Here is a 56,401-nt window from a genome sequence, read left to right on the forward strand (position 1 = left end):
CGAAGTGCGCGTGCCCGACATCGGCGACTTCAAGGACGTGGCTGTGATCGAGCTGCTGGTCAAGCCCGGCGACACGGTCAAGGTGGAGCAGTCCCTCTTTACCGTGGAGTCCGACAAGGCTTCCATGGAGATCCCGTCGCCCGCGGCCGGTGTGCTCAAGGAGCTGAAGGTCAAGCTGGGGGACACCGTCAACATCGGTGATTTGGTCGCCGTGCTGGAAGGCGCGGTGCCTGCCGCGCCCGCGGCGGCAGCACCGGCGCCCGTGGCAGCCGCTGCCACCGCTCCGGTGGCTGCGCCTGCAGCGCCAGCCGTGGCGGCCGCTGCACCGGCCGCAGTGGCCGTGGCCGCAGCGCCTGCCCACACCCCGGGCGGTGCCCCGGTGGGTCTGCCGCACGCCAGCCCCTCGGTGCGCAAGTTCGCCCGCGAGCTGGGCGTGCCGCTGGAAGAAGTCAAGGGCTCGGGCCCCAAGGGCCGCATCACGGCGGAAGACGTGCAGGCCTTCACCCAGCAGGTGATGAGCGGAGCCACGCAGACCAAGGCCCAGGCGGCCAAGGCCCCTGCGGCGGCCGCCGGAGGCTCCGGCGCGGGCCTGGACCTGCTGCCCTGGCCCAAGGTGGACTTTGCAAAGTTCGGCCCCGTCGAGCGCAAGGATCTCTCGCGCATCAAGAAGATCAGCGGCGCCAACCTGCACCGCAACTGGGTCGTCATCCCGCACGTCACCAACCACGACGACGCGGACATCACCGACCTGGAAGCCTTCCGCGTGCAGTTCAACAAGGAGAACGAGAAGAGCGGCGTCAAGGTCACCATGCTGGCCTTCATGATCAAGGCCGCCGTGGCCGCGCTCAAGAAGTTCCCCGAGTTCAACAGCTCGCTGGACGGCGACCAGTTGGTGCTGAAGAACTATTTCCACATCGGCTTTGCGGCTGACACCCCCAACGGGCTGGTGGTGCCGGTCATCAAGGATGCCGACCAGAAGGGCATCGTGCAGATCAGCAAGGAGATGGGCGAACTCGCGGCCAAGGCCCGCGAGGGCAAGCTGGCCCCGGCCGACATGCAGGGCGGCTGCTTCTCCATCAGCTCGCTGGGCGGCATTGGCGGGCGTTATTTCACGCCCATCATCAACGCGCCGGAAGTCGCCATCATGGGTGTGTGCAAGAGCAGCCTGGAGCCCAAGTGGGACGGCAAGCAGTTCGCACCGCGCCTGATGCTGCCCCTGAGCCTGAGCTGGGACCACCGCGTGATCGACGGCGCTGCCGCCGCACGCTTCAACGTGTACTTTGCCTCGCTGCTGGCGGACTTCCGCCGCATCGTGATGTAACGCGGGGGCACAACACATGGCAATCATCGACATCAAGGTGCCCGACATTGGCGACTTCGCCGAAGTGGGTGTGATCGAAGTGCTGGTCAAGCCCGGCGACGCCATCAAGGCCGAGCAGAGCCTGATCACCGTGGAGTCCGACAAGGCCTCCATGGAGATCCCGTCCAGCCACGCGGGCGTGGTCAAAGAGCTGAAAGTGAAGCTGGGCGACAAGGTCGCTGAAGGCTCCGTCGTGCTCACGCTGGACGTGGAGGGTGCAGCTGCGCCGGCTCCGGCGGCAGCCCCAGCCCCGGCGGAATCAGCACCAAAAGCGGCTCCAGCGCCCGCACCGCAAGCGCAAGCAGCTATCAATCCAGTAGCATCCAATTTCGGCGGCTCTGCTGATCTGGACTGCGACGTGCTCGTGCTGGGCGGAGGCCCTGGCGGCTATTCGGCCGCCTTCCGTGCAGCCGACCTGGGCCTGAAGGTGGTGCTGGTCGAGCGCTATGCCACCCTGGGCGGCGTGTGCCTGAACGTGGGCTGCATCCCCTCCAAGGCGCTGCTGCACGTTGCGGCCGTGATGGACGAGGTCTCGCACCTGTCCGCCGCAGGCATCGACTTTGGCGCGCCCCAGGTCAATGTGGACACGCTGCGCGGCCACAAGGAAAAGGTCATCGGCAAGTTGACCGGCGGCCTGGCCGCCATGGCCAAGATGCGCAAGGTGACGGTGGTGCGGGGCTACGGCCACTTCGTGGGCGCCAACCACGTTGAAGTGGAAGAGACCACCGGCACGGGCCAGGACAAGACCGGCACCACGAAGGTGGTGGCGTTCAAGAAAGCCATCATCGCCGCTGGCAGCCAGGCCGTGCGCCTGCCGTTCATGCCCGACGATCCCCGCGTGGTCGATTCCACGGGCGCGCTGGCGCTGCAGCAGGGTGTTCCGAAGCGCATGCTCATCCTGGGCGGCGGCATCATCGGCCTGGAAATGGGCACGGTGTACAGCACGCTAGGTGCGCGCCTCGATGTGGTCGAGATGATGGACGGCCTGATGCAGGGCGCCGATCGCGACCTGGTGAAGGTGTGGCAGAAGATGAATGCCAAGCGCTTCGACAACATCATGCTGAACACCAAGACGGTGGCGGCCGAGGCCACCCCCGAAGGCATCAAGGTGAGCTTTGCGCCCGCCAAGGACGGCGTGACGGTGCCCGAGCCACAGGTGTACGACCTGGTGCTGCAGGCCGTGGGCCGCACCCCCAACGGCAAGAAGATCGCCGCCGAAAAGGCCGGCGTGGCCGTGACGGACCGGGGCTTCATCAACGTCGACATCCAGATGCGTACCAACGTGCCGCACATCTTCGCCATCGGCGACATCGTGGGCCAGCCCATGCTGGCGCACAAGGCCGTGCATGAAGCGCACGTGGCAGCCGAAGTCATCGCCGGTGAACTGCAGGGCAACAAGGAGCTGGCATCCGCCGCCTTCAACGCCCGCGTGATCCCGAGCGTGGCCTACACCGACCCCGAGGTCGCCTGGGTGGGCCTGACCGAAGACCAGGCCAAGGCCCAGGGCATCAAGGTGAAGAAGGGCCTGTTCCCCTGGACGGCCTCTGGCCGCGCCATCGCCAACGGCCGCGACGAGGGCTACACCAAGCTGCTGTTCGACGACTCGCCCGAGGCCCATGGCCACGGCAAGATCCTGGGCGGCGGCATCGTGGGCACGCATGCCGGCGACATGATCGGCGAGATCGCCCTGGCCATCGAGATGGGCGCCGACGCCGTGGACATCGGCAAGACCATCCACCCGCACCCCACGCTGGGCGAAAGCATCGGCATGGCGGCGGAGATTGCCCACGGCAGCTGCACAGACGTGCCGCCGCAGAAGAAGTAGTGACGTAGTCGTCTTTTTGTCGTCACCACCCGCCTGAGATCGCTGCCATGGCCGCCATCAAGAGGTTCCCCAAAGCCCCCGCGCACCCCGAGCGGGTGTGCTGGGGCTGCGACCTCTACTGCCCGGCCAAGTCCATGCGGTGCGGCAACGGATCGGACCGCACCCAGCATCCGGCCGAGCTGTTTGGCGACGACTGGGACCAGTGGGGACTGGAGGCCGAAGAGGCTGCGCCACCCCCACCGGCAGCGGACGCAAACACGTTCTAACAGGCTTGCACCGTACTGCTTGCACGAAAGCCCGGAGGCGGTTCGGTCTCCGGGCTTTTTTGTCTTCACCACGCTTCTACGTAGCAGGGCTGTCCACAGGGCTTCATTCCCCGGGTCGATTGCCAAGACGCCATCAACCCCTCAGCGCCTGTTGACGATCTTTTGATGGTGCTCAAAGGGCGCTATGGAAGATCGTCAACGGCTCTTAAGGTTGCCGCCATAGACTGGTCGCCTTCCTGGTTCGCGACCCTTGCCGCCCGTGCCCTTCTTCCGTCCGAAACTCCTGGTGATTGCCGGTTTGGCATGGGCCGCGGTCGCTACCATCGTACAGGCCGCCGACCGGTGCACGGACGGCCGCCGCCAGTCGCCCATCGCCATCGAGCACACCACCCCGCGGGCCTTGCCCGCCTTGGAATTTGACTACCATCCTGCGCGGCCCGTGCTGGCCCACGACGGCCACACCCTGCGCGTGCGGGTGGCCAGGGGCAGTGCGCTGGTGGTGGGGGGCGAGCGGTATGCCTTGCAGCAGGTGCATTTCCACACCCCGGGAGGGGACCGGGTGGGCGGCGAAACCTTCCCCCTGTCGGCCCACCTGCTGCACAGGGGGCCCAAAGGCCAGCTGCTGGCGGTGGCGCTGATGTTCCGGCTGGGGCAGCCTCATCCGCTGCTGGAGCGCTTGTTCAGCCACATTCCCGCCTCCGGTGCCTCGGTGGCGGGAGAGGGCGTGCCCCCGGTCAACCCTGCCGACCTGCTGCCCGCGCAGCGGGGCTACTACCGCTACGTGGGCTCAGAAACCGCGCCCCCCTGCACGGAGGGGGTGGACTGGATCATCCTGCGCCAGCCCGTGGAGGTGTCGGCTGCGCAACTGGCCCTGTGGAAAAGCCGGTTTGCCGACAACATGCGCGCCGCCCAACCCCAGAACGGCCGCCCCGTGCTGGAAAGCCTGCCTTGAACCGTTTTCTTTTCTTGTTTTGTTGGTGATTCCCATGTCCATTCAACCTTCCATGAGAACCTCTTTGGCGACAGCGCTTACCCTGGCCTTGTCGCTGGGCTCCGTCGCCTTGGCCCAGACCAAACCCAACCGCTATACCACCACGGGCATTGAGGTGCCGGTCACGCCCGAAATGACCGGGGCCGGCGCTGTCTCCAGCGGCGTGACGCTGCCCAAGCCCCCGCCCGTCACCGGCAGCCGGGCCAAACCCGTGGCGCACTGGGGCAAGCCGCTGCCGTACCCCATCGTCATTGCCGACCGCCGCAACAACCGTTTGATCGAGGTCACGCCCGACAAGCGCATCGTGTGGGAGTTTGCATCGCCCAACCTCAAGGTCTACCGCGGCAACGAGGACGTGAACTTCTCCGCCGACGGCCTGCAACTGGCGGTGAGCGAGGAAGACAACTTCGACATCCACCTGGTGGACTACGAAAACAAGGCCATCACCTGGACCTACGGCATCCCCGACCACCGTGGCAGCGGCCCCAACCTGCTGAACTACCCGGACGACGCCCACCTGCTGGCCGATGGCAAGGTCATCACCGCCGACATCCGCAACTGCCGCATCCTGGTCATCGACCCCAAGACCCAGGAGATTGCCACCCAGTTCGGCACCACCGGCAAGTGCGAGCACAAGCCGCCGCAGCTGCTGGCCCACCCCAACGGAGCCACGCCCATGGAGAACGGCGACCTGCTGTTCACCGAAATATCGGGCTCATGGATCTCGCGGGTCACCCGCGAGGGCGTGGTGAAGTGGTCGGTGCGAGCGCCCAACGTGCGTTATCCGTCCGACGCTTTCCCCACCGTGGACGGCAAGCAGATCATCGTGGCCGACTTTTCCAAGCCCGGGCGCGTGGTGATCTTCGATCCCGCCACCGGCAAGGCCACCTGGGAGTATTTTGTGAAGGAAGGCGAGGGCATGCTGGACCACAGCTCCATCGCCCGCGAACTGCCGCACACCGGCGACATCCTGGTGGTGGATGACCTGAACGACCGCGTCATCGTCATCGACCGGCAGACCCGCCAGATCATCTGGCAGTACGGCGAAAAGAACAAAAAGGGCCACACCCCCGGCCTGCTGAACTACCCCGACGGCGTGGACCTGGACGTGTTCCGCGACTGGAAGGCGGCGGCCAAATAATGCTGCGCCCCTTACTGCCCGGCCAAGGACCCGCGCTGCGGCAACGGATCAGACCGCACCAAGCATCCGGCGGAGCTGTCTGGCGACGACTGGGTCCGGTGGGGGCTGGAGGCTGAGACAACGGTAGCGCTGCCGTTGCCAGTGAGCAACGACGACGCCACACCAAGGCGCTGAGTAAGCGCAAGCCGCTTGTCGTCGATGCACGAGCCTCCTATTTTGGCAAACTGAAAGCCGTGCGGCCTTGTGAGGCTGTCACGGTTTTTCAATTTTTGGGGTAGGCACTGACGCCCTTGGTAGCCTCGCTGGAGCGGTGACAATCGATGCTCAGTTTCTTTGACCGATAACGTTAGTCACCATGTCGTCATCCACGCACGCCTACGACCCACTACCTTCATCGGCAGCCCTTGCCGTCAAAGAGAACGAGATCGAATACGACTTCATCGGCAAGCTCCAGGGCCTCAAGTACGAATACCGCCCTGACATCCGCGATCGCGCCGCGCTGGAGCGTAACTTCCGCGAGAAGTTCGAGGCCCTGAACCGTGTGCACCTCACCGATGGCGAATTTGCCCGCCTGCTGGACGACATCGTCACCCCCGACGTTTTCACCGCCGCCAAAACCCTGCGCAGCATCAACGCCTTCACCCGCGAAGACGGCACGCCGCTGAACTACACCCTGGTCAACCTCAAAGACTGGTGCAAGAACACCTTCGAGGTGGTCAACCAGCTGCGCATCAACACCGACAACAGCCACCACCGGTATGACGTGCTCATCCTCATCAACGGCGTGCCGTGCGTGCAGGTGGAGCTAAAAACGCTCACCATCAACCCCCGCCGGGCCATGGAGCAGATCGTTGACTACAAAAACGACCCCGGCAACGGCTACACCAAAACGCTGCTGAGCTTTGTGCAGCTCTTCATCGTCAGCAACCGCACCAACACCTACTACTTCGCCAACAACAACGCCCGGCACTTTGCGTTCAATGCGGACGAGCGGTTTTTGCCCATCTACCAGTTTGCGGACGAGGCCAACAAGAAGATCACCCACCTCGATGCGTTTGCCGACAGGTTCCTGGGCAAATGCACTCTGGGCCAAACCATCAGCCGCTACATGGTGCTGGTGGCCAGTGAACAAAAGCTGCTGATGATGCGGCCCTACCAGGTCTATGCCGTCAAGCACATCGTCGAGTGCATTCACCAAAACAACGGCAACGGCTACATCTGGCACACCACGGGCAGCGGCAAAACGCTCACGTCCTTCAAGGCGTCCACCCTGCTCAAAGACAACCCCGATGTGGAGAAATGCCTCTTTGTGGTGGACCGCAAAGACCTGGACCGCCAGACCCGCGAGGAATTCAACCGCTTCCAGGAAGGCTGCGTTGAAGAAAACACCAACACCGCCACGCTGGTGCGCCGCCTGCTGTCGGACGACTATGCCGACAAGGTCATCGTCACCACCATCCAGAAGCTGGGCCTGGCGCTGGACGAGAACAGCAAGCGCAACAAGCAGCAAAAGAAAGACGGCAAGGCCACCTACAAAGAGCAACTGATCCCGCTGGCCAACAAGCGCGTCGTCTTCATCTTTGACGAATGCCACCGCTCGCAGTTTGGTGCCAACCACGACGCCATCAAAGAGTTCTTCCCCAAGGCGCAACTCTTCGGCTTTACGGGCACGCCCATCTTTGAAGCCAACGCCACTGCCAAACAGTACGAGGGCGACGCGGGCCAGTACCGCACCACCGAAGACCTGTTCCAAAAACAACTGCACGCCTACACCATCACCCACGCCATTGAAGACGCCAACGTGTTGCGTTTTCATGTGGACTACTACAAGCCCGAGGGTAAAAACCCACCCAAGCCCGGCGAGGCCTTGGCCAAAAAGGCCGTGATCGAAGCCATTCTGGCCAAGCACGACACCGCCACCGCTCACCGCCGCTTCAACGCCGTGCTGGCCACCGCCAGCATCAACGACGCCATTGAATACCACCGCCTGCTTGAAGAGATTCAGCAAGCCAAGCAGGCCGCAGACCCCGCCTTTGTGCCGCTCAACATCGCCTGCGTGTTCTCACCCCCGGCCGAGGGCGATGCCGATGTGCGGCAAATCCAGGAAGACCTGCCGCAGGAAAAAGAAGACAACCAGGTGGACCCCGAGGGCAAAAAAGCCGCCCTCAAAGCCATCCTGGCGCGCTACAACGAGCGCTACGGAACCAACCATTCCATCGGCGAGTTCGACCTGTATTACCAGGACGTACAAAAGCGCATCAAAGACCACCAATGGCCCGACGCGGACCTGCGCAAGGCCTTTCCTGCTGCCCCGCACCACAAAATCGACATCACCATCGTGGTGGACATGCTGCTCACCGGGTTTGACAGCAAATACCTCAACACCTTGTATGTGGACAAAAACCTCAAGCACCACGGCTTGATCCAGGCGTTCTCACGCACCAACCGCGTGCTCAACGGCACCAAGCCCTACGGCAACATCCTCGACTTTCGGCAACAGCAAGCCAATGTCGATGCCGCCATTGCCCTGTTCTCGGGCGAGAAGTCGGACGAAGAGGCCCGCAAGATCTGGCTGGTAGACAAAGCCCCGGTCGTCATTCAAAAGCTGGACGCCGCCGTGCAAAAACTGGCCGACTTCATGCAAAGCCAGGGCCTGGCCTGCACCCCCGAGGCCGTGCACAGCCTGAAGGGCGACGACGCCCGCGCCGCCTTTATCCGGAACTTCAAAGAAGTGCAGCGCCTGAAAACTCAGTTAGACCAATACACCGACCTGACGGACGACAACGCCACCGCCATCGACCACATCCTGCCCGCGGAGCAATTGCAAGCCTTTCGCGGTGCCTACCTGGAGACCGCCCAGCGCCTCAAAGCGCAACAAGCCCAGCATGACAAAGGCAACGAAGGGCAGGGCGGCGCAGCAACCGATGCGGTGGACCAGCTCGACTTTGAATTTGTGCTGTTTGCCAGCAGCGTGATCGACTACGACTACATCATGGGCCTCATGTCCCGCTATTCACAGCAGGGGCTGCAAGGCGGCGGCAAGCTGAAGATGACGAAAGACGAGCTGCTGGGCTTGATCTTGTCCGACGCCAAATTCATGAACGAGCGCGAAGACATCGCCGCCTACATCCACACCCTGAAGGCCGGCGAGGGCCTGAGCGAGGCCGCTATCCGCGAGGGCTACACAAAATTCAAGAAGGAAAAAGACAGCGCTGAGCTGGCCGACATTGCCACCCGCCACCAACTGCCCCCCGCTGCGCTGCAAGCCTTTGTGGAAGGCATCTTGCAGCGCATGATTTTTGATGGCGATGCGCTGAGCGATTTGATGGCGCCGCTGGACTTGGGCTGGAAGGCACGGGCGCAGGCAGAAACGGCGTTGATGAAAGAGTTGGTGCCGTTGCTGCAAAAGCGGGTGCAGGGGCGTGAGATTTCGGGGTTGAGTGCGTATGAGCAATAAGGGTAAGAAACCGTTGATACCTAAGTTGAGGTTTCCAGGATTCCAGGGCGAGTGGGATTCGAAATATTTGCGCGAATACCTGAGTGAAAGCCGTGTCTCCGGCAGCAAAGGTGATTTGGCTAAGAAAATCACTGTGAAGCTTTGGGGCGGTGGAGTTCTTGCAAAAGATGAAACTATTCAAGGCAGCGTAAACACACAATACTTTCGCCGCTCTGCGGGCCAATTCATCTATAGCAAGTTGGATTTTTTGAATCAGGCCTTCGGCTTGATTCCAAATCACTTAGATGGATATGAGTCAACAGTTGACCTGCCTTGTTTTGACTTCTCTGATGGACTGAATCCGGTATTTTTGCTGGAGTACGTAAAAAGAAAAGAGTTTTACGAAAAAGTTGGCGAAGTGGCTGATGGAAGTCGGATTGCAAAGCGCATACATGCGGAGACCTTTCTTGATTTCCCAGTTCTCATCCCTCGGCCCGCCGAACAAAAAAAAATCGCCGACTGCCTGAGTTCCTTGGACGAACTGATCGCCGCACAAGCCCGCAAAGTGGATGCGCTCAAGACCCATAAAAAAGGGCTGATGCAGCAGCTTTTCCCCCGCGAAGGAGAAACCCAACCGCGTCTGCGGTTTCCTGAGTTTCAAGGTGCAACAGGCTGGGCCGTGGAGAAACTTGAATACTTGGCAAAGCGTGGGTCTGGTCACACTCCAAGCAAGAGCGTGCCGGAGTACTACGGCGGGGGCGTTAAATGGGTTTCTCTGGCTGACTCCAAGCGACTCGATGCAGGTTTTATTTCAGAAACTGAAACCAATATTTCTGAACTGGGTATAAAAAATTCCTCAGCCGTTTTGCACCCTGCAGGCACTGTATTAATTAGTCGTGACGCTGGTGTTGGCAAGAGTGCCGTAATGGCCGTGCCCATGGCAGTTAGTCAGCACTTCATTGTTTGGAACTGCGATAACCAAAAACTGTGCAATTGGTTCTTGTATTACCTGCTTCAGTTGATGAAGCCCGTTTTTGAACGGATAGCCACCGGGAGCACGATCAAAACCATTGGCCTTCCATTTTTTAAAGAGTTGAGCATTGCCGTGCCTTCAGTGTCTGAGCAAAAGTGCATTGCCGACTGCCTCACCTCCCTCGACGCCCTCATCACCGCCGCCACCCAAGAACTCGAAACTTTCAAGACCCACAAAAAAGGGCTGATGCAGCAGCTTTTCCCTTCGGCGGAAGCGGTAGCGGCATGAGCAGCCTGATTCTCTACACCACCGAAGACGGCAAGAGCCTGATTCAACTGCGCGCCAAAGACCAAACCGTCTGGCTGTCTCAGCGGGAAATGGCAGAGCTGTTCGCTGTCAGCACGGACAACGTCGGGCTGCACCTCAAGAACATTTACGAGGATGGCGAACTGAGCCGGGAGGCAACTGCCGAGGAATCCTCGGTAGTTCAAACCGAGGGCACGCGCCAGGTGCAGCGGCCTGTCACGCTCTATAGCCTCGACGCCATCCTGGCCGTGGGCTACCGCGTGCGCTCGCCGCGTGGCGTGCAGTTCCGCCGCTGGGCGTCCACGGTGCTCAAGGAATATCTGGTCAAGGGCTTTGTGCTGGATGACGAGCGGTTGAAGAACCCGGATGGCCGCCCCGACTACTTTGACGAGATGCTGGCGCGCATCCGGGACATACGGGCCTCGGAAAAGCGCTTTTACCAAAAGGTGCGCGACCTGTTTGCGCTGGCGGCGGACTACGACAAGACGGATGAGGCCACGCAGACCTTTTTTGCCACGGTGCAAAACCTGCTGCTGTATGCGGTGACGCAGAAGACGGCGGCAGAACTCATCGTGAGCCGCGCCAACCCTGCCGACCCGCATTTCGGCCTGCTGACCTGGAAGGGTGCCCAGGTGCGTAAGCAGGACATTGTGGTGGCCAAAAACTACCTGACCGAAGACGAGGTGGACACCCTGAACCGGCTGGTGGTGATCTTTCTGGAAACGGCAGAACTGCGCGCCAAGCGGCAAACCATCACCAGCATGGGCTTTTGGCGGGAGAACGTGGGGCAGATCATTGTTTCCAACGGGTTCCCGCTGCTCAGTGGGGCAGGCACCGTGAGCCACGCCCGCATGGAGCAAAAGCTGGAGCCGCTGTATCTGGACTTTGATCAGCGCCGCAAAGCCGAAGAAGCGCGTGCCGCCGACGCGCAGGATGAAGCCGAACTCAAGGCGCTGGAAAGCAGCATCAAAAATCGCCCTAAAAAATGACCGAACAAAACCAAACCAAGCTGGGCAAAACGCTGTGGGCGATTGCCGACCAACTGCGCGGGGCCATGGACGCGGACGATTTCCGCGACTACATGCTGTCGTTTCTGTTTCTGCGCTATCTGTCAGACAACTACGAGACCGCCGCCAAGAAGGAACTGGGCAGCGATTACCCCAAGCTGCCGCTGGCGGGCGATGACAAACGTGTGCCTTTGGCCGTTTGGTACGCCGACAATGCCGCCGATGTGCCCGCATTTGAAAAGCAGATGCGCCGCAAGGTGCACTATGTGATTAAGCCGGAGTTTCTATGGAGCAGCATCGCGCAGATGGCACGCACGCAGCACGCGGGCCTGCTCAACACTCTGCAAGAGGGCTTCAAACACATCGAAACCGAGTCGTTCCAGAGCACGTTTGGCGGGCTGTTTTCTGAAGTTGATCTGGCATCCCCAAAGCTTGGCAAGACGTACACCGAGAGCAATGCCAAGCTGTGCGCGGTGATTCAGAAAATTGCCGAGGGGCTGGCCGACTTTTCTACCAGCGTGGACGCGCTGGGCGATGCGTATGAGTACTTGATTGGCCAGTTTGCGGCGGGCTCGGGCAAGAAAGCGGGCGAGTTTTATACGCCGCAGCAAATCTCGGACATCCTCTCGACTATCGTCACGCTGGACAGCCAGGAGCCCAAGACGGGCGTAAAGCAACGGCTGGAAAGCGTGATGGACTTTGCCTGTGGCTCGGGCTCGCTGCTTTTGAACGTGCGCAAGCGCATGGGGCCGCATGGCATTGGCAAGATTTACGGCCAAGAGAAGAACATCACCACCTACAACCTGGCGCGCATGAACATGCTGCTGCACGGGGTGAAGGACACGGAGTTTGAAATCTTCCACGGCGACACGCTGGCCAACGACTGGGACATGCTGCGCGAGCCGAACCCGGCCAAGAAACCCGCGTTTGATGCGATTGTGGCGAACCCGCCCTTCAGCTACCGCTGGGAGCCGGGCGAGGCGATGGCGGACGATGTGCGTTTTAAAAGCCACGGCCTGGCACCCAAGTCCGCCGCCGACTTTGCTTTTTTGCTGCACGGCTTTCACTTCCTGAAGGACGAGGGCGTGATGGCCATCATCCTGCCGCACGGAGTGCTGTTCCGGGGCGGGGCAGAGGAGCGCATTCGCAAGAAGCTACTGCTGGATGGCCACATCGACACGGTGATTGGGCTGCCGTCCAACTTGTTCTATTCCACTGGAATCCCGGTGTGCATCTTGGTGCTGAAGAAATGCAAAAAGCCGGACGATGTGCTGTTCATCAACGCCGCCGAGCACTTTGCCAAGGGCAAGCGCCAGAACCAGCTCACCGATGAGCACATCGCCAAGATCATCCACACCTACCAGTACCGCGAGGAAGAGGCCCGCTATGCACGCCGGGTGGAGATGGCGGAGATCGAGAAGAACGACTTCAACCTGAACATCTCGCGCTACATCAGCACGGCGGTGGGGGAGGCCGAAATTGACCTGGAGGCCACCCACGGCGAGTTGGTGGAGATTGAGAAAGCGATTGCGGCGGCGAAGGCCAAACACAACGCTTTCTTGAAAGAGCTGGGCTTGAAGCTGCTGCCGTAGGTGGCGCTTGGGTCTTTCAAACGTTGTACTTGTCGGCGCTTCGGTATGACTGCCGGCAGATAGATGCAGATGCGGCGGGCTGTGGGCGATAACTTGCGCCAAGAGGGGTCGCGTAGGCATCCCGGCGGCTGTGACTTTCTGTTACCGCGGGCATCAAGTTTGCTTAGGGTCCATTACGAATCACTCCTTTGGTGAGACCCCGCATGAAACCCAAAGCCTCCTTAGGTTCACATTTCTTCGTCTGGGGCCTTGTCTGCGCGGCCAGCTTCGTGGTGCTGGCTGCCAGCGCCTGGAGCTTGCACAGTGATCTGCAAGCGGCGCCCAGCGCCTCCGACGCAGCCTGGCAGCGCTTGATGTGGCTTGTGCTGGTGGCGGCGGTACTGGTCGGTGTTGCGCTGATGCGTCTGCACCGTTCTGTAGCCCGGCAGTTGGGGGCCAGCCCCAACGCGTTGAGCGAACACATCGCCCATCTGAGCGCTGGCATGTTGGCGCCCTCCACTTGGACGCCCACAAGCGATTCAAACAGTGCGTTGGCGGCGATCCACGGCCTGCGTGACTCGCTCGCCGAGAAGATCGGGCTGGTCCGGCAAGAGGCCGAAACTGTGGCCCATGAATCGGTCACTTTCTCGTCCAACAACCTGAATCTGGCCTCCAACATGTCGCAGCAGACCGAGTTGCTGCAACAAAGTCGGTCGCACATCGGCAGCCTGCTCGATACCGTCCAGCAGGCGGGCAGCAAGACGGCGGATTCTCAAAAGTCGGTGCGCTTTGCATCCGACATTGCGACCCAGGGCAATGTGGTGGTCAGCAAGATGACCCACACCATGGATGCCCTGAGCGAATCCTCGGGGAAGATCGAGGAGATCATTGGCGTCATTGATGGCATTGCATTCCAGACGAACATCCTGGCGCTCAATGCGGCTGTGGAAGCGGCGCGTGCGGGCGAGCAGGGCAAGGGCTTTGCGGTGGTGGCATCAGAGGTGCGCACGCTGGCCCAGCGCTCGGCCAGCGCGGCCAAAGAGATCAAGACGCTGATCGCGGGCTCCGTCGAAAAGATTGCGCAGTCGGCCAAGCTGGCCGATCAGGTGGCCAACTCCATGGACGAGATCAACGCCAGCTCGCAGCAAGTTACCCACATGATGGAAGAGATCGCTGCCGTCACCCAGCAGCAGGAGCACGACATTTCCCAGCTGAGCAGCTCGCTGGACCACCTGGATGCCGTGACCGGGCGCTACGCCGAGCTTCTGCACGACGCCAGCGTTCATGCAGAGACATTGCAAACCCGCGCCGACCGGCTGCGCTACGCGGCGGCCGCGTTCCACGTGCCCGGTCTTCCCGCCGCCGATGCGCTGCCGGAACTGCCCATGGCGCGCGCCAGCGAGAAGCAGGTGGCGCGCCCCGCCGCGTCCCTGCGCGTTCGGCAAGGGCCCGGCGCATCGGCCGCGCAGCTGGCGCACAGCGTGCAGCTCATCGTCGGTACGGCGCACGAACCCCCGCTGAACTACACCGATGCGGCCAACAAGCACGATGCGGGCGGTGCGGATGTCAAAGGCTTCTCCCCCGATGTGGTGCGTGAGATTCTGGCCCGCACGGGCCACCAGGCAGAGGTCCGCATCACCTCCTGGGAGCGCAGCTATGCCGCGCTGCAGACCGAGCCCAATGCCGTGCTGTTCACCATGGCACGCACGCCCAGCCGAGAAAACCAGTTCCACTGGGTCGGCCCGCTGGTCCACAGCAATGCCGTGCTGTATGTGAAAAGAGGCAGCGGCATCAGCGTCAAGAGCCTGTATGAGGCGCGCAAGCTGCCCAGCATCGCGGTGATCAAGGGGGACTCCAAAGAGGAGTTCCTCAAAGGCAAGGATTTCCACAACCTGGATTACTCGCCCGACTGGGCGACCGCCTTCCGCAAGCTGCTCGAAGGCAAGGTCACCGCGTTGGTCATGACCGACATGGACCTGCCCACCACCGCCAGCGATGCGGGCCTGAACCCCGCAGACTTCGAGCCGGTCTATGAGCTTTTCGTCAACCGCCTCTACATCGGCATGTCCAAGCGCACCGATCAGGCGGTGGTTCGCAGCTGGCAGGAGGCGCTGGACGCCATGAAGCGCGACGGCAGCTTTAACCGCTTGGCACAACAGTGGTCACAGCATTGGGGCGCCCAATGGGTGGTGCGCGACGGGGCCGTGCAAGCGCAGTGAGGGTCCCCAGGGTCTGCGAGGCGCTTTCCCTCCATCGGACGCGCTGCGGCGGCAGCTGTGACCCCAGGGGCGTGCGGCTGTGCGGTTGGGCGAGGGCTGGCAGCGGTGGCGTGAACCGTCTCCAGACGGCCGGTGACCAGGCGCACTTCCAAGATGGGCGAAAATAGCGGGCTTCCCTCCCCAGCCCCGCCGGTCGTAGGCTCGGCCCGGCCTGCTTTTTCTTTTGCTCCTTTTTGCTTGTCCATGCAAGACGTAACTTCCTCCAAGATCTCTGTCGAGAAGATCGGCGGCACTTCCATGACCGCCTTTGGCGATGTGCTGCGCCACATCATGCTGCACGATCCCCAGCGCATCTACGGCCGGATCTATGTGGTGTCGGCCTACTCGGGGGTGACGAACCAGCTGCTGGAGCACAAGAAGACGGGCGAGCGCGGCATCTATGCCTTGTTTGCGGAAGGCAAGGGCTACCAGGACGCCTTGACCCAGCTGGCAGCCAGCCTGAAGAAGCTCAACGCCGGTTATGCGGACCTGGGCCTGTCGCTGGAGGTGGCCGATGCCTTCATCGACCAGCGCATCGGCCAGGCGCGTGAATACCTCAATGCCATGCAGCATGTGCTGGCCAGCGGCTACCTGAGCCGCAAGGACGTGCTGCTGGCGGCGCGCGAGGTGCTGGCCTCCATCGGCGAGTCGCACAGCGCGTTCAACTCGGTCGAGATCCTCAAGGCCAACGGCGTGAAAGCCGTGCTGATGGACCTGGCCGGCTTCAACGACAACGAAGCCTGGACGATCGACGAGCGCATCGCCCACAGCTTCAAGGGCCTGGACCTTTCCGACAAGGTGGTGGTGGCCACGGGCTACACCAAGGGCACGGAAGGCATCATGCGCGAGTTCGACCGCGGCTACTCCGAGGTCACCTTCAGCAAGATCGCCGTGGAAGTGCGCCCCGCCGAGGCCGTGATCCACAAGGAATTCCACCTCTCGTCCGCCGACCCCAACCTGGTGGGCCTGGAAAACGCCATTGTCGTGGGCGCCACCAACTACGACGTGGCCGACCAACTGGCCGACGTGGGCATGGAAGCCATCCACCCCAAGGCCGCCAAGCCCATGGAACTGGCGGGCATTCCGATCCGCCTGAAGAACACCTTCGAGCCCGACCACCCCGGCACGCTCATCACCAAGGACTTCGTGGGCGAGCGCGCGCGCGTGGAGATCGTCACGGGCACCGACAAGGTCACGCTGATCGAGATCCATGACCCCAGCATGGTGGGTACCGTGGGCTTCGATGCCGGCCTGATGAACGTGTTCTGCCAGCACGGCGTGAGCTACATCCTGAAGGCGACCAACGCCAACTCCATCGCCCACCTGGTGTGGGACAACCAGGTCACGCCCGCCCTCGTGGCCGAACTGCAGGAGGCCTACCAGGTCGTGACGATCAAGCCCAGCGCCATCGTGTGCGCCATCGGCTCCAACATCAGCATTCCCGGCGTTCTGGCCAAGGCGGCACAGGCGCTGGCCGACGCCGAGGTCAACGTGAACTGCGTGTCGCAAACCCTGCGCCAGGTGAACATGCAGTTCGTGATCGAACGCGAGGACTACAAGACCGCGATCAAGGCGCTGAACCTGGCGCTGTGCGTCAACTCGGGCGCACCCGTTCCGCGCGCTTGATACGCGCTCTGCCGTGGCTTGAAGCCCGCCTTTGTGCGGGCTTTTTTGCGTGTTCGGGCCGTGGGTTCGAGGCCCCGAGCCTGCCCCTCAGCCCTTTGGCGCCTGTTGGTGTCAGGCGGGTCCGCCTCCAGGGGCGGGCGGCCAAAGACCGCGCCAGACGGCGTCCTCTGGGCGTCATTCCTGCGGCAAGGGTGTTTCCGCCAAAGGGATGAGCCGAACTATCATGGTCCCTCTGCAACCCGATGGTCGGCCTGCGCTGACAACATCTACTGACGCGACCCCATGCTGAAATTCGACCTTCATCTCCCATTCGCGCGGCACGCCGCGGCCCTGACGGCGGCCTTGCTCCTGCAGGCTTGCGGCGGTTCGGGCAGCGGCACCGATACCGGAACCCCGCCACTCTCGGGCGCTGGAAAAATGGCCTTGCTGGCGGGCGATGTCAGCGGTCTGGGCAACTTGGACGGACCCCGTGGCACGGCTACGTTCAACGGCGTCCAGAGCCTTGCCATGGACCCGGCAGGCAGCCTGCTGGTGGCCGAACGCGGCAACCATGCGCTGCGCAGGATCACGCCCGAGGGCAGCGTCAGCACCGTGGCGGGAGGCGACATGGCCAGTGCCTTCGCGGATGGCCCAGGCGCTGCGGGCAAGTTTCTGGATCCCCAGTTTGTCGCAGTCGACGGTGGTGGCAACGCGTATGTCTCAGATAACGGGGAAACCATCCGCAAGGTCACGCCCGCAGGGGTGGTGAGCACGCTGGCCAATGTCTCGGCGGACGTCGGGTGTCCCGCAACATGCACCAACTACAAGCCCTTGACCGTGGATGCTGCGGGCACCGTCTACTTCATTGCCAACAACACGTTGCGCAAATTGGGGACTGACGGGCAGGCAGTGACCGTCGTAGCCTCCATCAGTTCCCAAGGGATCGCTACGCCGGCTTTCTCGTTTGTCTATTTGCCTTCCAGCCTGGTCGCAGACAGCAAAGGCAACATATTTATTGCTGACCGCAACCAGCCGATGATCCGCAAGGTGACGCCCACGGGCGAGATGTCCGTGTTCGCAGGCAATGGCACGGCCGGCGTTGCCATCGATGGTCAGGGCACGGATGCGCGCTTCGCAGAGCTTCAGGCCATCGTGCGCGACGGTTCGGACAATTTGTATGTACTGGAAGGCAACGGTGCCTTGCGCAAGATCACGCCCACGGGCCTGGTCTCCACTGTGCGCCCGCCCACGCAAAATGGGGCTTCTGGCTGGTCTTACAGCCCGACAGGGTTTGCGCGGGATGCCGCAGGCAGCTACTTCTTGTCTGCGTTGGGGAGCAGTCAGAACGCTCCGGTGTTGGGCAGCCCTGCGATCTTGAAAATTGACGCCCAGGGGGCCGAAAGCGCCTACGCTGGCTCACGAGGTTTGGTGGGTGATGCCGATGGCGAGGGCAGTGCGGCGCGGTTTTCTGATCCGCGCAGCCCGGCGGTCGACCCGAGCGGCAACGTGTTGGTGCTCGACCGTTTCACCGAGGCCAACTCCCAGTTGCCAGATCACCTGGCAGAGTCCTTCTATTTGCGCCGCATCACTCCTGCTGGCCGCACGACCACCTTGGTGCGCATGCCCGACGACAGGGATGGCATGACAGGAACCGCGGTAGACAAGCAGGGCAACACCTACGTCGGTGGTGGCAGGCGCATCCGTGTCGTGGCTCCCGATGGCGGCGTCAAGGTCTTTTTTGAAGGGGGCGAGAGCCTTCCCGATGGGTTGAAAGTGCTGGCGCTGGACGGCGCGGGCTCTGTCTATGTGGCCGCCGGCTTCGTGGAGCCAATGGCAGGCTCACCCATCTACATTCCCGTCCGGCAGTACAGCGCTATCTACAAAATCGCTGTGAACGGAGCCGTTCAGTTGCTTGCGGGCCAGGCCAGCGTGCGGGGCCATGCGGATGGTGCGGGCAGTTCAGCGCAGTTCTCCTCGATTGGGGGCGGTACCCTGGATTCGGCGGGCAACCTCTACGTTGCAGACAAGGGCAACCATGTGATCCGCAAGATCACTCCAGCCGGCGGGGTCAGTACGCTGGCAGGTCAGCCCGGCGTGACGGGCCACCGGGATGGGGCGTCAGCGCAAGCGAAGTTCTGGTGGCCTGTGGATGTCAAGGCCGATGCGCAGGACAACCTGTACGTCGCGGATCGCAACAACGCGGTGGTGCGAAAAATCAACGCCGGCGGGCTGGTGAGCACCGTGGTCGGTACGCCCGGCACCTATGGTTTTCTGCCGGGCGCGTTGCCCGGGGCGATCCCGCCGCCAGAAGGCGTTGCCGTGAACGGCACCGCCCTGTTCATCACGACACGCAACGGCGTGGTGCGGGTCGATCTCTAAGAAGGTCTTCAGCTATCTGCCAGCCGAAGAGGCGGAATCCCGGCGGGGCGCTGCAGGGGCTGGCTGTCAGCCCGGTGCCACGCGCACCGGCGCCCCGGCGGCTTCCAGCGCCTTGCGCATGCGCGGCGGCGTGCCGGCAGGCACCACCAGGCTTGCCAGCGACTGCAAAGGCGCCACGGTAAAGGCGGACGCGGCGCCCAGCTTGTCGGACGAGGCCAGCACCACGGTTTCGGCGGCGCGGCGGTGCAGGGCCCGCTTGACGGCGGCTTCCTCGAAATCGCCCGTGGTGAGGCCGGCTTCGGCATGCACGCCGGTCACGCCCATCAGGTACAGGTCGGCGCGCAGCTGGGCTGCTGCCTCGACCACGGTGGCGCCCACGTTCACCATCGAATGGCGGAACAGACGGCCGCCCAGCACCAGCACCTCGATGCCGGTGTGCGCGGCCAGCGCTGCGGCCACCGTGGGGCTGTGCGTGACGACCGTGGCCTGAAGGTGCAGCGGCAAGTGCTGCACCACTTGCAGCGAGGTGGTGCCGCCGTCCAGGATCACCACCTGGCCGGGCTGCACCAGCGCCGCCCCTGCGCGGCCCAGTGCGCGTTTTTCCTCCGGCGCGAGTTGCTCGCGCACCTGCAGGTTGCCCGTGGCGGCTGAAGCGGGCAGGGCGCCGCCGTGCACCCGCTGCAGCAGGCCTTCGGCCGCCAGCTCCCGCAGGTCGCGCCGCACGGTGTCTTCGGAGATACCGAGCTCTTCGCTCAGGGCCTTGGCGACGATCTGGCCGCTCTGGCGCAGGCGTTCCAGGATGAGTTGTTTCCGTTGGGTGGTGAGCATGGTGGGGCGTAGGCTTGCATGAAATTACGTGTTTGTGCATGATATTGCACGAAACAACGGAGTGCAAACCGACATGCCCGACGCCCGCTCTCACCTACCTTCTTCGCCAGCCCCTGTGGCCAGCCCCCACCGCCCGGTTCCCGCGCCGGTGCCCGTCAGCACGGAGCGGGTGCGGCTGCATGCGGTGCAGACGCTGTCCGACCACTGGTACACGCTGCGCAAGGTGACCTTCGACCTGCGCCGCCGCGACGGGCAATGGCAGACCTTGTCGCGCGAGGCCTACGACCGGGGCAATGGCGCGGCGCTGCTGCTGTTCGACCCGCGCCGGCGCACGGTGGTGCTCACGCGCCAGTTCCGGTTGCCGGCGTTTCTCAACGGCTCTTCCGACGGCATGCTGGTGGAGGCCTGCGCGGGCCTGCTGGACGGCGAAGACCCAGAAACCTGCATCCGGCGCGAGGCCGAGGAGGAGACCGGCTACCGCGTGCGGCAGCCCCGCAAGGTGTTCGAGGCCTACATGAGCCCGGGCTCGGTCACCGAGAAGCTGCACTTCTTCGTGGCGGAGTACGAGCCGTCCGACCGGGTTCTGGCCGGTGGCGGCATGCAGGAGGAGGGCGAAGACATCGAGGTCATCGAGATGCCGCTGGACGAAGCGCTCGCGGGCATTGCCAGCGGCAGGATCCAGGACGGCAAGACGGTCATGCTGCTGCAGCATGTGGCGCTGCAACAGTGATTGCTATCATTTGAATAGCTGGTGGCGCTTGATGGACGGGCGTTGGAGGCCGATTTTCATCAAATGCCTTCGGTGGCCCCGAAGGGCCGCGGCGATCAGGCCTTCTTGAACAGCCCGTAGATCACCAGCAGCACGATGGCGCCGATGATGGATGCAATCCAGCCCGCGGGCGTACCGGCGGCGTACCAGCCCATGGCCGTGCCCGCATAGCTGGCCAGCAGGGAGCCGGCGACCCCCAGCACCGTGGTCATGATCCAGCCGAGGCTGTCGTTGCCCGGCTTCACGGCGCGCGCGATGAGCCCGACGACGAAGCCGACGACGATGGTTCCGAGGATAGACAGCATGTAATTCCTTCAAGGGGCGTGGCGGCCCGGAAGTGGGCTCGCTGTTTCTCACTGTACCGGCGTGAAGGGGCCGCCAGGCGCTCGGTGGCTGTTAAAAATCTTTTCCTGGGCGCCTCTCAGGGCCGCACCAGCCGCAACGGCTCCCCGATGCGCTCGCGGGCCACGTCCTGCGGGTGGAAGGGCAGGGCATGCCAGCGCTTGGCCGAGAACTCGCGCATCTGGTCGTTGGCGTGGGGCGAGGCGGGGTTGGTGGACTGGCCGTAGGTGAGGATGGCCTGGGCCACCGGGCCGTTGGCATCGAAGGTCACGGTCTGCACATAGCTGGTGCCGTAATCGACCCGCAGGCCCCGGGCATTCAGAGGGGCGGGCTCCTGGCGGCCCAGGTTGTTGAGCACGCCTTCGAACTCCTCGCCGCCGTGCAGCCCGATGGGTTCCTCGGTGATGTCCGGGCGCTGCACGCTGCCCAGTGTGGCGTCCAGCGCGAAGCCGCTGGCGCGGACGGTCTTGACGGCCCCGTCCAGGGCGTCCCAGATCTTGGCGGCCGTGGCGGCGTCGGCCAGGTTCAGCCCGGCGGGCGTGGCCACCGGCTGCGCGGGATCGAAGGGCACGCGGTGCACGCCGGGGATGTTGCGCGCCGTGCGCCAGAACTCGCGGAACACGTGGGCGCCGCGGGCTTCCAGGTTGTTGCGGCGGTCCCAGCCCCGGAGGGCCGCGCAGCCGTCGCGCGATTCGGCGGTGGGCGCCTTGTCGCAGGCGGCCAGCAGGTCCGGCACGACCACCTGGGCCATGAAGTTGCGGTTCTGGAACAACTGGTCCTGGATGGCTTGGAGCGTGACCTTGCCGCGGCCCAGCATCTCGGGGATCTCGGCCAGTCCGGCGCGCGTGCGCGGGCGGGTGAGGCTGGCATCGCCCACCAGGGGCGAGATGCCCTCAAATTTCTGGCCTGGGTGGGTGTAGACAAAGCTGTCGTTGCTGTTGTGCACCCAGTCCGTGCGGAAGGCCACGGGCATGCGGCCGATGGGGATGAGCCCTGGCACGGGCGAGGCGCTGTCGGCGTGCCAGGCGCAATCGGTGCGCGCGCCGTTGAGCACCACCAGGCCGGCGGCGGAGCGCAGCGCCGCAGCGGCGGGGCTGGGGGTGCAACGGGCGAGCTGGGCGGCGTCCACATCGGGCACCACGCTCACGTCCGCATACATGGCCTGGCCCTGGCGGTCGGCCGCCAGCGTATTCACCCAGGGCAGGCCCAGCGTGGCATGCGCCTGGTGCAGGTCCTGCACCGAGTGGGCGCGGCCGAAGGCCAGCACGGCGTCCATCATGCGGGTGTTGCCTGCGTTGGCGTCGCGCAGGGCGTAGGCCGTCTTGGCGCTCCATGCCAGACCGGCGCGGGGCACGACCACCAGCGGGCCCCAGCGGGTGGACCACACGGTGTGCTCGCGCGCCTGCAACTGGCCGTCGGGGCCGGGGACCTGGGCGCTGACCTTGCGGGCGGTCATCTTCTCGGGGCGGCCGTCCACCAGGTAGGTGGTCGGGTCGGCGGGGTCCAGGGCCAGTTCGTACAGGGTGAAGCGCTTGCCGGTGGAGACGGTGTGCGACCAGGCCACGTCCTTGTTGAAGCCGATGGACACCATCGGGTAGGTGCCGATGCCCACGCCCATCACGTCCATCTGGCCGGGGATCGTCAGGTGCATTTCGTAGAAGCGGTTGGGCCCGCTCCACGGGAAGTGCGGGTTGCCCAGCAGCATGCCGCTGCCGTTGGCCGTCACCTCCTTGCCGAAGGCCCAGGCGTTGGAGCCCAGCGGCGAGTCCAGCAGGCCGATCTCGCGCAGGGCCTGGGCTGCCCCGGCCAGGTCCACGGCGGCTGGCGCCTGGGCCGACGGCACGGGCGGCTGTGCGGCCAGCACGCCGTCGGCCAGCGCAGCAACGCCGGCCTGCACGGCCAGCACCTCGGCCATGCGGCGGTACTGCACCAGCGTCATGGGCTGGACCCAGGGCTTGCCGCGGCAGGCGTCGGGCAGGGTGGCGGCGTTATCGGCCAGGTAGCGGTTGTAGCCTGCAACGTAGCCGCGGGCCATGGCCTGGGCCTGTGCACTGGTGGCCGCCCAGCTGCGCGCCAGCGCCGCGTCGTTCATGTGCGCCGCCATGAACAGGTCGATCTGCTCGTTGGGCAGATAGCGGCGGCCCAGCAGGCCGGTGGTCCGGGCGCCAAACGTGGCGCTGCGCTGCCCCCGTGCGGTCACGAGCTGGTCGGCGGTCATGCACACGTTGTCCTGGGCGTAGGCGTACGCCACGCCGTAGGCCAGCGATTCAGGGTCTTGCGCGGTGATGTGCGGGATCCCGTAGGTGGTGCGCTGGATCGTCACGCTGCGGTCGGTGCCTCCCGCGCCGGGGCTGGTGGCGGCGCAGCCGGCCAGGAGCAGCACGGCGCAGCAGGCCGCGGCGAGAGGGGTGATGGCGGCTTGGGGGCAGCGAGGGAATGGCATGGTGTCGTGTCTCCGGTGCAGGGTGTGCTGTTGTGATGGGCGGCAGCCGCTGGCCGCAGTGGGGCACTGCGGATGGGCGCAGGGCATGCTACTGCCGGGTAACCCGGGGGCGTGGTGGCGATATGGCCACAAGCAGTGGCAAGATCGCCACCGCGCGTGCCGCGCGGGTTGCTCTCACCCCGCGTGCCCCGTGCGGTGGCACGGGCTGGGGCTGCCGGGCGCAGAGCGCACGCCTGCGTGGCGTGACCGCGGGGGCCTACCCGCAGCGCTTCAAGCTGCGCACCGCGCTCGGGCAGTGGCTGGTGGAGTATGCGGGCCGGGGGGATAATCAGCGGGTGCTATGAAATCCGTAGCTGCTGGCGCAGATTGCGCAAGCGCCAGAGCCCATTTTTGTTTCAGCCCTTCTTGAACCCCGCTCCACTGCCCATGCAAGCCCTGCTCGACGCCATTGCGGCCATGCCCCTGCCCACCGATGCGGTGCGCATCTTCCACGGCCGCGGCGGGCGGCACCCGGGCTGCGAGCAGTGGTCGCTGGACGCCTACCCGCCGGTCTTCGTGCTGACCAGCTTTGCACCGGTGACCGAGCCGGAACTGGCCGCCGTGAACGAGGCCCTGCAGGCCCGCTGGGCGCAGATTGCCCCGGCGGGCGAACCGCTGAACTGGGTGTTCCAGCACCGCGGCGAGGCCTTGCGGGTGGAGGGCCGCAGCGAGACGCGCCTGATGGCCGGCGCCGTGCCCGACCCGCACACCGTGACCGAGGCCGGGGCCCGCTACCGCGTGCAGGTGCTGCGCGGGCAGAACCACGGCCTTTTTCTCGACATGGCCGAGGGCCGGCGCTGGGTGCGCGAGCATGTGGCCGCCCGCCGCGGCGACCGCCCGGGGCTGAAGGTGCTGAACCTGTTTGCCTACACCTGTGCGTTCTCGGTGGTGGCGCTTCAGGCGGGCGCGCGCCAGGTGGTCAACGTGGACATGAGCCACGGGGCCATCGGCACCGGGCAGCAGAACCACCAGCTCAACGGGCTCTCGGCGGGCGCCAGCTTCCTGGCCCACGACATCTTCAGCAGCTGGGGCAAGATTACGCGCAGCGGGCCCTACGGCCTTGTCATCGTGGACCCGCCCAGCTACCAGAAGGGCAGCTTCGTGGCCACCAAGGACTACGCCCGCCTCATCCGGCGCCTGCCCGACCTGCTGGCGCCCGGCGGCCATGCGCTGCTGTGCCTGAACGCGCCGGAGCTGGACACCGCCTTCCTGCAGCAGCAGGTGCGCGAACTGGCGCCCGAACTGGCCTTCGTGGAGCGCGTGGCCAACCCCGCCGTGTTCGCGGACGCGCAGCCGGAGCGGGCGCTTAAGGTGCTGGTGTACGCCGCGCCGCCGTTGTAAGGCTGCGGCCCGGCCGGGGTCGGCGCTAAGCCCATTGGCGATTTCGGCTTTGGGTGTTCGCGGGGCCTTCTGATATTCTTCGCGTCACTTTGACGGGCGCAAGGGGCATCGCGACGGTGGGCGCTCCACCGGTTTCTTTCGGCGGCGTATGGTTCGATTTTTCCTGATTTTCATTGCCGTGCTGGCAGTCCTCTTTCGCATCGACATGCTGGACGACGTGCAGCGCGTGGCCGTAGAGCCCTGGACCAGCCTGCTGGCCACGGCCAGCGCCGCGCTCATGACGCCGCTGGACTCCGACGTGGCGCACCATGGCCGCATCCTGATGAGCAAGGCCAGCGGGTTTGCCGTTTCCATCGAGGCCGGCTGCAACGGGGTGGAGGCCGCCATCATCCTGATCGCGGGCATGATCGCGTTTCCCTCGCGCTGGATCCACAAGCTGGCGGGCATCGCCATCGGCATTGCCGCCGTGCAGGTGGTGAACTTGCTGCGCATCATCAGCCTGTATTACCTGGGCAAGTGGAACATGGCCGTGTTCGAGTTTGCCCACCTGTACCTCTGGCAGGCGCTCATCATGCTGGACGTGCTGGTGGTCTGGATGCTCTGGATCCGCTGGATCGCCCGCCAGACGCCGCCCCCTTCCGACCAACCTCCCGTTGCCCATGCAGCTTAGTTCGCTCGGCCGTTTCCTGCTGGTGGCCATTGCCAGCCTGCTGTGCCTCATGCCCCTGTGGTACTACCTGGCGGCCCAGTTCTCCGTGCCCGTGTTCTACCTGGCGGGCGAGGCGGCTTCCTCCATTTTCAACTGGGCGCTGAGCTACACGCGCGATGGCACCGTGGGGGTGCTGAACACCACGCTCAAGGTGGTATCGGTGCAGAACGGCCAGTTCCGCTCGGGCAAGCTCGCGCCCATGCTGGACTACCGCATGCTGGGCTACGGCATCGTGCTGCTGTGGGCGTTGCTGCTGGCCTCGTTTCCCCGCCACTGGGGGCGCAAGCTGCTCATCGGCTCCTTGGCCATGCTGCCGGTGCAGGCCCTGAACGTGGCCGTGCAGTGGTGCAACGATGTCCTCAACCGCGCCGGCCCCGAGGTGTTCGTGCAGACCGGGTCGCCCCAGTGGGTGGCCGACGTGGTGGCCTTTCTGTACCACTTCAACCTCTTCATCTTCACGGCGCTGGCGCCGGTGCTGCTGTGGCTGTGGCTGGACCGGGAATACCTGGCCAAGCTGCGGGAGCAGGCGCGCGCCGCCATGGCCGTGCGCCAGGCGCCTTAATCGGGCGCCTTCACCGGGCGCCTTCACCGGGCGGCCCGGCGCCGCCGCAGCGGCCGCAACTACAGCATCTGCAGCACCGCGGCCCACTCCGCCGGCTCCACGGGGGTGATGGACAGCCGGTTCCCCCGCTGCAGCACGCGCATGTTCTCCAGCGCAGGGTGCTGGCGCATCTCGGCCAGCGAGAGCAGCCGCGTCTTGCGCACCGCCTGCACGTCACGCAACAGCCAGCGCGGGGCGTCGTCGCGCGACTGCGGGTCGTAGTAGGGGGAGGCGGGGTCGAACTGCGTCGGGTCCGGCCGCACGCCGGAGGCCACCTGGGCGATGCCCGCAATGCCGGGCTCGGGGCAGCTGGAGTGGTAGAACAGCACGCCGTCGCCCACCTGCATGGCGTCGCGCAGGAAATTGCGGGCCTGGTAGTTGCGCACCCCCGTCCACGGCACGGTGGCGCCGGGGGCCGCCAGGGCGTCGTCGATGGAGCATTCGTCGGGCTCCGATTTCATGAGCCAGTAGCGGGCGGATGGCGGCACGCGCGGGGTGTCTTGCAAGGTCATGGCCGCCATTCTGGCAAAGGCGCACGGCGCGTGCCACGGCGGCCACCGCGCAGGGTGCTCATTTTTTAATAGCTGCTTGCGCTTATGGGATAAGCGCTACAGGCCATTTTGTTGGCTATTTCGCGGCAAGTCCCGCCGGCCGTTCAGGCCGCGGACGCCCGGATGCGGCACGCCGCGATCAGCCGGCTTTGCGGAAGGTAAGGTTGATGCGGCACGCGCCCGTCAGCGGGTGCTGCGCCGCCGGCAGCGGCAGCACGCCATGAAAGCGCAGCCGCGCCGGCCCGCCCCACACCACCACATCGCCATGCAGCAGCGGCACGCGCCGCGCCTTGTCGGCGCGCTCAGCGCCGCCCCACAGAAACATCGCGGGAATGCCCAGCGACACCGACACGATGGGGTGCGCGTAGTGGCCTTCGTCGCGGTCCTGGTGCAGCGACAGGCGCGTGCCGGGCGCGTAGCGGTTGATGAGGCAGGCGTCCGGCGCAAAGCCTGGGTAGCCTGCCGCTTCGGCGGCATCGCGGGCCAGTTGCTGAAAGATCGGCGGCATGGCGGGCCAGCGCTCGCCCGTATCCGGGTCCACCGGGCCGTAGCGGTACCCGCTGCGGTCGCTGATCCAGCCCAGCGGCCCGCAGTTCGTCATGGCCACGGACATGCGCTTGCCGCCGGGCGTGATGAGATGGCGGAAGGGAGCCTGTGCCGTGATGGCATCGACGGCCTCCAGCAGGGCTGCCGCCTGCTCCAAGGCAAAGCCACGCAGCACCACGGCACCCGGTTCCAGCCACTCGGGCGCTTGCGGGGCGGAGGGCAGATCGTCGAACAGGTCGAAGGTCATGGCTTTTTGTCGTCGCATGCCATTGCGACAGCACGTGGCAACGGGCGCAGCCCCACGCGTGCACCCGTGGAACTGGCTTTGCCAGGCCACCGGGTGCGTCCCCCTCCCGCGCAGCGAGAGAGGGGTGAAGGCGCCGCAGGCGACCCAGGGGGTGTCACTCTATTCAGCATCATGAAAGATGATGCCCACGGTATGGCGCTGCCCCGAGCGCACGCGGCTCACGCCGTGCCGCATGTTCACGCGGTACGTGCCCCGCGTCCCCTGCACCGGCCGGTGGTGCACCGCGAACGCGACCGCATCGCCCTGGCGCAGCGGCACGACCTCGGCACGCGACTGCATGCGCGGGCGCTGCTCGGTCAGCACGAACTCGCCGCCGGTGAAGTCGCGCCCCGGCTCCGACAGCAGGACGGCCACCTGCAGCGGGAACACGTGCTCGCCATACAGGTCCTGGTGCAGGCAGTTGTAGTCGCCCGGCCCGTACTGCAGCAGCAGCGGGGTGGGGCGCAGCTGGCCTGCCGCATGGCAGCGGGCGATGAAGTCGGCATGCCGCGCCGGGTAGCGCACGGCCAGGCCCATGGCGGTATTCCAGTGGTTGGCAATGGGCTGCAACTGGGGGTACAGCGCATCCCGCAGCCCGGCCACCACATCCGGCAGCGGGTAGCTGAAGTACTGGTATTCGCCCAGGCCGAAGCCGTGGCGCTGCATCACCACGCGGCTGCGAAACAGCGGCGGGCCGGCGCGGCGGTACAGCGCCGCCAGGGCCGCGCATTGCGCCGCGTCCAGCAGTTGCGGCAGCACGGCGTGGCCCTGGGTGTGCAGGTCGTCGACCGCCTGCGCCCAGTCGATGGCCGCCACGCGGGTGGGCCAGGGCATGGCGTCGGGTCGTGCAGGATGGGGCAGGGCAGCGCTCATGCCGCCTTCTCCCGCGCCACGCCGTGCGGCTGTGCAGCACCGGCCTCGCGCTCCAGCAATGCCCGCTTGCGTTCCACGCCCCAGCGGTAGCCCGACAGGGCGCCGTCGCTTCGCACCACGCGGTGGCACGGTATGGCCACGGCCAGCGCGTTGGCGCCGCAGGCCTGGGCCACCGCGCGGGTGGCCGCGGGCGCACCGATGCGCGCGGCAATCTCGGCGTAGCTGGCCGTCTGCCCGGCGGGAATGGTGCGCAGCGCCTGCCACACCCGCTGCTGAAAGGCCGTGCCCCGCACATCCAGCGGCAAGTCCAGCCCCAGCCCGGGCGCCTCGACAAAGGCCACGACCCGCGCCACCAGCGCTTCGTAGTCGGCATCGCCGCCCACCAGCTCGGCCTGCGCGAACCGGTCCTGCAGGTCGCGCACCAGGGCGTCGGGATCGTCGCCCAGCAGGATGGCGCACAGGCCCTGGCCGCTGTGCGCGACCAGGATCGCGCCCAGCGAGCACTGCCCCACCGCAAAGCGGATGCGCTGGGCCGCGCCGCCCGCGCGGTAGCGGGTGGGCGTCATGCCCAGCACCTGGGCGGACTTCTCGTAGAAGCGGCTGCTGGACTGGTAGCCCGCGCCGTAGATGGCGTCGGTGACCGAATCCGCGCCGGGCTGCCCCAAGGCGCTGCGCACGCGCTGCTCGCGCTGTGCGGCCGCGTAGGCCCGCGGCGTGAGCCCCGTGGCCTGCTTGAAGACGCGGTGAAGGTGCGAGCTGCTCAGCCCCAGGCGCGCCGCCAGCGCGCCCAGCGTGGTCGCCCGGCCCTCGGCGGCGTCGGCCTCAATGATGCGGCAGGCCTGCGTGACCCAGCCGGCGTGGTGGGCCTGGGCCGAGGGCTGCTGCGGCTTGCAGCGCTGGCAGGGCCGAAAGCCTGCGCGTTCGGCCTCGGCGCAGCTGGCGTGAAAGCGCACGTTCTCCGGCCGGGGCGTGCGCGCCGCGCAGCTGGGGCGGCAGTACACCCCGGTGGTCTGCACGGAATACCAGAAGCTCCCGTCCGCCGCCGCGCTGCGGGCGACCACAGCGGCCCAGCGCGGGTCGGCCTGGGTGGCGGCGGCCTGCTGGGCTTTGGCGGACGGAACGGTGTGCGGCATGGCAGCGGTGAACGGGCGCAGTGGCGAAGGGCGCAGGGGCGAAGGGCGGGCGGTGGCAGTCGACAGCATGGCAGGCTCCGAAAGAAAAGAAGGGATGCCGGCCACTCTAGGGACGGCGCCCCCGCGGCGCACTCCGAAGCTTGCTTTTGAATTCTGCGTCATTGCGGGCACAAAGCAGTGCGTACGGTTGCTATTGATTTAATAGCTGTTAGCGATTGATGGGTAAGCGCTAGAGGCCAAAAATGCCTCAATTTTCCGGCGGCTGCAGCGCGCGGGCCCGCCGCTTGCCGGTGCTGCCCCAGCGGCGCGCGTCCTCGCCGGGAATGCCCAGCGGGTTGTTGGCCGGCTCCGCCAGCGGCGCCAGCAGCGCGTGCAAGTCGGCCTCGCTGAACTTCACCGCGCCGGCCGCGTCATGGCCCAGCACGCCGCTGGCCAGCGCCGCCTTGCGGGCCTGCAGCTCCAGCATGCGCTCCTCGATGCTGCCTTCCACCACCAGCTGGTAGACGAACACCGGCTGGTCCTGCCCGATGCGGTGGGCGCGGGCGGTGGCCTGTTCCTGCACGGCGGGGTTCCACCACGGGTCGAGGTGGACCACCGTGTCGGCGGCCGTGAGGTTCAGGCCCACGCCGCCGGCCTTGAGGCTCACCAGCAGGATGGGGGCGCTGCCCGCGCCCTGCGCCTGAAAGCGCTTCACCACGGCCCCCCGCTCGCGCGGCGGCGTCTGGCCGGTGAGGGTGAGGTAGGGCAGGGCCAAGGTGTCGAGCTGCTCGGCCGCCAGGGTCAGCATCTCGGTGAACTGCGAGAACACCAGCACGCGGCGGCCTTCCTCCACCAGCGGGGGCAGCAGGTCGGCCAGCAGTTCGAGCTTGGCGCGCTCCATGGTGTGGGCGGTCTTGGTGGTCCCTTTGACGAGCCGCGGGTCGCAGCAGACTTGGCGCAGCTTGAGCAACGCATCCAGGATGGCGATCTGCGCCCCGTCAAAGCCCTGGCGCTCCAGCGCGCGGCGCACCTGCTTGTCGGCCGCCGTGCGCACGGCCTCGTACAGCTCGCGCTGCTTGCCCTGCAGCTGCACGCGCAGGATGCTTTCGGTGCGCGGGGGCAGCTCGGTGGCCACGTCCTGCTTGCGGCGGCGCAGGATGAAGGGGCGCACGCGCTGGGCCAGCAGCTGGGCGCGCAGGGTTTCGCCGTTTTCCTCGATGGGCTTGCGCCAGCGGGCGTTGAAGCTGCGCACATCGCCCAGAAAGCCGGGCATCAGAAAGTCAAACTGCGCCCACAGCTCGCCCAGGTGGTTTTCGAGCGGCGTGCCGGTCAGGCACAGCAGGTGCGGGGCCTGCAGGCGGCGCAGGGCGCGGGCGCTGCGGCTGCCGGCGTTCTTCACCATCTGCGCCTCGTCCAGGATCAGCAGGTGGAACGGCTGCGCGGCCAGCGCGTCCACGTCGCGCCACAGCAGCGGGTAGGTGGTCAGCACCAGGTCGTGCTGGGCGATCTGCAGGTAGCGCCGGCCGCGGTCCGGCCCGTGCAGCGCCAGCACGCGCAGGCCGGGCGCCATGCGCGCGGCCTCGGCCTGCCAGTTGAAGAGCAGCGAGGTGGGGAGCACGACCAACGCCGGGCGCGTGAGCCGGCCGGCTTCCTTCTCCACCAGCACATGCGCCAGCGCCTGCGCCGTCTTGCCCAGGCCCATGTCGTCGGCCAGGATGCCGGAGAGGCCCTGTTCGCGCAGGTACTGGAGCCAGGCGAGGCCCTCCAGCTGGTAGGGGCGCAGTTGCACTTGCAGGCCCTGCGGTGCGGCCACGGGCTGGGGCGTGCCGATGCGGCGCAGGCGCTGGGCCAGCTGCGCCAGGCCGGCGTCGCCCTGCAGCTGCCAGTCGTTGCTCCAGCCGTTCACGGTGCCCACGCGGTGGACCTGTACCAGCCCGGCGCGCAGGGCCTCGATGCGGCGCGCCTCCCAGGCGCCCAGGTGCAGTGGGTCGCCGTCCTGGCGCTGGTTGCGCGTGGGGTCGGTCAGCAGGTCCACCATGGCGCCCACAATGGCCTTGAGCGGCCCGGCGGGCGCCTCGATGCGCTTGCCGCCGGGGGCGCGCAGCTTGATGAGGGCCAGGTCGTCAATGGCCGCCATCTGCTGCGCGTTCAGCCAGCGCGGGTCGCGGCGCAGCAGGTCGGCCAGCAGCGGGGCCAGGTCCAGGGTTTCGCCGTCGATCTCGATGCCCAGGGTCAGCAGCCAGGCGCCTTCGCGCTCGGGCAGCATGAGCTTTTGCACGGGGCGCTCGCGTGGGGCCAGCGGTCCATCCACCTCCTTGCCCAGCAGCTCGCCGGTGTGGGGGGCGATGTGCAGCTTCCAGCGCAGCACGGGCACGCTTTCGTGCGCAAAGCCGGGGTGCACCACCACGCTCCAGCCCTCGGCGCGCAGCTGCGGCACCACGTCGGCCCAGAAGTCGCCAAACTGCGCCTCCTGCGCCAGCGTCCACACGGGGCCCAGGCTGCTGGCCGCGGCGCGGTGGCGCCACTGGAGCTTGCCGGCATCCACAGGGATCAGGCCCAGGTCCCACACGCGGTCCATCGCGTCCGCCTCGGCCGCCAGGTTGCGCTGCAGGCGCACCACCGGGCCGCCGGTGTCAAACAGCTCCAGCACCTCTGCGGGGCGCCCGCCCAGGATGGAGGTGGGCGCGCTTTCGTGCCAGGTGGCGCCGCCCTCCGTGCGGTAGGTGAAGTCGATCTGCGCCAGCGTCACGCTGTCGCCGCGCGGGCCCAGGCGGCCGTGGGGCGCCATGCCCAGCAGGCCCTGGCCGCGGCCGAGGGTCATGAGCGTGATGCGGGGCTGAAAGTGGCCGGGGACGGGGGCCGTCATCGGGCGGCGCGCGCCCATGCGCAGTGCGGGGCCGGGTGGGTTGGGCGGGGTGCAAGGGGCGGCATGGGCCGATTGTGCCCCGCAGGGCGCAGCCCCGGGCCGGGCGCCTGGCGCCGGTGCAATTACCCAGGAGACGCGGCAGTTCTCGCTGCGAATCCGCTGTACCCGGCGGTTCTGTGAAGGGCCGGTTTCGGCACCTTGCGGGGCGCGGCCCCAGCGAGCGCGTCAACAACCTTCAATGGAATTCCCAGGCCACGCCTGCCTGGGCAAATGTCCGCCCGCTGCCCCACCCGGCGGAGGCCGAGAGCTTGAGCCCCTCGGCCAGCGTGTAGCGCACGCCCAGGGCCTTGTCGGGGCGGGCGCGCTGTTCTCCGTGGATCTCTGCGGTCAGCTGCAGCACGTCCGTGAGCGGGGCTTCGGCGCCCGCAGCCCAGGTGGCGGCGGTCTCGCGCACGCCCTGGCTCTTGGCGCTGCGCTGGCCTGCGTTGAAATGCAGCGCCCAGCGGTCCTGGCGGTAGGTGGCCAGGGCCAGGAGGGCACGTTCCCGGGTGCTCACAGGCTGTGGGGCTGCGTCGGTGTGCGTGCGGGGGTAGTTCAGGTCCAGCCGCGCGCCCAGCGACCAGCCGGCGTCGGCCTGGAGGGGCACCCATTTCACGGTCAGGCCCTGGCCTTGCAACTCCACGGCGTTGCGGGTCTGCCGGTCCTTGTCGCGGGACAGCGCCACGCCCAGCTCCAGCCCTTCGGCCACGCCTGCGCCCAGCGCCAGATCGGCACCGCGCGCGCGGTTGTCGCGGTGGAGGGTGCCCTCCACCTTGAAGGCGCCCCGGTCCAGGGTGCCCGCGTCATCGGTGGTCATGGGGGCTTCGGCCTGCGCCAGGCCTGCCGAGGCGCAGCCCAGCACCAGCAGCAACGTGGCGGCGGAGCACCTGCCCGGGGCAGGCGCACGCGTTGTCTTCATGAAAGGTCCTCTCGAAGGCGGGCGCAGAACCCGCCGGTTGGTGAAAATAATTGTTACACATTGGGGCCGCCAGACGGCGGCCCGGCGGGCCAGCGCAGCTCCACGCAAAAGCCTTGCGGCATGCATGGCAGGCTGGCATGGCCTCCGTGGGCGCGGGCCACCAGGTCGGCCAATGCCAGCCCCAGGCCCTGCAGGGCGCTGCCCTCGCCGTAGGTCTGCTGCTGCAGCGATGCCTGCAGCCGGGCACAGGTTTCGGGAGGGCAGCCCTGACCGTCGTCCTGCACGCGCAGCACGCTGTCCGTGGCATCCTGGCGAACGCTCACCGCCACCTGCCGGGCCTGAAAACGCCGGGAGTTGTCGAGCAGGTTCCACAGGGTGGCCGCCAGCAGGTCGGGGTCGGCCCACAGAGGCGCCTCCTGGTGGAGGGTGACAGCCAAATCGTGGAAGGCCAGATCGTCCAGCAGGCGGCGCAGGTCCAGGTTCTGGCGCTGGGGCTCCGCGCTGGTGCGGAACATCATCAGCAGCGCGTTCATGGCGTTGGCCAGCCGGGCGGCCGCTTGGCGCGTGCGCACCAGGCGGGGTTGCAGGGCTTCGGGCGCTTCGCGGATGGCCAGTGCCAGCTGCACGTCGATGCCCGCCACGGGCGTGCGCAGTGCATGTGCGGCATGGGCCGTGAAAGCGCGCTCGCGCACCACGCGCTGCGCCAGCCGCTGCCCCAGGTCCGCAATGGCCTGCTCGATGGGCTGCAGCTCCTGCCGCGGCGCGCCGCGGGGGGCGGTGCCAGGGACCAGCGGGTCGTAGGCCTGCACGGTGCGGCCCAGCCAGCCGAGCGGACGCAGTTCCTGCCGGATCCGCCAGTTCATCAGCAAGGCGGAGAGCAGGCTCACCGACAGGGCCGCCGCCAGCGTGTACAGCACCACTTCCTGGTGCACTCCGTCGCGTTCGGCGCGGCTTTGCGCCACTACCAGGAAATGGCCGGGCGGGTGGCGCAAGGCAGACGTGTACGCCCGCCACTGCCCATCGGCGGTCCATTGGGCGGCCGGGGCCGGGGCCGCCAGCAACGCCTGGGCCGGCGCCTTGGGCGAGCGGCTGACGACCGTTGCCGCGGTGCTGTCGACCACCTGCCACACCAGATGTTCCTCGTGCGGGGCGTCCAGCCCGGCCGTGCCTGCGGGCCGGGGCGCCGGGTTGGCCGCGGAGGCCATGGCGCTCTGGACGATTTCTGCCGCTTCCCGCAGTTCCTGGTCCATCAGTTCTCCCAGCTCGTGGGAGATCACCTGCCACACGACCACGGCCGTGAGCACGCCGAAGACGACCGAAATCCACAGCAGCGACTGGACCAGCCGGGCGCGGATGGACGGAGGCGGCGGGGGGGGAGAAGGCGCAGACATGGTCACAGTCAGGCCGGGCCCGCAGCCTGCGCGGCCTGCGCGAGCGGTACCCGGTAGCCCATGCCGCGCACGGTCTGGATGGCTTCCTTGCCCAGCTTGCTGCGCAAGTTGAAGATGTGCACCTGCAGCGCGTTGCTGGACAGCTCGCCGCCCAGGCCCAGCACCAGCGCTTCCAGATCGGCTGCGGACACCGTGCGTCCGGCCCGCAGCACCAGGGCTTCCAGCACGGCCCATTCCCGCGCGGTCAGGTCCACTTCGCGCCCGTGCAGCCAGGCCTGTCTTCCGGCCAGGCTGACTTCCACCGGCCCCATCACCTTGCGCTGCGCACCGCCTGCCACGCGCCGCGCCAGGGCGCGCAGCCGGGCGCAGAGTTCCTCGGGGGCGAAGGGCTTGACCAGAAAGTCATCGGCCCCACTGTCCAGGCCGCGGATGCGGTCGCCCAGCAGGTCGCGGGCCGTGAGCACCAGTGCCGGCGTGGTGTCGCCCTTGGCGCGCAGGCTGCGCAGCCATTCCAGCGCCGAACCGTCGGGCAGGTTCCAGTCCAGCAGCCATGCGTCATAGGGTTCTCCCACCAGGGCACGGGCCTGGGCCAGCGTGGTGCACCAGTCCACCCGGTAGCCGTCCTGCAGCAGAAAGTCGCGCAGGCCTTCTCCGAGCGTCGGGTCGTCTTCCAGCAGCAGCAATCGCACAGGCGCTCCGCCGGTTCAGTAGGGTTGCTTGGTGCCGGTCACCATGGCCCGCACCAGACGCACCCGCTCCAGGCGGCCCATCACCAGGGCGGCCGCAGCGTGCAGCCCGGCCGCCACCAGCAAGGCATGGGCGAGCAACTCATGCAGCTCCATCAGCCACTCTTCGCCAAAATAGGTGTCGGTGGTCTGCAGCCACCCCGTGAAGCCCAGGGCCAGCACCAGCGCCATCAGCGCCAGCATCATCAGCGCCCCCAGCGGGTTGTGGCCCAGGTAGACCGGGTGCTCGCCCCGGCGCAGCGCACGCACATGCCCGGCAAGCCGGCTGGGCGTGGGGAAGAAATCCGCGAAACGTGCATGCCGACTGCCCACGAATCCCCACACTATGCGGGCCAGCACCAGGGCTGTGGCGACGTAGCCCGCCCACTGGTGGGCTGTTTTTCCTTCTTCCAGCACAAACTGGTTGAGCACCACGCAGGCGACCAGGCTCCAGTGGAAGATGCGGACGAAAAGGTCCCACACCGGCGTGGCGGCGGGCAGTGGGGTCAGTGGGGTCAGTGGGGTCAGTGGGGCGGAGGGGACGGAGGGGGCGGATGTTTCGCGGGGCATGGGGACCGGGCCGGTTTACTTGCGTTCGAGTTCCGCGCCGGTGGCGGGGTCGAAGTAGATCTCGACCTTCTTGCCCGCCTTGTCCAGCCCATAGATCTCGTAGCACTTGCCCTTGCTGACCTTGAAGGTGCGGATCTGGTAGCCCTGCTTCTCCATGGACGCCTTGAAGTCGGCCTCCTTCATCCACTTGTCTTCAGGAACCTTGCAGGTCGGGCCGGCGAACGCGGCGCCGCAGCAGCACAGGGCCAGGGCGAGAGCAGGAAGTTGCAGTTTCATGGGAAAAAAGCCTTTGCAGTAGAGGTGAAACGGCGCGGGCGAACTGCCCGCGCCCTGCATTGGACGGGGGCCAGATTAAGTGGGCATGAAGCCGCAGGCGGGCAGGGCGCCTGGGCGCAGCGATGCCCGGGCGCAGCCGGCAGGCCGGCCCGGGCCAACCCCGCCCTATGCGGCGGTCGAGGGGAATCTATGTGCCCAGGACGCGGGCAAACAATTCGTTGCGAAAGTGAATGCCCAGACGGGCAAAGGCGCGGTTGCGGTAGGTCTTGACGGTGGGTACGCCCAGTTGCAGATCGCTGGCGATGCCCTCGTGGGTCATGCCCTGCAAAAGGCGCGCGCACACGTCCAGCTCGCGGTCGGTCAGGCCCACCTGCAGGCGCACCAGGCGCATGCGCAGCAGGGGCAGAGGCAGGGGCTGGCTGTGGCTGCCCTGCGGGACGTGCAAGGCCTGGGCCGCGTGGTGCGGCTGCATCCTTGCGCGCGTTCCCCCATCTGCGGCCTCGGGGGCGGCCAGCGTGGGCAGGAGCGCGGGCAGGGCGCCAGGCCGCTGTGACAGCTGGATGTGCTTGCGCGTGAGGGCCAGCAGCACGGGCGCTACCGACTCGAAGGCGCCGATCTGCCGGTCGCTGAAGGGGCGCTGGTGCTGGTGGCGGTAGAAGTTGACGGCGAACACCGAGCCGTCGCTTTCGTGCTCCACCACCGACACGCGCTCGGACACCCCATGCGCGTCGTACACCCGGGCGCGGTGCTCGCCCGGCACGTCGGCGGCGCTCAGATGGCACAGGCGCGTGGCAGGCTCGCCCAGCGGCATGTCGTCAAACGCGCGGCCCCAAGTGCGGTCGCTGCGGTAAGGGCCCGACAGGTACGCCCACCAGCAGTCGCGCGTGGTGTCCGGCACGCCCCGGCTGGCCGAGAGGAACAGTGTGGGCTTGCAGCGATGGCCCGTGCGGTACACCGACCACGACGCGGCGGGCAGCACGGGCTCCAGGTCCTGCAGCAAGCCGGCGGCAAAGCCGGGCTCGCCCACCCGTTCGACCATGGGTGCCAGGGCGGCGACCGTGCCCTGCGATGGCACCGGCCGGCCGGGCAGGGTTTGCAAGGAGGAAGGTAGCCACTGCCGCATGGGAGAAAGCACGTTGTCGGTGGAAAGCCCCTTGGGGGGCGGAATGAGGGGCAGGGGCGCGCCGCGCCCTCCGGGTTGTTCCGTCATCCTCCGGGATGACAGGCGGGCCGTGCAACGGGACTTACGCTAACGCCATGCCTGAAGCCAGCCCTCCGCCCGCCGTCCTGCCCGCGCCCGCCCTGCGTTTTTTTGCCGACCTGCGCGTGGAGGTCGGCACGCCCCAGGAGGTGGGCCGCACGGCACACGGCGTGCGGCGGGTGATTCCCATCCTGGGTGGCACGGCCACCGGCAACGGCTGGACGGCGCGGGTGCTGCCCGGCGGCGCAGATTTCCAGCTCATCGTGAACGAGCGGCTGTCCGAACTGGACGCCCGCTACGTGCTGGAGATGGACGGCGGCGACCGCCTGTACGTGCACAACCGCGCCGTGCGCTCGGGCCCCGCCGAGCTGATCGCCCGCCTGGTGCGCGGCGAGCCGGTGAACCCGGCCGAGATCTATTTCCGCTGCAGCCCCAGTTTCGAGACGGCCTCGCCCGCGTGGTCGTGGGTGGCCGAGCGCCTGTTCGTGGGCACCGGTGCGCGCTACCCGGATGCCGTGGCCATGCGCTTCTTCGAGCTGCAGTAAATCGGCATCCGCGGCCCCCCCCAGCGCCGCCTTTTGCCCTGCGCATTCACAACGTACGAGAACAGGAGACACCCATGAAGAACCCCCAGCAGCAGCCGTGCGCCCAGCCCTTGCGCCGCGCGGTGGTGGCGGCCGCCTGCGCCCTGGCCGGCCTGGCCCCGTGGGCGGGCGCCCACGCCCAAACGGCGCCTGCCGGCTATCCCAACAAGCCGGTGCGCATCATCGTGGGCTTTGCCGCGGGCACGGGGCCGGACATCGTGGCGCGCCTGCTGGCGCAGAAGCTCTCGGAAGCGTGGGGCAACCTGGGCGTGATCGTGGACAACAAGCCCGGCGCCGGCGGCCTGATCGCGGCGACCGAGGCCGCCCGGGCCGCGCCGGACGGCTACACGCTGATGCTCGGGGAAACCGGCCAGCTGAGCATTGCGCCCAGCAGCTACAACAAGCTGCCGTACGACCCGGCCCGCGACTTCGTGCCTGTGAGCCAGGTGGTCACGTCGGACTTTGTGCTGCTGGTCAATCCGCAAAAGGTGCCTGCGCGGAACGTGAAGGATTTCGTGGCGTGGACGCAGCAGCAGAAGGGGCTGTTCCTGGCCACCTTTGGTGCGGGTACGCCCGGGCATTTTGGCGCCTTCATATTTGGCGAGGCGGTGAAGCTCAAGCCGGAGCCGGTGCATTACAAAAACACATCGGACGCGTTGGGCGGGCTGTTCAGCGGCGACGTGCAAGGCGTGTTCGCCAGCGTGGGCCTGGCCGCGCCGCAGGTCAAGGCGGGCAAGCTGGCCGCGCTGGGCACGACGGGCGCCACCCGCAACCCCAGCCTGCCCGAGGTGCCCACCATCAAGGAGCAGGGCTACGCCAACCTGGAGTTTTCCTCCTGGTTCGGCATCGTTGCTCCGGCCCGGACGCCACCGGAGATCGTGGCCAAGCTCAGCGCCGACGTGGTGCGCGCCGTGCAGTCCCCGGAAGGCCGCGCGAAGATGGAAGAGGCGGGCTTCCGCGTGACGGGCACCAGCGCGCAGGAGTTTGGCCGCACCATCGCGGCCGATACGGTCACCTGGGGCAAGGCCGTGGCCGCTACCGGCTTCAAGGCGGACTGAGTTCAAGGCGGGCTGAGCAGCCGGCCCACGGCGTTACCGGGGCCGCCACGCACGGTGGTGGCTGCGTGTGCGGGGGGGGGGGGAAGGTCAGCCGCCCGCCCGGCCTGGGGCACCCGCGGGGTCTGGCAGTTGCAGCTGGGCGGCCTGCACCACCCGCACGCAGTCGCGCAGGTGCTGCTCGCCCAGGTAGCGCAAGGTGGCATAGCCCAGGGTCGCCGCCACCGCCTGGCCCGCCAGGGGCACGTACTTGGCGGCCTGCTGGGTGGTCAGGCGCACGCCTACCGTCTGGGTGGCCCGCAGCACCAGCTCGCGGGTGATGAACTTGCCGATCAGCACCGACCCCACCAGCCCGACCGCCTTTTGCACCTGCTCGCGCTTGTGCGGGGACAGCCGGTCGAGCTGCTCGGGCGCCAGGCCGAACTCGGCATTGATTTGCGGCAGCAGGCGCGACAGCAAGGCCGCATCCACCGCCCAGTCCAGCCCCGGCACGGGCACCAGGCTGGCGCCGGCGGCCACCAGCGCCCTGCGGTGCAGCAGCCGCCGGCTGCGTTGCACGGCGGCGGTCAATGCCGGATTTCCGGCGGCCATTTGCAGGGAACTGGGGGTGGATGCCATGGGAGTGTTGTACCGCAACACGGCGCAAGGCGGAAGCAACGCTATGGCGCCTGGCGCGGTCAGCGGTTGCCCCGGGAGCGGCTGAACCAAGCCAGCAGCAGCGCGGCACCTGCCACCGCAGCCACCCAGCCCGTGGCCTCCTCCAGGTGGTACCAGCCCATGGCCAGGCCCAGGTAGGTAGCCAGGAACGCGCCGATCACGCCCAGCAGCAGGGTCATGACCCAGCCGAGCTGCTTTCGTCCCGGCAGCAAGGCCCGGGCCAGCAGCCCCACCAGGGCCCCCACCAGCAGTGTGTCCAACAGCGCTTCCATGATGCTTCTTCCCTGGTTGTGTGTGCCGCGCAGGCCGTTGCAGCCACTGTACGAAAGGGGAGCGCGCGCTTCTTGTCGGACAACGCGCCCTGGCCGTGCCTGTGATCCCTGCAGCGTGCGGTACGCCTGGCAGGGGCGGCTGTGGGCCGTGTCTGACAGCGCTGTGCGGCAGGAACCTGCTGTACGGGATGCGTGCCGGGGAATACAGTGGAGCTTCGCATCGAAAGGAAGCACACATGGCAGAAAAACGTTCGTCCCGCGCCTTTCCCGTGGTGTTCGCGGCCGCGCTGGCCGTGGCAGGCGTGCTGGCCGGACCGGGTACCGCCCTGGCCCAGAACGACGACGAGGCCTCGCTGGCCCGTGGCGCCGTGCCCGACACGACCCCTCAGCAACGCTACCAGAGCGCGATCCGCGAGGCCGGCGGGGGGCTGAAGGTGAGCCTGGCGGAATGCCGCGCGATGGCGGCTGCGGACCGCAAGGCGTGCGAGTCCCAGGCCCGGGCGCGCTACCAGGCAGACATGGCGCAGGCCAAGGCCATGCTGCGGGACGCGTCCGTGCGTCCGGTGAATGTGGTCGGTGGCCCGATCCGCAGCAGCGAAACAGTGTACCAAGTCAAGCCGTAGCCCGGCGAATTGTCAAAAGCCCGGGGGTTGTCAGAACCGCTGGCTGAGCGCTAGGGCTTCTTGGCAGCCGCGCAGGGCGGCGCCGGGCTTATTTGGGCTGGGGAGCGTCGTCCGCAGCGCTGGCGGCGGCGGGCACGCGGCGTGCACCGTTGAAGCGGCGCACCCAGTAGGCTGCGCCCATGTCTTCCACGCGCACCTCGGCACCGCTGCGCGGTGCGTGGATGAACTTGTTGTCGCCCACGTAGATGCCCACGTGGCTGAAACTGCGGCGCATGGTGTTGAAAAACACCAAGTCGCCCGGCTGGAGTTCTTTTTTGTCAATGACCTGCGTGGCGGCGGCTTGCTGGTCGGCCCGGCGGGGCAGCAGCAGCCCCACGGTTTGTTCGTACATGGCGCGCACAAAGCCGCTGCAGTCAAAGCCGGTTTCTGCGCTGCTGCCGCCGCGCTTGTACGGCACGCCCAGGAAGCCCATGGCGTTGACCACGAGGTTGGACGCTCGGTCGGCCACCGTGTGGGCTTGGCTGGCCACCTTCTGGCTCACGTCTTCCAGACGGGTCAAAAGACCCTTGTCCGTCAGAAAGCGGTCCATTTCATCGGGGTTGGTCGTTTGGGGAGCGGCCTGAACGGAGGCGGCGCAGGCCAGGAGAAGGGTGCAGAGCCATCGGGACATGGGGGCGAAGGGTACCACGTCACGGTTGCTTATCAAAAATAATCACCCCGCAAGCCCTTGATTTTGTTGAAGTAAGTCAAGAAGCGCCGCCGTGGCGCGGGGGGAATCCGCCGTGAAACACCTTGGTAAAAAATCGTTTCCAGCGCCCTGCAGTCGGGCGCGAGCAGCTCTTGTTTTGATAGCGCTTGGCAGCACCGGTGCCGGTGGTCTGGCCCAGCCCGCCCGTGCGCCTGCGGCACCCCTTGCGGTGGACACGGTGGCCCAGGGGCTGGAGCATCCGTGGGCCGTGGCGTTCTTGCCGGGCGGGCGGTTTCTCGTTACCGAGCGGCCGGGGCGCCTGCGTGTTGTGCACGCGGACGGCCGGCTGGAGCCGCCGCTGGCCGGGCTGCCGCCCGTAGCAGCGGGCGGGCAGGGCGGCCTGCTGGACGTGGTGACGGACGCGGACTTCGCGCGAAACCGCCGCATCTACTTTTGCTACGCCGAACCCGGCACCCCCGGCAGCCGCACCAACAGCACGGCCCTGGCCCGCGCCACCCTGCCCGCGGGGGCCACGGGCTTGCAGGACGTGAAGGTGCTGTTCAGCCAGCGGCCCAAGGTGGCCAGCGCCCTGCACTTTGGCTGCCGGATTGCCCAGGCGCCCGATGGGAACCTGTTCCTGGCGCTGGGCGAGCGCTACCACCACAAGGACGACGCCCAGCACCTGGGCAATCACCATGGCAAGGTGGTGCGCCTCACCCCGGAAGGCACGGTGCCGCCCGACAACCCGCTGCGCGGACAGCCGGGCGCGCTGCCCGAGATCTGGAGCTACGGCCACCGCAACCCGCAGGGCGCCACTTTTGGACCTGACGGGCAGTTGTGGATGCACGAGCACGGCCCGCAAGGGGGCGACGAGGTGAACCGGCCGCTGCCGGGGCGCAACTACGGCTGGCCGGTAATCACCCACGGCGAGAACTACGGCGGTGGCAAGCTGGGCGAGGGCACCGCCCGTGCCGGCATGGAGCCGCCGCTGCACACCTGGGTGCCCTCGATTGCGCCGTCGGGCATGGCCTTCCAGCGCGCGGTATGGCCCGGCCTGGCAGGGCAGCCTGTGGGTGGGCTCGCTCAAATTCGGCACGCTGCACCGGCTGGAAGTGGCCGACGGCCAGGTGCTGCGGGAGGAGACGCTGCGGCTGCAAGGCCCCCGCGAGCGCATCCGCGACGTGCGCCAGGGCCCCGACGGCCTGCTGTACCTGCTGACCGACAGCCCCCAGGGCCGCCTTTTGCGCCTGCCGCCTGCGCAGTAATCCAGGCCCTGGCGCCGCTCTGGTGCGTTGTGCAGGGGCGTGGGGGTCTTGATCTGGATCATGAAGGGTGGACGATTCGCGCCGCCCGCCGGGCGCCCGGGTGGCCCCTGTGCCGCAGCGGAGCGTTTTCGGTTTAGGCTGGCGTGATGCACGCCGAGACGCTTCCTCTTCCTTCCTCTCCTTGCGCGGATGCCACGGCCGGTGCCGGGGCCGCACCGCTTTCTGCCGACAACCCGGGCGGCCCCCCGCGCTCGCAGCTGGCCCTGCGCCGTGTGGCCATCGACACCTGGCGCGAGAACGTGGCCTACCTGCACCGCGACTGCGCCGTCTACCGGGCCGAGGGCTTCCAGGCGCTGTCCAAGATCGAGGTGCGCGCCAACGGCCGCCGCATCCTGGCCACGGTGAACGTGGTGGACGACGCCGCCCTGGTGGGCTGCGACGAACTGGGCCTGTCGGAGGATGCCTTTGCCCAGCTGGGCGTGGACAACGGCCACACGGTGTCGGTGGCGCAGGCCGAGCCGCCGGAGTCCATGGGCGCGCTGTTCCGCAAGATCGCCAGCGAGCGCCTCACGCGCGAGGATTTCGGCGCCATCGTGCGCGACATTGCCGAACACCGCTATTCCAAGATCGAACTCACCGCCTTCGTGGTGGCCTGCCAGAACGAGCTGGACCGCGAAGAGGTGTTCTTCCTCACCGATGCCATGGTGGCCAGCGGCCGGCGGATCGACTGGCACGAGCCGCTGGTGGTCGACAAGCACTGCATTGGCGGGATCCCGGGCAACCGCACGACGATGCTGGTGGTGCCCATCGTCGCGGCGCACGGCATGCTGTGCCCCAAGACGTCCTCGCGCGCCATCACATCGCCCGCCGGCACGGCCGACACCATGGAGGTGCTGGCCAATGTGGAACTGCCGCTGGAGCAGCTGGCCGACATCGTGCGCGACTACCGGGGCTGCCTGGCCTGGGGCGGCACGGCCCACCTCTCGCCGGCCGACGACGTGCTGATCTCCGTGGAGCGGCCGCTGTCCATCGACTCGCCGGGGCAGATGGTGGCCTCCATCCTCTCGAAGAAAGTGGCGGCCGGCGCCACCCACCTGGTGCTGGACATCCCCATCGGCCCCACGGCCAAGGTGCGCTCCATGCCCGAGGCGCAACGCCTGCGGCGCCTGTTTGAATACGTGGCGCGGCGCATGGGTCTGTCGCTGGACGTGGTCATCACCGACGGCCGCCAGCCCGTGGGCAACGGCGTGGGCCCGGTGCTGGAGGCGCGCGACGTGATGCGCGTGCTGCAGAACGACCCGCGCGGCCCCGACGACCTGCGCCAGAAGGCCCTGCGCCTGGCTGGGCGCCTGATCGAGTGCGACCCCGACGTGCGCGGCGGCGACGGCTACGCCATTGCCCGCGACATCCTGGACTCCGGCCGGGCGCTGGCGCGCATGAACGCCATCATCGCTGCGCAGGGCAGCAAGGGGTTTGACCACAACCACCCGGCCCTGGGCGCGCTGACGCTGGACGTGGTCGCCCCGGCCAGCGGCGTGGTGGCCGGCATCGACAACTTCCAGATCGCCCGCGTGGCCCGGCTGGCCGGCGCCCCGAAGGTGCCCGGCGCTGGCGTGGACCTGCTGCGCAAGCTGGGCGACACCGTGGCCGCGGGCGAAGTGCTCTACCGCGTGCACGCCAGCTACCCGGCCGACCTGGAGTTTGCCCGCCAGGCCTGCGCGCAAGGCATCGGCTACTACCTGGGCTCGGCCGAAGAAATGCCCAAGGTGTTCGTGGAGTTCTGACGATGACCCATCCCCTGGGCTGCCTGCTGCTGCACTTTGCCGACGAGGCCGCGCCCGCCCAGCGCCTGGCCCAGGCGGCCGGGCTGCCCCTGGGCACCATCGAGCGCCACCGCTTTCCCGATGGCGAACTCAAGCTGCGCCTGCCGGTGGACGCCTCAGAGGCTGAGAGGGAATTGGGCGTGCCCGAAAGGGCGTCCCAAGGCGCTGCCGGCAAGGCGCAAAGCACAGCCGTAGCTCGGCCTACGGCGCGCATTTGCAACGACGCTGGCGGTGGTTTGGGGCGACAAGGCGGGCAGGACCGATTTCCTCTCAGCCTCTCAGGCCGCCTGCCGCCCCGTGCCGTGCTGCTGCGCAGCCTGCACGACCCCAACGAAAAGCTGGTGGAGCTGCTGCTGGCCGCCCGCGCCGCGCGCAGCCTGGGCGTGCAACACCTCACCCTGGTGGCGCCGTACCTGGCCTACATGCGGCAGGACATCGCCTTCCACCCCGGCGAGGTGGTCAGCCAGCAGGTGGTGGGCGGCTTTCTGGCCGGGCTGTTCGACGCGGTGGTCACGGTAGACCCGCACCTGCACCGCATCGACCGGCTGGAGCAGGCCATCCCCGTGCCGCAGGCCGTCGTGCTCAGCGGCGCCGAGCCGCTGGCCGACCTTATCGCCCAGCGCCGCCCCGGCGCGCTGCTGGTGGGGCCGGACGGTGAATCCGCCCAGTGGATCGCCCAGGCCGCGGCGCGCCACGGCTTCGACCACGCCGTGTGCACCAAGGTGCGCCATGGCGACCGCGACGTGGCCATCGAGCTACCGCCGCTGGATGCCCACGGCCGCGCCGTGGTGCTGCTGGACGACATGGCCAGCACCGGCCGCACGCTGGCCCTCGCCGCGCGCTTGCTGCTGCAGGCCGGCGCCGCATCGGTGGACGTGGCCGTCACCCATGCCCTCTTTGCGGGCGATGCGCTGCAGGTGCTGCGCGATGCCGGCGTGGGCGAGGTCTGGAGCACCGACTGCATTCCCCACCCCAGCAACGCCGTGCCCCTGGCCGGGCCGCTGGCCCAGGCGCTGCGACAATGCGGCGTTTCGGCCTGAGTAAACCTCCCAACCATGCTGCTTGACGCTACCGAATCCCAACTCGTCCTGGTGGACTACCAGGAACGCCTGATGCCCGCCATCCACGAAGGCCCCGCCGTGCTGGCCAACGCCCGCCGCCTGGCCGAGGTGGCCCGCATCCTGGACGTGCCGGTGTGGGGCACCGAGCAAAACCCCTCGCGCCTGGGCCCCAACGACGCCGCGCTGCGCGCCGCCTGCCGCAAGACCCTGGCCAAGATGCACTTCAGCGCCGCCGAAGAAGGCCTGGGCGAATGGCTGAGCCCGCCCGCCAAGCCCCAGCAGGGCGGCAACGCCCGCAGCCTGCCCAAGCATTTGCAAAAGCCCGCCCAGCAAGCAGCGCCCGAGCGCGGCACCATCGTCATCGCCGGCTGCGAAGCCCACGTGTGCTTGCTGCAGACCGCGCTGGACCTGATCGACGACGAGTTCGAGGTGTGGGTGGTGACCGATGCCTGCGGCTCGCGCACCGAACGCAACCGCGACGCCGCCTTCGACCGCCTGGCCGGCGCCGGCGCCGAGCTGGTGACCACCGAAATGGTGGCGTTTGAATGGCTGGGCAGTTGCGAGCACCCGGCGTTCAAGGACGTGCTGGCGTTGATCAAGTAGCCCGGGTTAAGAGTCTTTTCTTTCCCTGATTAGCTTCAGATTGGCCCCTGTCCGTTCGGGCTGAGCCCGTCGCAGCCAGGGCGCTTTTTTTGCGAACAGCCCTTCGACAGCCTCAGGGCAAAAAGCCCCTCTGAGGCAGGGCCAAATCAAAGCCTTTTGAGGCTCCAGCCCTTGTCCTGCAAGCGCTGGAAGCTATCAAAAATGTAGTATTGATCCGTGCCGCTGTGCGGTGCTCAGCGCGCGGGCTGCGGTGCCCGCGGGCGGCGCATCCACAGCTTCCAGCCAAACGCCGCCACCACCACCGCCGCAAAGCTCCAGCCCAGCACGCGGGATGCCAGCAGCTCCCCTTCGCGCGCCGCGCCCATGAAGAACAGGATGAACGCCAGCGCATGCACCAGCCAGCGCTGCACCCGCACCCACAGCGGCTCGCCACGGTACAGCCAGGCCAGCGCCACATCCACGCACCACCACACGGCAAACACGGTGTCCAGGCGGGGGGCGGACACGCGGGAGGTGTGCAGGATGCGGCTCCAGTCGTTGCCAAACATCACCACCACCGCCCAGTAGAAGTGCACGGCAAACGCCACCAGCGACGCCGTCCAGAACGCCCGCCACAGACTGCCCAGCAGGGCCGATTCCCGCCGCAGCACAAAGAACGCCAACGCCGGCGCCGCCAGCACCAGCGCCGCCCAGATGGTGAAGAAGGTGCGGTGCAGGTCCTGCCGCTGCGCGGCGCTGAAATCCGGTGCCGTGCCATCGGGCGGCAGCAGCGAGAACAGGTCGGTCTGCCGCGTGAAGTAGGCGGCGGCAAATGCCAGCCCGAGCAGCAGCACCAGCGCGACGCTGGCGATGCGCACGGCGCGGGAGGAAGGGGCAGGGTGCCAGGGAGTCATGCAGGCGTCTCGTCAAGGGGGTGGGATCAAGGTTTGCATGGTATGGACTGGCCCCGGTTGGGAGCGTCGGGTAGCCGACGTTGGCGGCTGGGGGGGGCGAACGGTGTAGTGCGGGTTGTGTCGAGTGCTCGCCAACATTGGTCAGGCCGAGACCGTCTGACTTAAACCAACAGGCCTCTGCGGAATGCGAGGCGGTTCAGGTCGGCTTGAACACAGAGTTAGACCCGAAGGCCAAGAAGGGGCGCCCGAACTCGGAGAAGGTCGCGGCCCATGAAAAAGTGCTGGGCCAACGAAGGGGCGCAGTGCTGCAATAAAGATAGCTGCCTGCGGTTGCTGGATAAGCGTCAGCGGCCAAAAAGGCTTGCAATCCTTGCAAACAGGGTGAAGCGCTGGAGTGAGTGGCTGCGCGCATAGACCGTGTAAGGGCACTAACGGTCAAGGTAAGCGGCCCGCGGAATGCGGGTCCGCTTGAGTGCTGGTTAGACCCGAGCCCCTCGTTAGTGCTGAACTGGATAAACCAAAAGTTGCCATTTGATTTGCCCGCTAGTAGGACTGTGCTGTTTATGGTTTTGCGGCGGCAGAGTGTGACCGCCCGCGACGGCAATTTCGTCTCCGCACGATGTACATCGATAGATGCCAGGATGCGGAGCGGCGGTGCCTGGTGAATGCAATGCATCGAACGCTGCATCTTGAGACTGTGTTAACCGATTGCCATTTTTGTATAGAGCCATTTGATCTCCTGTTTAGTGATTTATGGAAAGCTAAACGGGCGGCCGCGGGTGGATCCGCTTGAGCGAGGGGTTAGATTTTCGAGATGTCGCTAGAAGGGAATGTCACAATTTGGGTCGACAGCCTTCGATGGATCAACCTCGTAAAGCTGAACCTCCTTGCCGCTGACTGTAGTCAGTTGGAACAACTTAAGAAAGTTAACAGCTCCTGAATTTATATCTTCCTTCAGTTTTGCCTCAAATTCATCGAAATCCTGCTTGATGAGCCGCCTTCTTCGTCCGAGAAGGCTCGAAAGGCTGATGGCATTGCTTGTCTTTAGAGATTTAGCAGAGATATTTATAAGCATCAGAAAGTCCTGATAGTTCTCGGCCAGTGTATCCAGTGACTTTGCTTTGCTCTCAAGAATAAATACTGTGCTTAAAAGATGCTCGACGATCTCTAGAGCTATTCGAATATCCGATGCCTTTGGCTCCTTGATTTCGTGAGCCGCATCATTTCCGAGAAAGCGTATGGCGTGGAGACGGCGCTTGTCGCCATTAGAGACATGCCCAGTCTTAAAGAGTTGATCAATACGCTTCTCAAGATTTGAACCGGATACATTCAAGTGATTGCAAACCGCTTCAATACAGGCGCGCAGACCGATACTAGCCAGCACATACGATTGATCACCCAAGGCGAGGAGTGTTTGCTTGTAGACCTTCTGTATCAACGCAGGCAGGTAGTACGTTTCGGAAATCGGCTTGTGCTCGGAAAGAACGCTTGGGTAAAGAGCTATAGAAACTTCGTGTACGGGCTCGCCATCATGATCCCATTCAATAGCTTCGTAGTCGTCGTGCCTACGAGCAAAGCCGAACGTGTGACAACCATGGCAGCGAACGATTTGCCAAGTAAACTTTTCATGGTATCCCTCCGGATCAGTCTCCTCTACATGCTGAGATAAGACTTCGTGCCGAGTTCTTCTGCAGCACGTTCTGCAATCCGACCAGATTGTCTTGTTTGTGCTCATAGTGGGGCAATAATTTTCAGAAAATCTAACTAGAAATCGACGACACAACAACCGCAGCCGTGGGTCTGATAGAAAATTCTGACATCGTTTTCTCCAGACAAATTCATCAAAACCTCATTTGGCCAAACCTAAGAACTTCAGGATAAAAACCATAACGGGCGCTGTAACGACATGCTACAGCGCCCGTTCTCATCCGCCAAGGGCCGCAGCCCAACCCATCAAGCCTTTTTCTGCACCATCTTGATCACGCTGGAGAAATCTTCCGCGCCATGCCCCGCCAGGCTGTGCGCCGCATACAGATTGCGCGCCATGCCCCCCAGCGGCGTGGCCGCCTTCACCGCCATCGCGTTCTCCTGCGCCAGACCCAGGTCCTTGAGCATCAGGTCCGTGCCAAACCCGCCCGCGTAGCCCTTGCTGGCAGGCGCGGTTTCCATCACGCCGGGGAAGGGGTTGTACTTCTCTAGCGCCCAGTTGCCGCCGGAGCTGCGGCGCATGATTTCGCTGAGCACCTTCGGGTCCAGGCCGTTGGCTACGCCCAGGGCGATGGCTTCGCTGGTGCCGGCCATCAGGATGCCCAGGAGCATGTTGTTGCAGATCTTGGCGGTCTGGCCTGCGCCCACGCTGCCGGCGTGGAAGATGTTGGCGCCCATCTTTTCGAGCACGGGGCGGGCGCGTTCCAGGTCGGCCGCGTCGCCGCCCACCATGAAGGTCAGCGTGCCAGCGATGGCGCCGCCGGTGCCGCCTGAGACGGGCGCGTCGATGAAGGCTACGCCTTTGGCCTTGGCGGCCTCGGCCACCTTGCGGGAGGTGGCGGCGGCGATGGTGGAGCAGTCGATCACCAGCGTGCCTGCGGGCAGCTGGGCCAGCAGGTCGCCCGCGCCCAGGAAGAGGCCTTCCACGTGCTGGCTGGCGGGCAGCATGCTGATGACGACTTCCGCACCGGCGACGGCCGCCTTGGCGTCGGCAGCAATGGGCACGCCGTCGGCCGCCAGCTTGTCGCGCGCAGGTTGCGAGAGGTCGAACGCGCGCACCTCGTGGCCTGCCTTGTGCAGGTTGTGGGCCATGGGGCCGCCCATGTTGCCGAGGCCGATGAATGCGATTTTCATGGGGATGTCTCCTTGGTTTGGAATGGAAGTTGATATGGTTTTGATAGCTGCTGGCGCTTACCTATCAAGCGCTGGAGGCCAAAACGGCTTAAATCTTGCTCACCCCAGGCAGACCGTTTGCTGCCCTTTTGCTGCCAGTTTGTTGACGGACCGTTGGCCGCCTTGCCCAGGCTTCGACAGGCTCAGCCCGAACGGTGGGGGGGCGGGACTTGGGCATGCAACGGGTCGACCGCAGGGGCTGGGAGTTCATTCGCTGATGTCCGCCCCGCGGCTGGCCAGCTCGGCGCGCAGCACGGATCGGTGGCAGCGGGCCTCGTCCTCGCAGTAGCAGCCCACGGACAGGGCGCTGTGGTGCGACAGCGCGGCCAGCAGGTCCAGCGTGCGGCTGGCTTCGGGCTGGGCCAGTTCCTTGCGGAACTGTTTGACGAAGGCCTCCCAGTCCTTGTCCGTCTGGGCCTGCTGGCCCTGGGCCATCAGCTCGGGCGTGGGCGAGAGCAGGGGGTACCACACGTCGTAGTAGTCGCGGCTGGCGAACTCGGCCTTGGGCACGCCGCGGGGCGGGCGGCGCACGGTGCCAATGCGGGTGCCTTCCCCGGCGGTGCGCGGGGTGCCGAGGCGGACGATGCGAAGGGGCATGGTGGGGGGGGCTCCGGTGGGCGTGGAATGTTGTTGTGGCGCAGAGGGCGGGGGTCAGTCGTCGGCTTCGAAGATGCTGTGTTTCTTGCGGGCGGCGGGCTTTTTCTTTGGCTTTGCAGCCGACGCCGGTGGGGGTGCGGCTTTTTTTGCGGCGGCCTTCGCTGCCGGGGTTTTGGCGTCGGCAGTGGTTGTCTTTTTCTTCTTGGGTGGCGCCGCCTTGGCCAGCGGGTTGTAGGCCAGGGCTTCGTCCAGCCAGTAGTTCCACTGGTCGCGCGTGGCGTAGCCGTTGGGCTCCACCCAGAAGTAGCCCTTCATGCCGCCGCCGGGCGACAGCTCGCGCGTGTTCTGCATCTCTTGCAATGCGCCATGGCGCTCCGGCGGCAGGCGCACCAGCAGGTCTTCGCCCTTGATGCCGATGCACAGCTTGCCGTCCACGAAGAAGCAGTAGCAGCCGAACAGGGTGCGCTCGTCCACGTCGCTGCGGTGGGCGAGGGCGCTGCGCACGGCGTCGATGAGGTGCAGGGTTTCGTCGCTGAGGGGGCGGGCGGGCATGGGCGTGGTTCCAAGGGGCGTGATGACGCAGGTAGCTGTGCGTTTCAGGAAGCCGCTACTCCCTCTCCCCTTGTGGGAGAGGGTTGGGGAGAGGGGGGGGAAACGGGCGTGGTGCGGGTGCAGGCCCCCTCTCCCCAACCCCTCTCCCGCGAGGGGAGAGGGGCTAACCCCAGCGCCGTTGCAGGTGCGTGGGGTGGGGTGGTTGATTGAGAGGAGGGATTCATGGTGGAAATGGCCGCTAGCGCCCGTTGGATAAGCGCTGGCAGCTATGAAAACAGGAGTAACTGTTCACCGGATCACCTCCGTCGCATCCCCATCCAGCATGCGGCGCGCAATGATCACCCGCATGATTTCGTTGGTGCCTTCCAGAATCTGGTGGACGCGCGCGTCGCGCAGCAGGCGCTCCAGCGGGTATTCGCGGATGTAGCCGTAGCCGCCGTGCAGCTGCAGGGCCTCGTTCACCACGGTAAAGCCCGCGTCGGTGGCGAAGCGCTTGGCCATGGCGCAGTAGGTGCTGGCGTCGGGGGCGCCAGCGTCCAGTTTGCTGGCGGCCAGGCGCACCATCTGGCGGGCGGCCACGAGGTCGGTGGCCATGTCGGCCAGCTTGAACTGCAGGGCCTGGAAGCTGGCAATGCTTTTGCCGAACTGCTTGCGGTCCTGCATGTACTGCTGGGCCTGGGTCAGCGCCCCCTGGGCGGCGCCGACCGAGCAGGTGGCGATGTTGATGCGCCCGCCGTCCAGCCCCTTCATGGCGATCTTGAAGCCTTCGCCCTCCTGGCCCAGCAGGTGGTTGGCGGGGACGCGCACGTTGTCAAAGCTGATGGTGCGTGTGGGCTGGCTGTTCCAGCCCATCTTGTGCTCCTTCTTGCCGTAGCTGATGCCGGGCGCATCGGCCGGCACGGCAAAGGCGCTGATGCCGCCCGCGCCCGCATCGCCGGTGCGGGCCATGAGCACCAGCACGTCGGTGCTGCCCGCGCCGCTGATGAAAGCCTTGCTGCCGTTGATGACGTATTCATCCCCCACCAGCTCGGCCCGGGTCTTGAGCGAGGCGGCGTCCGAGCCCGCGCCGGGTTCGGTCAGGCAGTAGGACGCGAGCTTTTGCCCGGTGGTGAGTTGCGGGCCCCAGAGGCCGCGCACCTCGGGGGTGGCCCAGGTGCCCAGCATCCACGTGGCCATGTTGTGGATGGTGATGAAGGCGGTGGTGCTGGGGTCCACGGCCGCCATTTCTTCAAACACCAGCGTGGCGTCCAGCCGGGGCAGGGCCAGGCCGCCGGCGGCCTCGGGTGCATACAGGCCGCAAAAGCCCAGTTCGCCGGCCTTGGCGATGGCTTCTTTGGGGAAGATGCCTTCTTCGTCCCAATGGGCCGCGTGGGGGGCGAGTTCTGCCAGCGCAAAGTCGCGGGCCGTCTGGGCAAAGGCGCGCTGTTCTTCGGTCAGTTCAAAGTCCATGGTGTGTCTCGATGTCGCTTGTTGTTGTGCTTATGCAATGGAGCGAGCTGCGTAGCATCGTAGGTCGGGTTGGCGCAGCGTAACCCGACGCCAACGCTGTGTGCCTGCCGAACGTCGGGTTACGCCCTTGCGGGCTAACCCGACCTACGGGGTGCGCAAGGCTTCGACAGGATCAGCCTGAACGGATATTTGGGGATCAAAGAGGCGGAGTTCATCGGGTCCTATTCCTGTTCATGGCTTGGCCGATGGGTGGTCCAGCGTCAGCCAGCGCATCAGGCCTTTGCGGCGCGCCTGGGTCTCGGCCGCCAGGCACTCGTGGTACAGGCGCGGCCATTCGGGCTCCGACTCGCTGCTGCGCTGCGCCTGCTTGCAGCGTGCGGTGCGATCGCGTTGCCAGGCTGCCTGCTCCTGGCGCAGCTGCGGCCGTTCGTGCGCCGCCAGGGCGCGCATCACGTCGCCGTAGAGGATGGCGATCTCGGTATCGGCGGCCTGAAAGGCTTGGACGGCGCAGGCATTGGTTTCCTCCACCGTGCCCGCCGCATTGCAGGCGGCCCCGGCTTGGGCGTGGGCATCGGCACCCATCAGCATCACGCACGCAGTACCGAAGACCATGGCCCATCTCCGCATCGTTGTCTGAAAAGTTTGCATGCACCGCTTTTACCATCGGCCACGGTGGTCACGACCGGCGCGGCCGAAGGCCAGTGCCACCGTGCAAGGGCCGCCATCAAGGGGTTCCGGCACGGGTGGCGTCCCCCTTCCGCATCGCGCAGCGATGCAAGAGAAGGGGGACGGCGCGCAGCGCCTCAGGGGAATGTCACTTCAAGCTGATCGTGGTGTTCACGCCCTGGCTCACGGTGCTGTCGTCAAACCAGCGCGCCGTCACGGTCTTGGTCTGCGTGTAGAACATCACCACCTGCTTGCCGTAAGGGCCCAGGTCGCCCAGTTTGGAGGCGCGCGAGCCAGTGAACGAGAAGATCGGCACGGGCACGGGGATCGGCACATTGATACCCACCTGGCCCACGTCGATCTCTTCCTGGAACTTGCGCGCTGCGGCGCCGCTTTGCGTGAAGATGGCCGTGCCGTTGCCGTTGGGGTTGGCGTTGATGAACGCGATGGCCTCGTCCAGCGTGTCGGCAGCTGCCAGGCACAGCACCGGGCCGAAGATTTCCTGGTCGTAGATGGCCATGCCGGGCTTCACGCCGCTGAAGATGGTGGGGCCCACGAAGTTGCCTTTTTCATAGCCGGGTACGCTGGGGTTGCGGCCGTCCAGCTCCAGCGTGGCGCCGTCGGCAATGCCGCGCTCGATCAGGCTGCTCACGCGGTCGCGTGCGGCGCACGAGATCAGCGGGCCCACGTCGGTGCCTTTTTCGGTGCCGCCGCTGACCATGAGCGTTTTGGCCTTGGCCACCAGCTCGGGAATCCATTTCTGCGATTCGCCCACCAGCACCACCACCGACAGGGCCATGCAGCGCTGGCCCGCGGCGCCAAACGCGGCGCCGGCCAGGGCGTTCAGGGTCTGCTCCTTGTTGGCGTCGGGGGCCACGATGGCGTGGTTCTTTGCGCCCATCATGCACTGCACACGCTTGCCGTTCAGGCTGGCGCGGTTGTACACATGGGTGCCCACCTTGGTGGAGCCCACAAAGCTGATGGCCTTGATGTCGGGGTGGTCGCAAATGGCGTTCACCGCGTCTTCGCCGCCGTGCACCACGTTCAGCACGCCGGGCGGAATGCCGGCCTGCAGGGCCAGTTCGCACAGGCGCATGGTCACCATGGGGTCTTGCTCGCTGGGCTTGAGCACGAAGGTGTTGCCCGTGGCGATGGCCATGGGGAACATCCACAGCGGGATCATGGCCGGGAAGTTGAAGGGCGTGATGCCCGCGCACACGCCCAGGGGCTGCAGCACGGTGTAGGTGTCCACGCCGCCCGCCACGTTGTTGGCCAGCTCGCCCAGCTGCAGGTTGCCGATGCCGGCCGCGTGCTCCACCACCTCCAGGCCGCGGAACACGTCGCCTTCGGCGTCGGGCAGGGTCTTGCCCTGCTCGGCCGTCAGCAGCGCCGCCAGCTCGCCCATGTGCTCGCGGATCAGCTGCTGCAGCTTCAGGAAGATGCGCGCGCGGGTGCCGATGGGCGTCTTCTTCCAGGTCTTGAACGCCTCTTTGGCACTGGCCACGGCGGCGTTGATTTCTTCAGGCGTGGCAAAGGGCACGCGGGCCAGCACCTCCTGCGTGGCCGGGTTCACCACGTTGCGCCACTGGGTGGACTGGGAATCGACAAACTGGCCGCCGATCAGCAGCTTGACGGTGGGGGCCAGGGCGGCCACGGGGGCGGGTGCATTCATGCGGAGTGTCTCCTCGAAGGGGCAAAAGCCTGGGGTCAGGCGGTCCGCGCATGGTATGCGTGCAAATATGTAATTTCAACTGCACAAACTGCAATGCGGTTGTGCATTTATGCACGCTTCTTCGCCCGGCTGCGTTGTGTGGGCTTGGCCGATCGCAAGCGCAAAAAAAGGGGCGAGCCCCCTGGGCCAGCCCCTTTGCGTATACCTGCGGCCGCGTGGCGTGTGCGGCCTTCAGTTTCTTGACGGAAAGATCCCCTGCAAGGCAATGATGCAGTTCATGCCCAGATAGGGCTGCATGATCGAAAACGGCTGGCTGCCGCCCGCAATCCCGGCAGTAGCGCTCAATTGCACGTTGCCCGATGGCGCAAACTGCGCGCTGCGCTGGTTGGATGCCGCGGGAACGGAGCCATTGGCGGGCGCATCCAGGGTCCCGATGGCGGAGGAGGCCGGAACCGACACCACATGGTTGTGCGCGGGCATCTCCGTGATGATGAGGGTGTGCGTGGGGCTGCCCGATATCTCGCCAAGGTCCACATAGGGCAACCCTGGCCCCTGGCCCGTACCGACCGGAACCCGGCCCCGCAAATCGGGCAGCGCGAAGGTGGTCTGCCCATTGCCGCCGTAGGTCGTGCCCAGCAGGGAGAACAAGGCGGTGTTCTGGGCAATGGACATGATTTGCCCCATGCAAAACGCCCACCCGCGTGGGGCGAAGTTGCCCGCAAACATCCGGATTTCAGCAATAAACGGTTCACTCATAGCGATTCCTCATCATCAAGTCAGAAAGTAGCCGGTGGTCCAGCCCCCGCGGGCGCGGGAGGCGGAGGACAACATGGGTGGATGCTGGCGTTCGGTCCGTGCATCTTCCGCTGCGGCCGTGGCGTGCCACAGCGGGCCGGTGCTGTCCCGGCCGGCGTCCTGCCAGCGGCGTTCGCCGCGGGGGCCGGCCAGCGGGGTGGCACGCAAGGCGGCCCACACGTCCTGCGCGCGGGCCCCGGGGTGCGCGGCGGCGAGTGCGGCTCCCAGGCTCGCGCCCGCTTCAGCCCCCAGCAGCGCGGCGGGCGTCCATGCCAGACCGGCGCGGGTGAAATGCTCGGCCCAGGGCTGGGGTGCGCTATTCGCTGCAGGCCAACTGCTCACCGTCCATGCCGACAGGCCGGCGTCCGGCGCGGTCAGCCACGGCAGACCCGCCAGCGCGCTGCGCGCAGGCCGTTGGGTGCGCCACCATTGGCCGAAACGCTGGGCCTGGCTGCCCGAAAACAAGGCAACCACAACATCCGGCTGCTGCGACACGGTGGCTTCGCGCAGGCCGCTGAATTCATGGGGCTGCTCGGGGGTGCCCGCGATATGGCGCCCCACGATCTGGCCGCCGAGCGTGCGCCAACGGTGCTGGAAGGCCTGGACAAAGTCATAGCCCGACTCGTGCCAGCCCAGGGCCAGGAATGCCCGCGGTCCGCATTGGCGATAGACCTGGTCGGCCAGCGCGCACGCCATGGGGCACAGTTCCAGGCTGTGGCGC

Annotated in this window: 50 protein-coding genes and 2 pseudogenes (1 of these 52 cut by a window edge); 24 read left to right on the top strand and 28 right to left on the bottom strand. The window is 66.5% G+C overall.

The annotated features are described in order from the left end of the window. The 13 genes and pseudogenes from aceF to LWW96_RS02365 form a co-directional block, all read left to right on the top strand. Positions 1–1,321 (top strand): dihydrolipoyllysine-residue acetyltransferase (gene aceF / locus LWW96_RS02305; protein WP_291484051.1); only part of this gene is annotated, 1,321 nt, incomplete at its 5' end. 16 nt (positions 1,322–1,337) lie between these two features. Continuing rightward, a complete protein-coding gene (gene lpdA, locus LWW96_RS02310; RefSeq protein ID WP_291484052.1) occupies positions 1,338–3,185 on the top strand; it encodes a dihydrolipoyl dehydrogenase in 1,848 nt (615 codons plus the stop codon). 47 nt (positions 3,186–3,232) lie between these two features. Continuing rightward, positions 3,233–3,451, top strand: a complete 219-nt coding sequence (locus tag LWW96_RS02315; protein ID WP_291484053.1) for a DUF3079 domain-containing protein — start codon at positions 3,233–3,235, stop codon at positions 3,449–3,451. 259 nt (positions 3,452–3,710) lie between these two features. Next, entirely contained in the window at positions 3,711–4,403 is a 693-nt protein-coding gene (locus LWW96_RS02320; protein WP_291484116.1) for a carbonic anhydrase family protein, read from the top strand. A 52-nt stretch (positions 4,404–4,455) separates the two neighbouring features. Then, positions 4,456–5,583, top strand: a complete 1,128-nt coding sequence (locus LWW96_RS02325; RefSeq protein WP_291484054.1) for a PQQ-binding-like beta-propeller repeat protein — start codon at positions 4,456–4,458, stop codon at positions 5,581–5,583. 12 nt (positions 5,584–5,595) lie between these two features. Continuing rightward, positions 5,596–5,757: pseudogene (locus LWW96_RS02330) on the top strand (DUF3079 domain-containing protein); the annotation flags it as partial. A 181-nt stretch (positions 5,758–5,938) separates the two neighbouring features. Next, on the top strand, positions 5,939–9,040 hold the full coding sequence (locus tag LWW96_RS02335; RefSeq protein WP_291484055.1) for a type I restriction endonuclease subunit R: 3,102 nt from the start codon (positions 5,939–5,941) through the stop codon (positions 9,038–9,040). After that, positions 9,030–10,280 (top strand): restriction endonuclease subunit S, encoded by a 1,251-nt coding sequence (locus tag LWW96_RS02340; protein ID WP_291484056.1) that lies wholly within the window; start codon positions 9,030–9,032, stop codon positions 10,278–10,280. The genes LWW96_RS02335 and LWW96_RS02340 overlap by 11 nt, the downstream gene beginning before the upstream one ends. After that, on the top strand, positions 10,277–11,287 hold the full coding sequence (locus tag LWW96_RS02345; protein WP_291484057.1) for a virulence RhuM family protein: 1,011 nt from the start codon (positions 10,277–10,279) through the stop codon (positions 11,285–11,287). The genes LWW96_RS02340 and LWW96_RS02345 overlap by 4 nt, the downstream gene beginning before the upstream one ends. Next, on the top strand, positions 11,284–12,897 hold the full coding sequence (locus tag LWW96_RS02350) for a type I restriction-modification system subunit M (protein ID WP_291484058.1): 1,614 nt from the start codon (positions 11,284–11,286) through the stop codon (positions 12,895–12,897). The genes LWW96_RS02345 and LWW96_RS02350 overlap by 4 nt, the downstream gene beginning before the upstream one ends. A gap of 203 nt (positions 12,898–13,100) precedes the next feature. Next, complete coding sequence (locus LWW96_RS02355) at positions 13,101–15,095, top strand: methyl-accepting chemotaxis protein (protein ID WP_291484059.1); 1,995 nt, start codon at positions 13,101–13,103, stop codon at positions 15,093–15,095. Between the two features lie 243 nt (positions 15,096–15,338). Beyond that, on the top strand, positions 15,339–16,760 hold the full coding sequence (locus LWW96_RS02360; RefSeq protein ID WP_291484060.1) for an aspartate kinase: 1,422 nt from the start codon (positions 15,339–15,341) through the stop codon (positions 16,758–16,760). Positions 16,761–17,042: 282 nt separating this feature from the next. After that, a complete protein-coding gene (locus LWW96_RS02365) occupies positions 17,043–19,118 on the top strand; it encodes a hypothetical protein (protein WP_291484061.1) in 2,076 nt (691 codons plus the stop codon). Positions 19,119–19,184: 66 nt separating this feature from the next. On the opposite strand, the gene LWW96_RS02370 is transcribed toward LWW96_RS02365, so the two are convergent. Beyond that, on the bottom strand, positions 19,185–19,946 hold the full coding sequence (locus LWW96_RS02370) for a DeoR/GlpR family DNA-binding transcription regulator (protein ID WP_291484062.1): 762 nt from the start codon (positions 19,944–19,946) through the stop codon (positions 19,185–19,187). Between the two features lie 148 nt (positions 19,947–20,094). Here LWW96_RS02370 and LWW96_RS02375 point away from each other — a divergent pair, with 148 nt between their 5' ends. After that, positions 20,095–20,676 carry an NUDIX domain-containing protein gene (locus LWW96_RS02375; RefSeq protein ID WP_291484117.1) on the top strand — a complete coding sequence of 194 codons (582 nt, stop codon included), beginning with the start codon at positions 20,095–20,097 and terminating at the stop codon, positions 20,674–20,676. 95 nt (positions 20,677–20,771) lie between these two features. On the opposite strand, the gene LWW96_RS02380 is transcribed toward LWW96_RS02375, so the two are convergent. Beyond that, positions 20,772–21,020, bottom strand: a complete 249-nt coding sequence (locus LWW96_RS02380) for a GlsB/YeaQ/YmgE family stress response membrane protein (RefSeq protein WP_291484063.1) — start codon at positions 21,018–21,020, stop codon at positions 20,772–20,774. Positions 21,021–21,136: 116 nt separating this feature from the next. Continuing rightward, complete coding sequence (locus LWW96_RS02385) at positions 21,137–23,500, bottom strand: penicillin acylase family protein (RefSeq protein WP_291484064.1); 2,364 nt, start codon at positions 23,498–23,500, stop codon at positions 21,137–21,139. 426 nt (positions 23,501–23,926) lie between these two features. On the opposite strand from LWW96_RS02385, the gene LWW96_RS02390 reads away from it, so the two are divergent. From LWW96_RS02390 to LWW96_RS02400, 3 genes are all read left to right on the top strand, one after another. Then, positions 23,927–24,880, top strand: a complete 954-nt coding sequence (locus LWW96_RS02390) for a class I SAM-dependent methyltransferase (protein ID WP_291484065.1) — start codon at positions 23,927–23,929, stop codon at positions 24,878–24,880. Between the two features lie 148 nt (positions 24,881–25,028). Next, positions 25,029–25,550 carry an exosortase H gene (gene xrtH, locus LWW96_RS02395; RefSeq protein WP_291484066.1) on the top strand — a complete coding sequence of 174 codons (522 nt, stop codon included), beginning with the start codon at positions 25,029–25,031 and terminating at the stop codon, positions 25,548–25,550. After that, on the top strand, positions 25,540–26,151 hold the full coding sequence (locus tag LWW96_RS02400) for an exosortase H-associated membrane protein (RefSeq protein WP_291484067.1): 612 nt from the start codon (positions 25,540–25,542) through the stop codon (positions 26,149–26,151). The genes xrtH and LWW96_RS02400 overlap by 11 nt, the downstream gene beginning before the upstream one ends. 59 nt (positions 26,152–26,210) lie before the next feature. Here the strand turns inward: LWW96_RS02400 and LWW96_RS02405 are convergent, their stop codons facing one another. The 11 genes from LWW96_RS02405 to LWW96_RS02455 form a co-directional block, all read right to left on the bottom strand. Then, a complete protein-coding gene (locus tag LWW96_RS02405) occupies positions 26,211–26,702 on the bottom strand; it encodes an EVE domain-containing protein (protein WP_291484068.1) in 492 nt (163 codons plus the stop codon). 178 nt (positions 26,703–26,880) lie between these two features. Continuing rightward, positions 26,881–27,534 (bottom strand): DNA oxidative demethylase AlkB, encoded by a 654-nt coding sequence (gene alkB, locus LWW96_RS02410; protein ID WP_291484069.1) that lies wholly within the window; start codon positions 27,532–27,534, stop codon positions 26,881–26,883. 159 nt (positions 27,535–27,693) lie between these two features. Next, positions 27,694–28,407: a 2OG-Fe(II) oxygenase gene (locus LWW96_RS02415; RefSeq protein WP_291484070.1), complete on the bottom strand. Its 714-nt coding sequence runs from the start codon at positions 28,405–28,407 to the stop codon at positions 27,694–27,696. Positions 28,408–28,442: 35 nt separating this feature from the next. Then, entirely contained in the window at positions 28,443–29,579 is a 1,137-nt protein-coding gene (ada, locus tag LWW96_RS02420; RefSeq protein WP_291484118.1) for a bifunctional DNA-binding transcriptional regulator/O6-methylguanine-DNA methyltransferase Ada, read from the bottom strand. A 247-nt stretch (positions 29,580–29,826) separates the two neighbouring features. Further along, on the bottom strand, positions 29,827–32,424 hold the full coding sequence (locus tag LWW96_RS02425) for a DEAD/DEAH box helicase (protein WP_291484071.1): 2,598 nt from the start codon (positions 32,422–32,424) through the stop codon (positions 29,827–29,829). Between the two features lie 235 nt (positions 32,425–32,659). Continuing rightward, positions 32,660–33,382, bottom strand: coding sequence for a hypothetical protein (locus LWW96_RS02430; RefSeq protein ID WP_291484072.1), 723 nt, complete (start codon positions 33,380–33,382; stop codon positions 32,660–32,662). A gap of 53 nt (positions 33,383–33,435) precedes the next feature. Beyond that, positions 33,436–34,773 carry a HAMP domain-containing sensor histidine kinase gene (locus LWW96_RS02435; RefSeq protein ID WP_291484073.1) on the bottom strand — a complete coding sequence of 446 codons (1,338 nt, stop codon included), beginning with the start codon at positions 34,771–34,773 and terminating at the stop codon, positions 33,436–33,438. An 8-nt stretch (positions 34,774–34,781) separates the two neighbouring features. Further along, complete coding sequence (locus LWW96_RS02440) at positions 34,782–35,462, bottom strand: response regulator transcription factor (protein ID WP_291484074.1); 681 nt, start codon at positions 35,460–35,462, stop codon at positions 34,782–34,784. 15 nt (positions 35,463–35,477) lie between these two features. Further along, the gene (locus tag LWW96_RS02445) at positions 35,478–36,068 is read right to left on the bottom strand and encodes a cytochrome b/b6 domain-containing protein (protein WP_291484075.1); all 591 of its coding nucleotides are present in this window, start codon (positions 36,066–36,068) and stop codon (positions 35,478–35,480) included. Positions 36,069–36,083: 15 nt separating this feature from the next. Further along, positions 36,084–36,344 carry a PepSY domain-containing protein gene (locus tag LWW96_RS02450; RefSeq protein WP_291484076.1) on the bottom strand — a complete coding sequence of 87 codons (261 nt, stop codon included), beginning with the start codon at positions 36,342–36,344 and terminating at the stop codon, positions 36,084–36,086. A 187-nt stretch (positions 36,345–36,531) separates the two neighbouring features. Continuing rightward, positions 36,532–37,383 carry a helix-turn-helix transcriptional regulator gene (locus LWW96_RS02455; RefSeq protein ID WP_291484119.1) on the bottom strand — a complete coding sequence of 284 codons (852 nt, stop codon included), beginning with the start codon at positions 37,381–37,383 and terminating at the stop codon, positions 36,532–36,534. Positions 37,384–37,601: 218 nt separating this feature from the next. Between LWW96_RS02455 and LWW96_RS02460 the strand changes: the two genes are divergently transcribed. Both LWW96_RS02460 and LWW96_RS02465 read left to right on the top strand, forming a co-directional pair. Beyond that, positions 37,602–38,090, top strand: coding sequence for a DUF3237 domain-containing protein (locus LWW96_RS02460; RefSeq protein ID WP_291484077.1), 489 nt, complete (start codon positions 37,602–37,604; stop codon positions 38,088–38,090). Between the two features lie 74 nt (positions 38,091–38,164). Continuing rightward, on the top strand, positions 38,165–39,187 hold the full coding sequence (locus LWW96_RS02465; RefSeq protein ID WP_291484078.1) for a tripartite tricarboxylate transporter substrate binding protein: 1,023 nt from the start codon (positions 38,165–38,167) through the stop codon (positions 39,185–39,187). A gap of 87 nt (positions 39,188–39,274) precedes the next feature. Here the strand turns inward: LWW96_RS02465 and LWW96_RS02470 are convergent, their stop codons facing one another. Together LWW96_RS02470 and LWW96_RS02475 are read right to left on the bottom strand one after the other, a co-directional pair. Then, positions 39,275–39,802, bottom strand: coding sequence for a hypothetical protein (locus tag LWW96_RS02470; protein ID WP_291484079.1), 528 nt, complete (start codon positions 39,800–39,802; stop codon positions 39,275–39,277). A 59-nt stretch (positions 39,803–39,861) separates the two neighbouring features. Continuing rightward, the gene (locus LWW96_RS02475) at positions 39,862–40,113 is read right to left on the bottom strand and encodes a GlsB/YeaQ/YmgE family stress response membrane protein (RefSeq protein ID WP_291484080.1); all 252 of its coding nucleotides are present in this window, start codon (positions 40,111–40,113) and stop codon (positions 39,862–39,864) included. A gap of 236 nt (positions 40,114–40,349) precedes the next feature. Between LWW96_RS02475 and LWW96_RS02480 the strand changes: the two genes are divergently transcribed. Continuing rightward, on the top strand, positions 40,350–40,736 hold the full coding sequence (locus LWW96_RS02480; RefSeq protein WP_291484081.1) for a hypothetical protein: 387 nt from the start codon (positions 40,350–40,352) through the stop codon (positions 40,734–40,736). A gap of 88 nt (positions 40,737–40,824) precedes the next feature. Here LWW96_RS02480 and LWW96_RS02485 read toward each other — a convergent pair whose 3' ends face one another. After that, positions 40,825–41,406, bottom strand: coding sequence for a C40 family peptidase (locus tag LWW96_RS02485; protein WP_291484082.1), 582 nt, complete (start codon positions 41,404–41,406; stop codon positions 40,825–40,827). Between the two features lie 208 nt (positions 41,407–41,614). Here LWW96_RS02485 and LWW96_RS02490 point away from each other — a divergent pair. From LWW96_RS02490 to LWW96_RS02505, 4 genes and pseudogenes are all read left to right on the top strand, one after another. Continuing rightward, positions 41,615–42,689: pseudogene (locus LWW96_RS02490) on the top strand (PQQ-dependent sugar dehydrogenase). A gap of 257 nt (positions 42,690–42,946) precedes the next feature. Next, positions 42,947–44,473: a thymidine phosphorylase family protein gene (locus tag LWW96_RS02495; protein WP_291484120.1), complete on the top strand. Its 1,527-nt coding sequence runs from the start codon at positions 42,947–42,949 to the stop codon at positions 44,471–44,473. A 2-nt stretch (positions 44,474–44,475) separates the two neighbouring features. After that, on the top strand, positions 44,476–45,552 hold the full coding sequence (locus tag LWW96_RS02500) for a ribose-phosphate diphosphokinase (RefSeq protein WP_291484083.1): 1,077 nt from the start codon (positions 44,476–44,478) through the stop codon (positions 45,550–45,552). Between the two features lie 15 nt (positions 45,553–45,567). Beyond that, entirely contained in the window at positions 45,568–46,176 is a 609-nt protein-coding gene (locus LWW96_RS02505) for an isochorismatase family protein (RefSeq protein ID WP_291484084.1), read from the top strand. Positions 46,177–46,409: 233 nt separating this feature from the next. Here the strand turns inward: LWW96_RS02505 and LWW96_RS02510 are convergent, their stop codons facing one another. The 11 genes from LWW96_RS02510 to LWW96_RS02560 form a co-directional block, all read right to left on the bottom strand. Further along, positions 46,410–47,069 (bottom strand): hypothetical protein, encoded by a 660-nt coding sequence (locus LWW96_RS02510; RefSeq protein ID WP_291484085.1) that lies wholly within the window; start codon positions 47,067–47,069, stop codon positions 46,410–46,412. Between the two features lie 196 nt (positions 47,070–47,265). Continuing rightward, complete coding sequence (locus LWW96_RS22200) at positions 47,266–47,757, bottom strand: DUF1010 domain-containing protein (protein WP_366117928.1); 492 nt, start codon at positions 47,755–47,757, stop codon at positions 47,266–47,268. A 132-nt stretch (positions 47,758–47,889) separates the two neighbouring features. Beyond that, entirely contained in the window at positions 47,890–48,804 is a 915-nt protein-coding gene (locus tag LWW96_RS02520; protein ID WP_291484087.1) for a DUF4145 domain-containing protein, read from the bottom strand. 218 nt (positions 48,805–49,022) lie between these two features. After that, complete coding sequence (mmsB, locus tag LWW96_RS02525) at positions 49,023–49,910, bottom strand: 3-hydroxyisobutyrate dehydrogenase (protein ID WP_291484088.1); 888 nt, start codon at positions 49,908–49,910, stop codon at positions 49,023–49,025. Positions 49,911–50,156: 246 nt separating this feature from the next. Continuing rightward, complete coding sequence (locus tag LWW96_RS02530) at positions 50,157–50,546, bottom strand: DUF488 family protein (protein ID WP_291484089.1); 390 nt, start codon at positions 50,544–50,546, stop codon at positions 50,157–50,159. Between the two features lie 54 nt (positions 50,547–50,600). Then, positions 50,601–51,098 carry a TfoX/Sxy family protein gene (locus LWW96_RS02535; RefSeq protein WP_291484090.1) on the bottom strand — a complete coding sequence of 166 codons (498 nt, stop codon included), beginning with the start codon at positions 51,096–51,098 and terminating at the stop codon, positions 50,601–50,603. A gap of 288 nt (positions 51,099–51,386) precedes the next feature. Beyond that, positions 51,387–52,547, bottom strand: coding sequence for an acyl-CoA dehydrogenase family protein (locus LWW96_RS02540; protein WP_291484091.1), 1,161 nt, complete (start codon positions 52,545–52,547; stop codon positions 51,387–51,389). 231 nt (positions 52,548–52,778) lie between these two features. Continuing rightward, complete coding sequence (locus tag LWW96_RS02545; protein ID WP_291484092.1) at positions 52,779–53,159, bottom strand: lysozyme inhibitor LprI family protein; 381 nt, start codon at positions 53,157–53,159, stop codon at positions 52,779–52,781. A gap of 202 nt (positions 53,160–53,361) precedes the next feature. Continuing rightward, complete coding sequence (locus LWW96_RS02550; protein WP_291484093.1) at positions 53,362–54,885, bottom strand: CoA-acylating methylmalonate-semialdehyde dehydrogenase; 1,524 nt, start codon at positions 54,883–54,885, stop codon at positions 53,362–53,364. Between the two features lie 231 nt (positions 54,886–55,116). Next, a complete protein-coding gene (locus LWW96_RS02555; protein WP_291484094.1) occupies positions 55,117–55,641 on the bottom strand; it encodes a tail fiber protein in 525 nt (174 codons plus the stop codon). Positions 55,642–55,656: 15 nt separating this feature from the next. Continuing rightward, positions 55,657–56,401, bottom strand: partial view of a hypothetical protein gene (locus LWW96_RS02560; RefSeq protein WP_291484095.1) — the 3' portion only. It continues 455 nt past the right edge of the window; only the last 745 of its 1,200 coding nucleotides appear in the window; its start codon lies off the right edge, out of view; it ends in the stop codon at positions 55,657–55,659.

It is taken from the genome of Acidovorax sp. (assembly GCF_021287135.1).
Lineage (GTDB): Bacteria > Pseudomonadota > Gammaproteobacteria > Burkholderiales > Burkholderiaceae_C > Acidovorax.

What these genes read in the sequence shown, in the direction of transcription:
- LWW96_RS02345 (WP_291484057.1), top strand. Translation starts at nt 10,277, where the DNA reads ATGAGCAGCCTGATTCTCTACACCACCGAAGACGGCAAGAGCCTGATT.
- LWW96_RS02415 (WP_291484070.1), bottom strand. Translation starts at nt 28,407, where the DNA reads ATGCCCTGGCCCACCCGCGTGGCGGCCATCGACTGGGCGCAGGCGGTC.
- LWW96_RS02535 (WP_291484090.1), bottom strand. Translation starts at nt 51,098, where the DNA reads ATGCCCGCCCGCCCCCTCAGCGACGAAACCCTGCACCTCATCGACGCC.
- LWW96_RS02540 (WP_291484091.1), bottom strand. Translation starts at nt 52,547, where the DNA reads ATGGACTTTGAACTGACCGAAGAACAGCGCGCCTTTGCCCAGACGGCC.
- LWW96_RS02355 (WP_291484059.1), top strand. Translation starts at nt 13,101, where the DNA reads ATGAAACCCAAAGCCTCCTTAGGTTCACATTTCTTCGTCTGGGGCCTT.
- LWW96_RS02425 (WP_291484071.1), bottom strand. Translation starts at nt 32,424, where the DNA reads ATGACGGCCCCCGTCCCCGGCCACTTTCAGCCCCGCATCACGCTCATG.
- LWW96_RS02550 (WP_291484093.1), bottom strand. Translation starts at nt 54,885, where the DNA reads ATGAATGCACCCGCCCCCGTGGCCGCCCTGGCCCCCACCGTCAAGCTG.
- LWW96_RS02470 (WP_291484079.1), bottom strand. Translation starts at nt 39,802, where the DNA reads ATGGCATCCACCCCCAGTTCCCTGCAAATGGCCGCCGGAAATCCGGCA.
- LWW96_RS02400 (WP_291484067.1), top strand. Translation starts at nt 25,540, where the DNA reads ATGCAGCTTAGTTCGCTCGGCCGTTTCCTGCTGGTGGCCATTGCCAGC.
- LWW96_RS02520 (WP_291484087.1), bottom strand. Translation starts at nt 48,804, where the DNA reads ATGAGCACAAACAAGACAATCTGGTCGGATTGCAGAACGTGCTGCAGA.
- LWW96_RS02335 (WP_291484055.1), top strand. Translation starts at nt 5,939, where the DNA reads ATGTCGTCATCCACGCACGCCTACGACCCACTACCTTCATCGGCAGCC.
- LWW96_RS02365 (WP_291484061.1), top strand. Translation starts at nt 17,043, where the DNA reads ATGCTGAAATTCGACCTTCATCTCCCATTCGCGCGGCACGCCGCGGCC.
- LWW96_RS02380 (WP_291484063.1), bottom strand. Translation starts at nt 21,020, where the DNA reads ATGCTGTCTATCCTCGGAACCATCGTCGTCGGCTTCGTCGTCGGGCTC.
- LWW96_RS02450 (WP_291484076.1), bottom strand. Translation starts at nt 36,344, where the DNA reads ATGAAACTGCAACTTCCTGCTCTCGCCCTGGCCCTGTGCTGCTGCGGC.
- LWW96_RS02385 (WP_291484064.1), bottom strand. Translation starts at nt 23,500, where the DNA reads ATGCCATTCCCTCGCTGCCCCCAAGCCGCCATCACCCCTCTCGCCGCG.
- LWW96_RS02370 (WP_291484062.1), bottom strand. Translation starts at nt 19,946, where the DNA reads ATGCTCACCACCCAACGGAAACAACTCATCCTGGAACGCCTGCGCCAG.
- LWW96_RS02545 (WP_291484092.1), bottom strand. Translation starts at nt 53,159, where the DNA reads ATGGTCTTCGGTACTGCGTGCGTGATGCTGATGGGTGCCGATGCCCAC.
- LWW96_RS02340 (WP_291484056.1), top strand. Translation starts at nt 9,030, where the DNA reads ATGAGCAATAAGGGTAAGAAACCGTTGATACCTAAGTTGAGGTTTCCA.
- LWW96_RS02460 (WP_291484077.1), top strand. Translation starts at nt 37,602, where the DNA reads ATGCCTGAAGCCAGCCCTCCGCCCGCCGTCCTGCCCGCGCCCGCCCTG.
- LWW96_RS02430 (WP_291484072.1), bottom strand. Translation starts at nt 33,382, where the DNA reads ATGAAGACAACGCGTGCGCCTGCCCCGGGCAGGTGCTCCGCCGCCACG.
- LWW96_RS02405 (WP_291484068.1), bottom strand. Translation starts at nt 26,702, where the DNA reads ATGACCTTGCAAGACACCCCGCGCGTGCCGCCATCCGCCCGCTACTGG.
- LWW96_RS22200 (WP_366117928.1), bottom strand. Translation starts at nt 47,757, where the DNA reads ATGCAGCGTTCGATGCATTGCATTCACCAGGCACCGCCGCTCCGCATC.
- LWW96_RS02315 (WP_291484053.1), top strand. Translation starts at nt 3,233, where the DNA reads ATGGCCGCCATCAAGAGGTTCCCCAAAGCCCCCGCGCACCCCGAGCGG.
- LWW96_RS02390 (WP_291484065.1), top strand. Translation starts at nt 23,927, where the DNA reads ATGCAAGCCCTGCTCGACGCCATTGCGGCCATGCCCCTGCCCACCGAT.
- LWW96_RS02505 (WP_291484084.1), top strand. Translation starts at nt 45,568, where the DNA reads ATGCTGCTTGACGCTACCGAATCCCAACTCGTCCTGGTGGACTACCAG.
- LWW96_RS02445 (WP_291484075.1), bottom strand. Translation starts at nt 36,068, where the DNA reads ATGCCCCGCGAAACATCCGCCCCCTCCGTCCCCTCCGCCCCACTGACC.
- LWW96_RS02360 (WP_291484060.1), top strand. Translation starts at nt 15,339, where the DNA reads ATGCAAGACGTAACTTCCTCCAAGATCTCTGTCGAGAAGATCGGCGGC.
- LWW96_RS02485 (WP_291484082.1), bottom strand. Translation starts at nt 41,406, where the DNA reads ATGTCCCGATGGCTCTGCACCCTTCTCCTGGCCTGCGCCGCCTCCGTT.
- mmsB (WP_291484088.1), bottom strand. Translation starts at nt 49,910, where the DNA reads ATGAAAATCGCATTCATCGGCCTCGGCAACATGGGCGGCCCCATGGCC.
- LWW96_RS02325 (WP_291484054.1), top strand. Translation starts at nt 4,456, where the DNA reads ATGAGAACCTCTTTGGCGACAGCGCTTACCCTGGCCTTGTCGCTGGGC.
- LWW96_RS02555 (WP_291484094.1), bottom strand. Translation starts at nt 55,641, where the DNA reads ATGAGTGAACCGTTTATTGCTGAAATCCGGATGTTTGCGGGCAACTTC.
- LWW96_RS02530 (WP_291484089.1), bottom strand. Translation starts at nt 50,546, where the DNA reads ATGCCCCTTCGCATCGTCCGCCTCGGCACCCCGCGCACCGCCGGGGAA.
- ada (WP_291484118.1), bottom strand. Translation starts at nt 29,579, where the DNA reads ATGCCGCACACCGTTCCGTCCGCCAAAGCCCAGCAGGCCGCCGCCACC.
- LWW96_RS02500 (WP_291484083.1), top strand. Translation starts at nt 44,476, where the DNA reads ATGACCCATCCCCTGGGCTGCCTGCTGCTGCACTTTGCCGACGAGGCC.
- alkB (WP_291484069.1), bottom strand. Translation starts at nt 27,534, where the DNA reads ATGACCTTCGACCTGTTCGACGATCTGCCCTCCGCCCCGCAAGCGCCC.
- xrtH (WP_291484066.1), top strand. Translation starts at nt 25,029, where the DNA reads ATGGTTCGATTTTTCCTGATTTTCATTGCCGTGCTGGCAGTCCTCTTT.
- LWW96_RS02475 (WP_291484080.1), bottom strand. Translation starts at nt 40,113, where the DNA reads ATGGAAGCGCTGTTGGACACACTGCTGGTGGGGGCCCTGGTGGGGCTG.
- LWW96_RS02350 (WP_291484058.1), top strand. Translation starts at nt 11,284, where the DNA reads ATGACCGAACAAAACCAAACCAAGCTGGGCAAAACGCTGTGGGCGATT.
- LWW96_RS02510 (WP_291484085.1), bottom strand. Translation starts at nt 47,069, where the DNA reads ATGACTCCCTGGCACCCTGCCCCTTCCTCCCGCGCCGTGCGCATCGCC.
- LWW96_RS02465 (WP_291484078.1), top strand. Translation starts at nt 38,165, where the DNA reads ATGAAGAACCCCCAGCAGCAGCCGTGCGCCCAGCCCTTGCGCCGCGCG.
- LWW96_RS02435 (WP_291484073.1), bottom strand. Translation starts at nt 34,773, where the DNA reads ATGTCTGCGCCTTCTCCCCCCCCGCCGCCTCCGTCCATCCGCGCCCGG.
- LWW96_RS02455 (WP_291484119.1), bottom strand. Translation starts at nt 37,383, where the DNA reads ATGGTCGAACGGGTGGGCGAGCCCGGCTTTGCCGCCGGCTTGCTGCAG.
- LWW96_RS02480 (WP_291484081.1), top strand. Translation starts at nt 40,350, where the DNA reads ATGGCAGAAAAACGTTCGTCCCGCGCCTTTCCCGTGGTGTTCGCGGCC.
- lpdA (WP_291484052.1), top strand. Translation starts at nt 1,338, where the DNA reads ATGGCAATCATCGACATCAAGGTGCCCGACATTGGCGACTTCGCCGAA.